The sequence below is a fragment of the Burkholderia sp. AW33-5 genome, assembly GCF_053427615.1.
The window spans coordinates 1-54,565 of the sequence record NZ_JBSAXA010000025.1 but is presented as its reverse complement, the minus strand read 5'-3'; the positions used below and the strand labels follow the sequence as shown (position 1 = coordinate 54,565).

Genomic DNA, 54,565 nt, shown 5'->3' with positions numbered 1-54,565 from the left:
GATGCGCCGGTCACGATCGCGACCTGTTTATCGAGAGTCTTTTCCATGAATCGAATATCCGTCTCTTGAGGAAAGGCGCCGCGTCAGGCGGTCGCCAGCTTCAGTGCTTCGTCGAGCGAAGCCGGATCGAACACCGATGCGCCGACCAGGTTGCCGTCGATGCGCTTCGTCAGCCCTGCCAGCACCTTGCCCGGACCACACTCGATCACGTGCGTGACGCCCGTGCCCGCGATGTGCTGCACGCATTCGACCCAGCGCACCGGACCAGCGGCCTGGCGCACCAGCGCGTCCTTGATCGCGGCCGGATCGCTGACCACCGCGACGTCGATGTTGTTGACGACCGGAATCTGCGGCGCCTTCACGTCGACGTTCGCGAGATAGTCGCGCAGCTGGTCCGACGCCGGCTTGAGCAGCGACGAATGGAACGGCGCCGACACCGGCAGCGGCAACGCGCGCTTCGCGCCCTTCGCCTTCGCGATCTCGCAGGCCTTCTCGACGGCCGCCTTCGCGCCCGCGATCACGACCTGCGCCGGCGCGTTGAAGTTCACGGCTTCGACGACGCCCGCTTGCGCGGCTTCGGCGCACACCGCGCGCACCGTGTCGTCATCGAGACCCAGGATCGCGGCCATGCCGCCCTCGCCGACCGGCACGGCCGTCTGCATCGCCTGCGCGCGGAAGCGCACGAGCGGCACCGCGTCCTTGAACGCGATCGCACCCGCGGCGACGAGCGCCGTGTACTCGCCGAGGCTGTGGCCCGCGACGATCGACGGTGCCGGGCCGCCGGCCTGCTGCCATGCGCGATAGCACGCGTAGGCGGCCGTCAGCATCACGGGCTGCGTGTTGGTGGTCAGATTCAGCTCTTCGGCCGGACCTTCGGCGATCAGCTTGCCGATATCCTGATTGAGTGCATCGGATGCTTCCTGGACCGTCTCGCGCACGACGGCCAGATCGGCGAATGCGTTGAGCATGCCGACCGACTGCGAGCCCTGCCCCGGAAAAACGAATGCAAATTTCATATCGTCCCCAATTGAATCGATTCGGACGGCGCGCGCGAACGGCGCGCCGGTTCGGGATCCGCGCGCAGCAATTGCGCGCCGCGGATCAGTAGCGGAAGACGGATGCGCCCCACGTGAAGCCACCGCCGACGCCTTCGATCAGCACGTGCTGACCGCGCTGGATGCGGCCGTCGCGCACCGCGGTGTCGAGTGCCAGCGGGATCGACGCAGCCGACGTGTTGCCGTGCTGGTCGACCGTCACGACCATGCGCTCCTGCGGCAGGCCGAGCTTGCGGCAGGTGCTGGTCATGATGCGGATGTTCGCCTGATGCGGGATCAGCCAGTCGACCTGCTCGGGCGCGAGATTCGCCTTGGCAAGCGCCTCGATCGCGACCTTTTCGAGCACGTTGACCGCGAGCTTGAACACGGCCTGCCCGTCCATGTACAGGAACGCGCTGCCGTCGATCACGCCGCGATTGACGTTGCCCGGCGTGCAGAGGATGTTCGAATAGCTGCCGTCCGCGTGCAGCGCGCTGCCGAGCACGCCCGGCTCTTCCGATGCGGACAGGATCACCGCGCCCGCGCCGTCGCCGAACAGCACGCAGGTCGTGCGGTCCTTGAAATCGAGAATGCGCGAGAACGTCTCCGCGCCGACGATGAGCGCCGTGCGGTGCTGGCCGCTGCGGATGAAGCTGTCGGCCGTCGCCATCGCATACGCGAAGCCCGAGCACACGGCCTGCACGTCGAATGCCGCGCCGCCGTTCTTGATGCCGAGCTTGTTCTGCAGCAGGCACGCCGTGCTGGGGAACACGAAATCGGGGGTCGAAGTCGCGACGATGATCAGGTCGATCGACTGCGGATCGATGTCGGCCGCCTCGATCGCACGACGCGACGCTTCGAGCGCGAGATCGCTCGTCGTGACGTTCGGTGCGGCGAAGTGACGCGCATGGATGCCCGTGCGCGCAACGATCCACTCATCGCTCGTCTCGATGCCTTCCTTCGCGAGTCGATCGGCGAGCTGCTGGTTCGTGACGCGGTCGGGCGGCAGGTAGCTGCCCGTGCCGAGCACGCGGGAATAGAGAGTCGATTGGGCCATTTATGCTTTAGAGGATTGCGCAGCGGAAGGTTCGGCGTGATGGCCTGCGGCCGGGCTCGTCTGGCCCGCGCCGCCCGCGTCGTGTTCGCCGTCGCCGAGCGACACCGAATTGTCCGCCATCGCGCGCGCGAGGCGCTCCAGCACGCCGTTTTTGACGGCATCATACCCGCGTTTGATCGCCCACTCAAACGCGTAGGCATCGGCCGAACCGTGGCTTTTGATCACGAGGCTTTTCAGCCCCAGCAGCGCCGCACCGTTGTACTGGCGGTGATCGACGCGCTTCTTGAAACGCATCAGCACCGGCAGCGCAAGCAGCGCCATCAGCTTCGACATCAGCGAACGGCCGAACTCCTCGCGGATGATGTCGGACAGCATCTGCGCGAGCCCTTCGGACGTCTTGAGCGCGACGTTGCCGACGAAGCCGTCGCAGACGATCACGTCGACCGTGCCCTTGTAGATGTCGTTGCCTTCGACGTTGCCGCGGAAATTCAGCGTGCTGGCGCGCAGCAGTTCACCTGCGCGCTTGATCGTCTCGTTGCCCTTGATGACCTCTTCGCCGATGTTCAGCAGGCCGATCGTCGGACGCTCCTTGCCTTCGAGCGCGGCGACGAGCGCGTGCCCCATCTCCGCGAACTGCAGCAGATGCTGCGGCTCGCAGTCGACGTTCGCGCCGAGGTCCAGCATCATCGTGTAGCCGGTCGGATTCGGCAGCGCGAACGCGATCGCAGGCCGCTCGATGCCGGGCAGCGTCTTGAGCACATAACGGGAAACGGCCATCAGCGCGCCGGTGTTGCCGGCGGAGATACAGGCCTGGGCCGCGCCTTCCTTGACGTGGTTGAGCGCGACACGCATCGAAGAATCCTTCTTCTTGCGCAGCGCCACTTCGACAGGGTCGTCCATCGCCACGACTTCGGTGGCGGGCACGATGGTCAGCGCGGGATCGTCGAGGGCTTTCAGCTTTTTCAGCTGAGCGCGGATCGCGCTTTCGATGCCGACGAGCATCAGGTGCGCATCGGGATGCGCGCGGACGAACTTGACTGCCGCGGGAACGGTCACGGACGGGCCGTGGTCGCCTCCCATGCAATCGATTGTGAGCTTTACGGTCATGGAATGCGACGAATTTCAGGCACAAAAAAGCGGCAGTTGAATGCCGCCTTTTTGTTGAGCCAGGAAAGTGTCAAGCGAACCAGTTGTCACGCGAACGGCGATCGTAGCGCGCAACGCGTGACTTGACGCTTAGTCGTTCTTCGTCTTGACGACTTTCTTGCCGCGATAGTAGCCGTTCGGGCTGACGTGGTGACGCAGGTGCACTTCACCCGTGCTCGGCTCGACTGCCAGCGGCGCTGCCGTCAGGAAATCGTGCGAACGATGCATGCCGCGCTTCGACGGCGACTTCTTGTTTTGCTGGACTGCCATGACTAACTCCTAAATAATTTTCCGGATTCTAACACAGCCCGATCCGGCGCTTAACTACCCTGGCCCAAAGCCCTTACGCCTTCCCGCGCCACAACTGCTTAGTGTTTCTTGCCGCCGTCCCCGTCCTTCTTCAGCGCTTCCAGCGCCGCGAACGGATTCGGCCGTTTGCCTTCGTCCTCGTCTTCTGCGGACTCGTCGTCCGCGTCTTCCGAAGGACCGCTCGCACCCGACACGAGGCTTTCGTGAACTGCCGGGCAAACCTCGTGCTTGGGCACGAGCGGCAACGAAAGCAGCAACTCCTCTTCGATCAAGTCGACGAGATCGAACTGGCGTGAGCCCACGATCACATCGGCTTCATCGTCGTCGAGCGGAAATTCTTCAGCTTCTTCTTCGGTCGCAACGACCCGGTACGTCATGTCAACGTCGAACGTCTGGTCGTACGGGGTCATGCAGCGCTGGCACGTGAGCCACGCATGGCCGTGCACCGCGAGGCGCAGATACGGCTGCTGCCCATCGGCGCCGTCGTCCTGCAACTCCTTCTGGGTGAACCCTTCGGCCTGCCACGTGAAGACCGTGTCGCGATCGGGCGCGTCCACCGGCACTTCGTTCAGCATGCGCGGCAGCTGCGACAGGCGCACGGCACCCGCTGCCTGCCGCCCGCTGCGGGCGAATTCGAACAGGTCGACCGCGTGCGGATCAAGCGACGCCGCAGGTTTGCCAGAAGAAGTGTTCATGTTGCGCTCCTGCCTACAGGCTGACTTGCGGGATCCGGCTTGCTGGCGCCGCACATTCGGCGCCGCGCACGTGCGCGATCTACGCCGCGTACGATTACGTACTTTACTTCCGAAGACCCGGCAGGCGCCACCACTGCGAAAGCCTGCCGACGAAAAGCAGGAAAGCATACCTGTTTTACCTTTTGCGGTCAATCACTTATGCTTGCGCCCTCGCAACACCGCGCCACACCTGACGACTCATCGCCCCAATCGACCATGCCGGATACCGTTTGCCGCCCGCCGCGGCTGATTCTCGCCTCCAGTTCCCGCTACCGCCGCGCGCTCCTCGAGCGCCTCGGCGTGCCGTTCGACGTGATGTCGCCCGACCTCGACGAAACCCCGCTCGCAGGCGAAACGCCGGCCGCGACCGCGCTGCGCCTCGCGGGCGCGAAGGCGCGCGCGGTCGCCGCGACGATCGACGCGCCGGACGGCGTGCTCGTGATCGGGTCGGACCAGGTCGCGACGTTCGACGGCCACCAGATCGGCAAGCCCGGCACGCACGAGCGCGCGCTCGCGCAGCTCCTGTCGATGCAGGGCCGCGACGTCGAATTCCACAGTGCGCTCAGCCTGTACGACAGCCGCACGGGTGAAACCTGGAGCGAGGACGTCGTCACGCACGTGCGCTTCCGCTCGCTTCCCGAAGCCGAACTCGACGCATACTTGCGTGCGGAAACGCCGTACGACGTCGCCGGCAGCGCGAAATCCGAAGGCCTCGGCATCGCGCTGCTGGATGCCATCGACTCCAACGACCCGACGGCGCTCGTCGGCCTGCCGCTGATCGCGCTCACGCGGATGCTGCGCGCCGCGGGCTATCCGCTCTTTGCCATCCAGGGAGACCGCGCATGACGGCCGGCACGCTCTATCTCGTCCCGAACACCCTCGGCGAAGGCGACGCATCGATGCTCGCCGCCGTGCTGCCCGCGGCCGTGCAGGCGCGCGCCGGCACGCTCGGCTATTACATCGGCGAAAACGCGAAAACGACCCGCGCGTTCCTGAAGAAGATCGGCACGACGCGGCCGATCCAGGAAATCGAGATCCGGGAACTGAACGTCAATACGCCGGCCGGCGAGATCGACCGGCTGCTCGCACCGGTACTGGCGGGCGCGGACGCCGGGCTCGTATCCGAGGCCGGCTGCCCCGCCGTTGCCGATCCTGGCGCGCTGCTGGTCCGCCGGGCGCACGAGCGCGGCGTGAAGGTCGTGCCGCTCGTCGGGCCGAGTTCGATCCTGCTCGCGCTGATGGCATCCGGCCTGAACGGCCAGAGTTTCGCGTTCAACGGCTATCTGCCGGTCGATGCAGCCGCGCGCGCGAAACGCCTGCGCGAACTCGAGCAGTTGTCGCGCAAGGCGCGCCAGACGCAGATCTTCATCGAGACGCCGTACCGGAACCACGCGATGCTCGACACGCTCGTCGCGACCTGCGCGCCGTCGACGCAGATCTGCGTCGCGGCCGATCTGACCCTCGAGACCGAGACGATCGCCAGCCGTACGGTGGCCGACTGGAAAAAGGCGCCTGCGCCGAATCTGCACAAGCGCCCCGCCATCTTCCTGCTGCTCGCGAACTGAGATCGGCGCCGGCAACAGCCTCGCGGCACGGGGCGCCCCGCCCCGCTCGCCGCGGCGCCGGCCGGCTGCCGCTCAGCGCAAGCTGAACGACGCGCTGCCGGCGGTCAGCGCCTTCATCGCGGCACCGCCGACCGCCGCCCCGAACTTGCGCGCAACGCGATTCGTCAGGCTTTCCTTCACCGTGTAGTCGACGAGATCCGGCGCCTTCAGCACGTCGCGCGCGACCGTGTCGGTCGTGCCGTAGCCGTCGGCGAGCCCGAGTTCGACGCTCTTCTCGCCGGTCCAGAACAGACCCGAGAACATGTCGGGCGTTTCGTGCAGCCGCTTGCCGCGGCCATCCTTCACGGCCTTGATGAACTGCGCATGGACCTGGTCGAGCAGCGCCTGCGCATGGGCATCCATCTTCGGCGTCTCGGGCGAGAACGGGTCGTAGAAGCCCTTGTTTTCGCCCGACGTGTGCAGGCGGCGATCGACGCCCAGCTTGCCCATCAGGCCCGTGAAGCCGAACCCGTCCATCAGCACGCCGATCGAGCCGACGATACTCGCCTTGTCGACGAAGATCTTGTCGGCGGCGGACGCAATGTAATAGCCGCCCGATGCGCACATGTCGGTCACGACGACGTACAGCGGCTTGTCCGGATACTTCGTGCGGAGCCGGCGGATCTCGTCGTAGACCATCCCTGCCTGCACCGGGCTGCCGCCCGGGCTGTTGATCCGCAGCACGACGCCGGCCGTGCCGCTGTCGTCGAAAGCGGCATCCAGCGCCGTATTGATGTCGTCGGCGTTCGCGTTGGTGCCCGCCGCGATCTCGCCGTCGATCGTCACGAGCGCCGTGTGGCGCCCGCTCGACGAGAACTTCGAGTCGCTCGAGAAATCGATCAGCGCGAACGCGAACAGCACGAATACGCCGAGGAACGCGAAGCGGAAGAAGATCTTCCAGCGCCGCGCCGCGCGCTGTTCCTTGACGGCCGCGAGCGCGATCCGCTCGAGCGCCGCACGCTCCCAGTTCGGTTCGCGGCTGTCGGGACGGGACGAGGAATCAGGGATGTTCGGTTGGTCGGCCATGCAGTAAGGTCTTCAGTCGGTCGTGGCGGAAGGAGGCGGAGCGGCGGGCCCCAGGTCGGCATCCGGCACCCAGAATACCGCACGCCCGTCCGGCGTGTCGCGCTCGTCGACTTCGACCGGCCGCAGACGACCGCCGCGGCACGGGCCGCCGACACACTTGCCGGTATCCGGCGCGTAGATCGCGCCGTGCGTCGCGCACATCAGGTACAGGCCCGACGACTCGAAGAACTGCCCTTCGGCCCAGTCGAGTTCCATCGGCACGTGCGCGCAGCGGTTCAGGTAGCCGTACGCGCGACCTTCGTAACGCACGAAGAACACGACCGCCTGCTCGCCGCGCAGCGACGCGTCGACGCGCACGCCGGCGCCGCCGTCGGCCAGCGCGTCCGATGCGCACACGCGCACGGCGTCCGGCGTCGTGCTCATGCGTGCTCCCGCAGCCACGCCGCCAGCGCGCCGACGTCCGGCGCGACGAAGCGCGGCGTCAATGCGGCCAGCGCATCGGCCGTGTGCGCGCCGTACGCGACGCCGATGCCGGCGGCCCCGGCACTGGCGGCCATCTGCAGGTCGTGCGTGGTGTCGCCGATCATCACGGTACGCGCGAGATCCTGCCCCAATTCGCGCGACAGTTCGTGCAGCATCGCCGGGTGCGGCTTCGAGAACGTTTCGTCCGCGCAGCGCGTCGCATCGAACAGGCTCGTCAGCTTCGACTGGTCGAGCACGCGGTTCAGCCCGACACGGCCCTTGCCGGTCGCGACCGCGAGCAGGTAACCCGTATCGCGCAATTCCGCGAGCAGTTCGCGCACGCCGGCGAACAGCTCGATGCGCTGATCGTCCAGCAGGTAGTGATGGCGATAACGTTCGGCCAGCCGCGGATAGTCGGACGGATCGAGGGTCGGCGCAGTAATCTGGAGCGCATCGCGCAGGCCGAGGCCGATCACATAGCGGGACGCCTCGTCCGACGGCGTGGGCAGGCCGAGATCGCGGCACGCGGCCTGGATGCTGTGCGCGATGTGCGCAGTCGAATCCATCAGCGTGCCGTCCCAGTCGAAGACGATCAGGTCAAATTGCTGTCGGGCCATGCGAGTCAGGCGGTATCGCGCAGAGCGCGGAGTTGATCGAGGAAGCGCCGGCATTCGTCCGGCAGCGGCGCGTCGAACTGCAGCGCCTCGCCGGTCAGCGGATGCGCGAGCTTCAGCCGGTGCGCATGCAGGAACATCCGTTTGAGCGACGGCTGCGCGTTCGCGCGCGCCAGCGCCTTGTTCAGTGCGAAGTCGCCATACTTGGCGTCGCCGGCGATCGGCAGGCCGAGATGCGCGAGATGCACACGGATCTGATGGGTCCGACCCGTTTTGAGTTCCGCCTCGACCAGCGCGTAGTCCGGCCAGCGCTCGATCAGGTTGAACACCGTGTGCGACGGCAGGCCGTCGTCCTGTACGCGCACGCGCCGCTCACCTTCCGGGGTCGAATACTTGAACAGCGGCGCCTTCACCGCACGGCGGCGGCCCCAGTCGGACTGCCACTCTCCGTGTCCGCACGCAAAATAACGCTTGTCCATCCGGTTCTCGCGGATCTGCTCGTGCAGGCCGACGAGCGCCGAGCGCTTCTTCGCGAGCATCAGGATCCCGGAGGTCTCGCGGTCGAGCCGATGCACGAGTTCGAGGAACTTCGCGCGCGGACGCGCCTGGCGCATCTGCTCGATCACGCCGAACGCGACGCCGCTGCCGCCGTGCACGGCGACGCCGGCCGGCTTGTTGATGACGAGCATCGCATCGTCTTCGTACAGCACCTCGAACTGCGCGGGCGGCACGATCGGCGTGTCGGCGCGCGCGAGGTCGGCCGCCGCCACCCGCACGGGCGGCACGCGGACGATGTCGCCGAACGCGAGGCGATACTGGGCGTCGACCCGACCCTTGTTCACGCGCACTTCGCCGCTGCGCAGGATCCGGTAAATATGGCTTTTGGGCACGCCTTTACAGACGCGCAACAGGAAGTTGTCGATCCGCTGACCGGCCGAGTTTTCGTCGATCTGGATCATCGATACCTGGCCGCTTGCGACTGAATTCTGGGATATTTTGCCTAACTCATTCATACTGAATATAATTTTGCCCAGCCGGACGTTGAGGGTGGCCTGACAGGCCGGCCCCGACGGAATCGGGCAAGGCGCAAGCGCAAACCGCTATTTTACTTGCGCCGGGGGTCTGCTGCTCGCCCCTGATCAAAGAGATGCAGCAAGTTGCACGCACGGCGCCGCCCGTCGGCAAGGATCGCGCCCACAGGCGGATTCGGTCGGCAAGGCGCCGCGGTAACGGAAAGTTGGTTGAAAAGAATTTGATCGGCAGCCCGACGGCGTGAAGTACGTCCGCAGGCTGCCGGTTGCGAAAATACGGCGTTGCGCCCGATTTGGCCCCGCGAAGCGTGCGGGGCTTGGCGACGTCAAACCAGGGAAGTACACCCCAGGCGGGAAAGTCGGGCTGGATTCGATACTCCCCGCTGCGGCCCAAGCCGCAGCATCTGCCGCCCGTCGGCGCGCGCGACGCATTGCGCGCGCCCCGTGGCAGTGCCCCGGTCTCAGGCTTAGCGCGCTTTCGCAGCGTGCGGTGTGTGGACGCCGTGCTTTGAAGCCGTGTTCGCAGGTGCCCTTTGGCCGCCGGCCCCGTCTTTCGGGCCCAAGCGCCTCTTCAGGCAATTCTCCCCGCCATCCTTCCCGCTCCAGCGTGCCCGTGACAACACAACAAGGCGCGGCCTGCCGTCGTTCCCGCCCTCGCGACTGACAACCGCGAGGCGCCGGCAGCAGAGCCGCCTGGAGTCGTTCATGAAACGCATGCTGTTCAATGCGACGCAGCAGGAGGAGCTGCGCGTCGCCATCGTCGATGGGCAGAAGCTCATCGACATCGACATCGAGACAGCCGGGCGCGAACAGCGCAAGGGCAATATCTACAAAGGTGTCGTGACCCGCATCGAGCCGTCGCTCGAAGCGTGCTTCGTCAACTACGGCGAAGACCGCCACGGCTTCCTGCCGTTCAAGGAAGTCGCCCGCCAGTACTTCAAGGAAGGCATCGACATGCGCTCCGCGCGCATCCAGGATGCCCTGCGCGAAGGCCAGGAGCTGATCGTTCAGGTCGAGAAGGAAGAGCGCGGCAACAAGGGCGCCGCCCTCACGACCTTCATCTCGCTCGCCGGCCGCTACCTCGTGCTGATGCCGAACAACCCGCGCGGCGGCGGCGTATCGCGCCGGATCGAAGGCGACGAGCGGCAGGAACTGCGCGAAACCATGGCGCAGCTTCAGATTCCCGACGGCATGAGCATGATCGCCCGCACCGCGGGCATCGGCCGCAGCGCCGAGGAACTGCAGTGGGACCTGAACTACCTGCTGCAGCTGTGGCGCGCGATCGAAGCAGCATCGCAAAGCGGCAATTCCGGCCAGCCGATGCTGATCTATCTGGAATCGAGCCTCGTGATCCGCGCGATCCGGGACTATTTCCAGCCCGATATCGGCGAAATCCTGATCGACACGACCGAGATCTACGATCAGGCCCGTGCATTCATGGACATCGTGATGCCGGACAACGTGTCGAAGGTGAAGCGTTACCACGACGACGTGCCGCTCTTCTCGCGCTTCCAGATCGAGCACCAGATCGAGACCGCGTATTCGCGCACGGTGCCGCTGCCGTCGGGCGGCGCGATCGTGATCGACCACACCGAAGCGCTCGTCGCGATCGACGTGAACTCGGCGCGTGCGACCAAAGGCGCGGACATCGAGGAAACGGCGACCCGCACGAACCTCGAAGCGGCGGACGAAGTGGCCCGCCAGCTGCGCCTGCGCGACCTCGGCGGCCTGATCGTGATCGACTTCATCGACATGGAGTCGGCGAAGAGCCAGCGCGAAGTCGAGCAACGCCTGAAGGACGCGCTCAAGCACGACCGTGCGCGCGTGCAGATGGGCAAGATCTCCCGCTTCGGCCTGATGGAACTGTCGCGCCAGCGCCTGCGTCCGGCCCTGTCGGAAGGCAGCCACGTGACGTGCCCGCGCTGTAACGGCACCGGCCACATCCGCGATACCGAATCGTCCGCGCTGCAGGTCCTGCGGATCATTCAGGAAGAAGCGATGAAGGAAAACACCGCGGCGATCCACTGCCAGGTGCCGGTCGAGGTGACCGCCTTCCTGCTCAACGAAAAGCGTCAGGAAATCAACAAGATCGAGTCGCGCTTCAAGGTCGGCATCGTGCTGATCCCGAACAAGCACCTCGATACGCCGCACTACAAGCTCGAGCGCCTGCGCCATGACGATGCGCGCCTCGACGATCCGCGCGCGTCCTGGAAGATGGCGGAAGAAGCCGCCCGCGAACTGGAGTCGGAAACCGGCTACAGCAAGCGTGCGGCCGACGTGAAGCCGAAGCAGGAAGCCGCGGTCAAGGGCATCACGCCCGAGCGTCCGGCACCGAGTCCGGCGCCGCAGCGCCCGGTCGAACCGGTTGCGGCGCCCGCACCGGTCGCCGCGGCGAGCGGCGGCTTCATCGGCTGGCTGAAGGGTCTGTTCGGCATGTCGCCGGCTCCGGCGCCCGCGCCGGTCGCACCGGCACCGGCCAAGGAGCAGGCAGCCCGTCCGGCCCGCGAGCGGACCGAGAAGACCGAGCAGCGCGGCGGCGATCGCAACCGCAACCGTCGCGGCGGCGCCCAGCAGGCTCAGGGCGGTCGCGATCAGGCAGCGGCAGGCCGTGGCCAGTCGCAACGCCTGGAACGCGAAGGCAAGGAAGGGCGCGAGCCGCGTGAACCGCGCGAAGGTCGCGAACCGCGTGAAGGCCGTGAGCCGCGCGAAAGCCGTGAGGGTCGCGAAAGCCGCGAGGGCCGTGGCCCGCGCGAAGGCCGCGAACCGCGCGAGCCGCGTGAGAGCCGTGAACCGCGTGAACCGCGCGAGAACCGCGAACCGCGCGAGCGCACCGAGCAGCCGGAAGCCGTCGAGGCAGCCGGCCGCGGCGAGCGCCAGGAACGCGGCGAACGTCGCGAGCGCGGGGAGCGCCGCAAGCCGACGCAACACGCGGCGACGCTCGAAACCGTCACCCGTGGCGAAAACCATCCGGAAGCGGCAGCCGACCAGACTGCAGCCGTCGCCCTGCCGGGCGCCGATGTCGCAGCCGACGCGGAAGCCGGCGCACGTGACGGCGAGGAACGTCGCCGCCGCCGCCGCGGTCGCCGTGGCGGTCGTCGCGAGCGCGAGGACGAAGGCGCAGTCGTCGACCACGCCGAGCAAGGCGCGGACGGCGAAGCCGCCGTGCAGGCCGTGACGACGGAAACCCCGAGCGCGGTCGAGCCGGCTCATACGGCCGCACCGGTCGCGGTGGCAGCAGTCGCCGCAGCAGGCGCAGTCGTTGCCGAAGCGGCGGCACCGGTCGCAGCCGAGCCGCAACCGGCACCGGTTCGCGTCGAAGCGACGCCGGTCGCGCCGCTCGAGCCGCTCGAGCCGGCCGTCGTCGCACCGGCAGCCGAAGCGGCACCGGTCACGCCGGCCGCTGCTCCGGAAGCCGCCCCGGCTCCGGTCGCGGTTTCGCCGACCGATGCGTTCGAAGTGCCGGCCGCGCCGGCTGCCGTCGAAGCGCCGCAGTCCGCGCCCGTCGAGCAGGCTGCACCGGCACCGGTCGTCGCAGCCGAAGCGGCTCCGGCCGCCGTCGAACCGGCTCGCGTCGAAACTGCGCCGGTCGAGGCCGTTGCCGCGCCGGCTCCGGCGCCCGTGCAAACGGCCGCTGTACCAGCGTCGGCGAGCCTCGATGTCGTGCTGGAACAAGCCGGTCTCGTGTGGGTGAACACCGACGCCGACAAGTTCCGCGCTGCTCAGGAAGCCGCGTCGCGCCTGCCGCGCGCAGTCCGCGTTCCGCGCGAGCGCAAGGCGCTGCCGCCGGTCGACACGACCCCGATGCAGCAGGTCGAAACGTCGCAACATTAAGCGACGCATCGCCCGACCAGGAAAAGCCCGCCTCCGGCGGGCTTTTCCATTTCCGCGCTGCGGGTTTCCGCCCACCGGCCCGGCCAGCCGCTTGCGGCTAGAATAGAAGCTTGGCTCGCACTTCTTTCAACATGTCCCGACGCATCATTCCTCTCGCCGACGTCAGCGGGATGCCGGATATCTCCGGCGTCGCGCATACCCCCGACGGCGCCTTGGCCGACACGTTCGCCAGGCCGCTGCGCGACCTGCGCATCTCGGTGACGGACCGCTGCAACTTCCGTTGCGTGTACTGCATGCCGCGAGACGTGTTCGACAAGAACTACCCGTTCCTGCCGCACAGCGCGCTGCTCACGCACGAAGAAATCGAGCGCGTGGCGCGGCTGTTCGTCGCGCACGGCGTCGAAAAGATCCGGATCACCGGCGGCGAACCGCTGCTGCGCAAGAACCTCGAATTCCTGATCGAGCGCCTCGCGCGCCTGACGACCCATGACGGCCGTCCGCTCGACCTGACGCTGACCACCAATGGCTCGCTGCTCGCGCGCAAGGCGCGCGCACTGAAGGATGCCGGCCTCACGCGCGTGACGGTCAGCCTCGACGCGCTCGACGATACGTTGTTCAAGCGCATGAACGACGCCGACTTCGCGAGCGCCGACGTGCTCGACGGCATCTTCGCCGCGCAGGCCGCGGGCCTCGCGCCGGTCAAGGTCAACATGGTCGTGAAGCGCGGCACCAACGACAGCGAGATCCTGCCGATGGCCGAGCGCTTCCGCGACACCGGCGTGATCCTGCGTTTCATCGAATACATGGACGTCGGCACGTCGAACGGCTGGAACATGACCGAAGTGCTGCCGTCCGCGGACGTCGTCGCACGGATCGCCGAACAGTTCCCGCTCGTGCCGCTCGAGCCGCACACGGCGGCGGAAACCGCGCAGCGCTGGGGCTATGCCGACGGCAGCGGCGAAATCGGCGTGATCTCGAGCGTCACACAGGCATTTTGCGGCGACTGCACGCGCGCGCGGTTGTCGACCGAAGGCAAGCTGTACCTGTGCCTGTTCGCGTCGACTGGCCATGACCTGCGCGCCCTCGTGCGCGGCGGCGCCAGCGACGCCGAAATCGCGACCGCGATCGCCCGCATCTGGCAGGCCCGCACCGACCGCTATTCGCAGCTGCGCGGCAGCGCGGCCGCCGACGCGGCGCCCCACGATGCCGGCAAGCGCGTAGAAATGTCGTACATCGGCGGCTGACGCGCGCCCGCCGCCCCGATTTCCCGCGATGTCCGCTTCCGCCTCGCCTTCCGTCACCGGCCTGCTGCTCGCGGGCGGGCGCGCGACGCGCATGGACGGCGCCGACAAGGGTCTGCTACTGCTCGACGGTACGCCGCTTGCGCTGCACGTGCTGCGCCGGCTCTCGCCGCAGGTCGACGAGACGCTGATCAGCGCGAATCGCAACATCGATCGCTATGCCGAGCTCGGTGCACCGTTCGACGCGCGCATCGTGCCGGACGAAACACCCGATTTCCCCGGCCCGCTCGCGGGTCTGCTCGCCGGCATGCGCGCGGCGCGCGCACCGCTCGTCGCGTGCTCGCCGTGCGATACGCCCTATTTGCCGACCGACCTCGTCGCACGGCTGCACGCGGCGCTCGATGCGCAGCAGGCCGACATCGCGATGGCGGTGATCGTCGACGCGCAACAGGCACGTTCGCCGCAGCCGACCTTCGCGCTGCTGCGCACGTCGCTCGCCGACGACCTCGCGGCCGGGCTCGCGGCCGGCGAGCGCAAGGTGCGTGCGTGGTACGCACGCCACAAGACGGTCGAAGTCGAGTTCTGCGACGAGCGTGCGTTTTACAATGCCAACTCCTGGCAGGAACTTGCCGCGCTTGCCCGCCGTTGACGGCCCCGGCATCCGCTCCCGCCCGCCGCATGCGCCTTCGCGCTCCCGCGCCCTCCGCGCGCCACCGGCCACGAACCCGATACGCCTTGCGGCGCAGTCAGACTGATGATCACGCAATCCTCGCCCGCCTCCCGAACCGCACCCGATTCCGCTGCCCCGTTGTCGCTCGCCGACGCGCAGGCGCTCGCGTGCCGGTTCGCGGTGCCGGTCGACGCGTGCGACACGGTGCCGCTGCATGACGCCCTCGACCGCGTGCTCGCGGCCGACGTGAATGCGCCGTTCGACATTCCCGCGTACGACAACTCGGCGATGGACGGCTATGCATTCGACGGCAGCGTGCACGCACTTGCATCGGCCGCCGACATCGCGCTGACGGTCGCCGGCACGGCGTTCGCCGGCCATCCGTTCGACGGAGCCGTGGCGCCCGGTGCGTGCATCCGCATCATGACCGGCGCGCCGATGCCGGCCGGATGCGACACGGTCATTCCGCAGGAACGCGTGCGCGTCGACGGCGACGTCATCCGCTTCGCCGCGCACGACGTCACGCGCGGCGCAAATTGCCGCCGGGCCGGCGAGGATCTCGCCCGCGGCGCCTGCGCGCTTGCCGCCGGGCGCATCCTGCGCCCGTCCGATCTGGGCTTGCTCGCATCGTTCGGGTTGCGCGAAGTCACGGTGCGCCGCCGCGTGCGCGTCGCCGTGTTCTCGACCGGCGACGAACTGCGCGAACCCGGCGAGCCGCTCGATCGCGGCACGCTGTACGACAGCAATCGCGGGATGCTGGTCGCGATGCTCGAACGGCTGCACATCGACGCGCTCGATCTCGGGATCGTCCGCGACGATCCGGCGGCGCTCGAACGCGCGCTGCGCGATGCCGCCGCCGCACAGGCCGACGCGGTGATCACGTCGGGCGGCGTGTCGGTCGGCGAAGCCGATTTCACGCGCGACGTGATGGCGCGGCTCGGCGACGTGACCTTCGCGAGCCTCGCGCTGCGGCCCGGCCGGCCGCTCGCGTGCGGCACGCTCGCGCCTGCGGCCGACGGCGCCGGCCACGTGCTGTTCTTCGGGCTGCCCGGCAATCCGGTCGCATCCGCCGTGACGTTCTACGCGATCGTGCGCCCCGCGCTGCTGACGCTGGCCGGCGCGCATGCGCCACCGCCGGCGATGTACACGGCACGCAGCACGCAGGCGCTGAAAAAGCGCCCGGGCCGTACCGAATACCTGCGCGCCGTCGCGACGCGCGACGCCGACGGCCAGTGGCACGTCGCGCCGGCCGGTTCGCAGAGTTCCGCATCGCTGAGCGGCCTCGCGGCCGCCAACTGTTTCATCGTCCTGGGCCACGATTCCGCGGCAGTCGACGCGGGCGCCCCGGTCGACATCCTGCCGCTCGACGGCTTGATCTGAATTCCAATCGGTATATCTCTACGGGGGCAATCCGCACATGAAGAAACAAATCTCGTCGATCGCCGCGGGGCAGACCGCGAAGGCGCTGATCCTCGTCTACCTGACGTTCAGCGTGCCGATCGTGCTGCTCGGCATCCTGGTCGCGTACATCCGCTACGGGATGGTCGAACTGAGCACGATCCTGAGCGCGCTGCTGCTGAACGCGATCCTCGGTTTCGTGCTGCTGTGGATCGCCTGCCACGCGTACAACTGGGTCGCGTCGCGCTTCGGCGGCATCGAGATCGTGCTGTCCGATCCGCCGGAGGAAGCGTGAGCGGCACGCCGCTGATCCGCTCGGCCGAAACGCGCGACGTCGGTGCGATTCTCGCGCTGATGCGCGAGCTGGCCGAGTTCGAGAAGCTCACGCACCTGTTCGTCGCGAGCGACGCCGATCTGGCCGACGCGCTGTTCGGCGAGCGCCCCGCCGCCGAAGCGCTGGTGGCCGAGCGCGACGGCGCGATCGTCGCGTATGCGCTGTTCTTTCACAACTATTCGACGTTCCTCGGCCGTCGCGGCCTGTATCTCGAGGATCTGTACGTGCAGCCGTCGCAGCGCGGCACGGGCCTCGGCACCGCGATGCTGCAGCACCTCGCGGCACTCGCCGTCGAGCGCCGCTGTGCTCGCTTCGAATGGTCGGTGCTCGACTGGAACCAGCCGGCGATCGACTTCTACGAAAAGATGGGCGCGACCGTGCTGCCGGAATGGCGAATCGTGCGCGTCACCGGGGATGCGCTGAACACGCTCGCCGCACGTTGAACGCGGGCCGGCCACGCCGGTCGGTGCTGCAAAGGAAAACGGGCGCCAAGGCGCCCGTTTTTCGTTCCAGCCGGCTTCGGCTGAATACGTGATGCGTCATGCATCGTCCGCATCGGCGCCGTCGGCAGCGTCCGAGCCGAGCAGCCCGGCCGCCGTCTCGCCCGGCAACGCCTCGACCTGCTTCAGCTTGCGGTTCATCACGCGGGTGCGCTGCTCGGCGGCCTCGATCGAGCGCGTGACCGTTTCGAGCTGCGCCTTCGTGCGCGCGAGCACATCGCCGAACTTGCCGAATTCGGTCTTCACCGCACCGAGCACCTGCCACACTTCGCTCGAGCGCTGCTCGATCGCGAGCGTGCGGAAACCCATCTGCAGGCTGTTCAGCAACGCGGTCAGCGTGGTCGGACCGGCCACCGTCACACGATAGTCGCGCTGCAGCAGGTCGGTCAGCCCCGGGCGGCGCAGGATCTCCGCATAGAGCCCCTCGGTCGGCAGGAACAGCAGCGCGAAATCGGTCGTATGCGGCGGTGCGACGTACTTCTCCGCAATCGTGCGCGCTTCCATCCGCACGCGTGCCTCGAGCGCACGGGCCGCGTCCTCGACCGCCACCGAATCGGCGCGCTCCTGCGCGTCGATCAACCGCTCGTAGTCCTCGCGCGGGAATTTCGCGTCGATCGGCAGCCACACCGGCGGCGCGTCGCGCGTGCCGGCATCGCGCCCCGGCAGCCGGATCGCGAACTCGACGCGTTCGCTGCTCTTCGGCACCGTCGCGACGTTCTTCGCATACTGGTCGGGCGTGAGCATCTGCTCGAGCAAGGCCTCGAGCTGCACCTCGCCCCAGGTGCCGCGCGTCTTCACGTTCGTCAGTACCTTCTTGAGGTCCCCAACGCCGGCCGCGAGCGTCTGCATCTCGCCGAGCCCGCGGTGGACCTGCTCGAGCCGGTCCGACACGAGCTTGAACGATTCGCCGAGCCGTTGTTCGAGCGTCGCATGCAGCTTCTCGTCGACGGTGCGGCGCATCTCCTCGAGCTTCGCCGCATTGTTCGTCTCGATTTCCTTCAGCCGCTGCTCGAGCGTCGCACGCACTTCGCCGATCCGGCGATCGTTGGCCTCGGTCAGTTGCGTGAGCTGCCGGTTCAGCGTATCGCCGAACAGCCGCAGCGCGACCGTCTGCTCTTCGCGCGCCTGCTGCGCCTGACGCTGCACGCTCTCGCGCATCGCATCGAACTGCTGAGCGTTGCCGGCGACGAGCTTGCCCAACTGTTGCGCGAAACCCTCGATCTGATTGTTCTGCACGGTCGCGATGCTCGTGAGCTGTGTCGCGAGCGTCTGCTGAAGCTGCGAGAAGCTGCCAGCCAGCTCGGTGCGCGAGCCGCGCGCGTTCTCGACGATCTCGCCACGCAGCTCGCGCTCGAGCCGCTCGACCGCGAGCGCCTGCGCGTGCGCGGCGTCCTCGATCTGGTCGCCGAGCACGGCCGCATCGTCGTGGCGGCCGCCGCCGCGCACGATCGCGACGATCGCCACCGCGAGCGCGACGGCCAGCACGATGACCGTCGCCAGCAACAACATCGTCGTCATGCGCGCGGCTTCCCGATCACGTCAGGGTTGATCGGGTTCGGCGGTTGCCCCGCGCGCGGCCCTTCGCCCAGCGCGGCGATCAGGTTGTCGGCCGCGAGGTTCGCCATCGCGCGGCGCGTCTTCTCGGTCGCGCTCGCGATGTGCGGCGTCAGCACGACGTTCGGCACCTCGAGCAGCGCCGGGTGCACGCTCGGTTCGCCTTCATAGACGTCGAGGCCTGCCGCGGCGATCGTCCTGTCGCGCAGTGCGGCGGCCAGCGCCGCGTCGTCGACGATGCCGCCGCGCGCGATGTTGGTCAGCGTCGCGGTGGGTTTCATCTTCGCGAGCTCGGCCGCGCCGATCGTGTGATGGTTCTCCTTCGTATACGGCAGCACGAGCACGACGTGATCGGCGCGCGCCAGCAAGTCGTCCTTCGACACGTATTCGGCATTCAGCTCGGCCTCGATCTCGGGCGCGACCCGCGACCGGTTGTGATAAATCACCTGCATCCCGAAGCCGCGCGCGCGCCGTGCGAGTGCCTGACCGATGCGCCCCATCCCGATGACACCGAGCGTCGAGCCGTAAATGTCGCTGCCGAGGAAACCGTCATACGCCCACTTCTGCCAGTGTCCGGCGCGCAACCAGTGCTCGGATTCGGCGATCCGCCGCGCGGCGGCCATCATCAATGCCCAGCCGAAATCCGCGGTCGATTCGTTTAACACGTCGGGCGTGTTGGTGCCGAGCACGTTCGCGGCATTGAACGCGGCCATGTCGAAATTGTTGTAGCCGACCGCCATGTTCGACACGACGCGCAGGCGCGGCGCTGCCGCGAGCGCGGCCGCGCCGACCGGGTCGCCCGCCGTCAGCGCGCCGTCCTTGTCCGCGAGGCGCGCGGCGAGCGCGTCGGGGGCGAGCGCGTCGCCATTGTTCCAGTCGACTTCGAAATACTGCTCGAGCCGTTCGATCACGTCCGGAAAGATCGGACGTGCGACCAGGATCTTCTGCATCGCCATCTCCGCATGCCGCGGCCGGCACGCGGCACATCGTGCACCGCCGGAGCCGTCCGCGCTTGGTTGAAAATCGTCAGCCTACGCCGGGAAGAAAATCCACGACGTCAGCAGGAATACGGGTACCAGGATCACGAGCGCCCAGCCGAGATACGCGAAGAAGCTCGGCATCTTCACGCCGCGCGATTCCGCGATCGCCTTCACCATGAAGTTCGGCGCATTCCCGATGTAGCTGTTCGCGCCCATGAACACCGCCCCCGCCGAAATCGCGGCGAGCGTCGTCGCGCCCGTCGTCATCAGCGCCTGCGCATCGCCGCCCGCGAGGTTGAAGAACACGAGGTAGGTCGGCGCGTTGTCGAGGAACGACGACAGCAGGCCGGTTGCCCAGAAATACATCGCGTCGATCGGCTTGCCGTCGGGCCCCGTGACGAGATGGACGATCTGGGCGAACGCGCCGTCCGCACCCGCGCGCAGGATCACGATCACCGGCGCGATCGTCACGAAGATCCCCGCAAACAGCTTCGCGACCTCCTCGATCGGCGCCCAGTTGAACGCGTTGCCTTCGCGCGCCGAGCGCGGCGTCAGCGCGAGCGACGCGAGCGCCACGACGACCAGCGCGACGTCGCGCACGAGATTCTGCAGCGCGACGTGCGTGCCCCACACGTCGAACGAGATGCCCGGCTTCCAGACGCCGCTCATCAGCACGAGGCCGATCACGGCCGCGAGCAACACGAAGTTGACCTTGCCGTCGATCGACAGCGCGCCGCCGTCGGGCGTCGGGTCGAGTGCGGCCGGCCGCTCCTCGCCGGCCTTCCGGTAGAAGTACGTATCGAGCACGAAGAAAAGCGTCAGCAGCACCGCGCAGATGAACAGCATCGGCAGTGCGAGATGCGTGGTCGTCCAGAAGAAGCTCACGCCGTTCAGGAAGCCGAGGAACAGCGGCGGATCGCCGAGCGGCGACAGCGAGCCGCCCGCGTTCGCGACGAGGAAGATGAAGAAGATCACGACGTGCACGACGTGCTTGCGGTTATCGTTCGCGCGCAGCAGCGGCCGGATCAGCAGCATCGCGGCGCCCGTCGTGCCCATCACGCTCGCGAGCAGCGTGCCGAGCGCGAGGATCGCGGTGTTCAGCTTCGGCGTGCCGTGCAGGTTGCCGTTGACGCAAATGCCGCCGGCGACCGTATAGAGCGCCGTCAACAGCACGATGAACGGGATGTACTCTTCGAGCAGCGCGTGCACGAGCGTACCGAACGCCGTGCCCGCACCGAACGCGGCGGCGAACGGAACCAGGAACACGATCGCCCACGCCGCGGCGATCTTGCCGAAGTGGTGATGCCAGAACACCGGCGCGACGAGCGGGAACACCGCGATGGACAGCAGGATCCCGGCGAACGGGATGCCCCAGAGTGCGGACAGCGTGGCACCGTCGAGCGTGGCGGCCGATGCAAGCGCGGGAACGGCGCCAAGCGCGGCTCCCGACGCCATGCCCGCCCAGGCGGCATGTCGTTTCATGCAGAACTTCCTTGTGCGAGTGAGTCGAGTGAGGATGGATCAGGTGCGCGCGTCATGCGCCGCGTACGACGATCGCGTGAACGCGGTACGGGCCGTGCGCGCCCAGCACGATGGTCTGCTCGATATCGCCCGTGCGCGACGGGCCCGATACGAAATTGACCGCACGCGGCAATTCGCCGCGCTCCGCGCGAATCAGCGCGAATGCGTCTTCATGGCCCGCGACGATCCGCGACGCCGGCACGATCGCGATGTGCGTCTCCGGCAGCAGCCCGGCCGACGCATAGGTGTCGGGGCCGGACAGCAGCACCAGCGAACCCGTTTCGGCGGTTGCGCAGAAGCAGCCGGTGAGGCCGACGAGATCGCCGTCGCGCGGCTTTCGGCATTCGACCGACAGGCCCGCGCCGGCCCAGTCGAGCTCGGCCAGCGTGCGCCACGCGACGGCCTGCATCGGCAGGCCGTGAGCGGAAAGATAGCGGGCGGCGGCGGCCGGCGCGTCGGCCAGCGTCGCGACCTCGTCGACCGTCGTCGACAAGCGAGCCGCTTCGTCGACGAATGCGGCGACGAGGTCGGCCGGCATCGGCGGGCGCGGCCCCTCGGGATGGCGGGCGAGATAGTCGGCGACGCCGTCGCGCTCCGCTGCATCGGGTTCGGGCGCGCGTCCTTGCGCCGCGCGAATGCGTGCGAGGATCTGGCGACGGGCAGCGGAAGTGTCCATGAACGGTCCTCGTGACGTTGGCGTGCAATACCGTCGGATTATACCGGCCGCCCTCGCCGCGACGCACCTGGCCGCTTGGCCGACGCTTACTGCGATGCGTCCTCGTCGACCGGCTGCGCGATGCCGAACACCTGGCGCAGGTACGCGAGATACGCCTTGTCGTCGCACATGCTCTTGCCCGGCGAATCCGACAGCTTCGCAACCGGCTGTCCGTTGCAGCGGACCATCTTGATCACGATCTGCAGCGGCACGTAGCCGAGATCGTTCGTGAGATTGGTGCCGACGCCGAACGCGAGCTTGCAGCGGTTGCGGAACCGTTCGTACAGCTGCATGACCTTCGGGATGTCCAGCGCGTCCGAGAACACGAGCACCTTGGTACGCGGATCGCAGCGGTTCGCCTCGTAGTGGCGCAGCATGCGCTCGCCCCATTCGAACGGATCGCCCGAATCGTGGCGCGCGCCGTCGAACAGCTTGCAGAAGTACATGTCGAAGTCGTTCAGGAACGCGTCCATCCCGTAGACGTCCGACAGCGCGATCCCGAGGTCGCCGCGATACTCCTTCGCCCACATCTCGAAACCGTAGGTCTGCGAATCGCGCAGCCGCGGGCCGAGCGCCTGGCAGGCCTGCAGGTATTCGTGGGCCATCGTGCCGAGCGGCGTCAGGCCGTGCTTCATCGCGTAGAACACGTTGCTCGTGCCCGCGAACTGCGGCCCGAGCCCGTCGCGCAGCGTCAGCGCGACCTCCTCGTGCCACACCTTCGAGAAGCGCCGGCGCGTGCCGTAGTCGGCGATCTTGCAGTCGGCGAACTCGGGCTTCGCGCCGAGCAGCTTGATCTTCTCGCGCAGCCGTTCGCGGCCTTCGCGATAGTCGGGCTCGCGCTGCGTGTTGCGGAAATAGACCTCGTTGACGATCGCGAGCGCCGGGATCTCGAACAGGATCGTGTGCAGCCACGGCCCCTCGATCACGATGTCGATCTCGCCGTTGCCCTTCGGCGAAGGCGTGATCGAGATGTATTTCTCGTTCAGGTGGAACAGCGCGAGGAAGTCGACGAAGTCGCTCTTGATGAAGCGCATGCGCCGCAGGTAGTCGAGTTCGTCGTCGGTGAAGCGCAGCGAACACAGGCCGCGCACCTCGTCGCGGATCTCGTCGATGTACGGGACGAGATCGACGCCGGGCGTGCGACACCGGAACCGGTACTCGACGTTTGCGGCAGGAAAGTGATGCAGGACGACCTGCATCATCGTGAATTTGTAGAGATCCGTGTCGAGCAGCGAAGTGATGATCATGATTACGGCACCGCCAGTATCGTGACAGGGCCCCAGCGCACCGCGCGCCGCCCGGTCTGCCGGCCATGTTACCCGAATGCGGGCCCGACCATCGTGAAACCGCCTCCCCCTTCCCCGCCGCGTCGTGCGGCCGGCCGCACGCACCGCGCCCACGGTCGGCCCCATAAACTAATCACGAAATGATATAAGCCGGAAAGCCGACCACGCCATGCGGGTTTTGCGCTTCAGTTACAATGCCGCTTTTGGCGCAAACGCCACCCCATATATACCGCCAAGCAGGAGCGTTTTAATGACTCACGTTGTGACCGAAGGCTGCATCAAGTGCAAATACACGGATTGCGTGGATGTGTGCCCGGTGGATTGCTTCCGTGAAGGTCCCAACTTTCTCGCCATCGATCCGGACGAGTGCATCGACTGCGCCGTGTGCGTCGCCGAGTGCCCGACCAATGCGATCTATGCCGAAGAAGACGTTCCGGGCGACCAGCAGCAGTTCACCGAGCTGAACGCCGAGCTGGCGAAGAACTGGCCGTCCATCACGAAGACGAAGCCGGCACCGGCCGACGCGGACGAGTGGAAGGACGTGCAGGAAAAGCTGCACCTGCTCGAACGCTGATCGCAGCGGCGCCGCAAAATATTTTGCACGTCGCCGCTCAAAAGTGTTGACAGGTTAGCGAACGCTCCATACAATCTCGTTTCTCTGCTGTTGTTGTTTGTTCCCCGATAGCTCAGTCGGTAGAGCGCCGGACTGTTAATCCGTAGGTCCCTGGTTCGAGCCCAGGTCGGGGAGCCAAAAACGCAAGAGCCCGTTGAAGGTGGACGGGTTTTTTGTTGGCCACCAAACAAGCACGCAGATGTACCGATTTATTCCCCGATAGCTCAGTCGGTAGAGCGCCGGACTGTTAATCCGTAGGTCCCTGGTTCGAGCCCAGGTCGGGGAGCCAGACAGCGAAAGGCCCGTCATTCGACGGGCCTTTTGTTTTTCCGGCGCCCGTCGGTCACCGCCGCGCATGCTAGAGTTTCTGTCCCGCATTCGCATCCGGTTCCATCGATGAAGCACCGCCTCCTTTCCGCTGCGCCGTTCGCCCTTCTGCTCTCCGCCCTTGCCGCCGCGCCGCTCGCGCACGCGGAGGAAGTCGGCAGCGTCAACACCCATTTCCGCGTGACGGGCTCCGACCGCGTGGTCGTCGAAGCGTATGACGATCCGCTCGTGACGGGCGTCACCTGCTACGTGTCGCGGGCGCGCACCGGCGGGATCAAGGGCACGCTCGGCGTCGCCGAGGATCCGAGCGAAGCGTCGATCGCGTGCCGGCAAGTCGGCCCGCTCAGCTTCAAGGAGCCGCTCAAGCAGCAGACCGATGTGTTCAGCGAACGGATGTCGTTCATCTTCAAGACGCTGCACGTCGTGCGCGTGGTCGACAAGAAGCGCAACACGCTCGTCTACCTGACCTACAGCGACCGCATCGTCAGCGGCAGCCCGAAGAACGCCGTGACCGCGGTGCCGATGCCGGCCGGCACGACGATTCCGGTCAAGTAAGCCCGAGCCGGCCGGGCGCTCGAGCGATACACTGTCGATTCGACCGCCCTCGCGCCCGACCATGTCCGCCACCCGCCTTCTTCCGGACTCCGCACGTTACTGGCGCACGCCGCTGCTGCCGGACGCGGACCTGCTCACGGCGACCTATCGCGACCATACGTTCGCGCCGCACTGGCACGACGCGTACACGATTCCCGTGATCCTCGAGGGCGCGGAGCGCTACACCTGTCGCGGAAGCGGCCATGTCGCCGAAACGGGCACCGTGCCCGTGATCAATCCCGGCGAGGTGCACACGGGCTCGCGCGCGACCGACGAAGGCTGGTGCTATCGCGTGAGCTACGTGCCGGTCGATTACATTCGCGCGCTCGCGAGCGCGATGGCGGGGCGCCCGCAGGATGCGCCATGGTTCCCGTCCGACGTGATCCGCGACGCCGATCTCGCGGCACGGCTCGCGCTGGCTCACCGGATGATGGAGGCCGGCAGCGAGTGCATGCCGCCGTTCCATCCGCACGAGCAGCCGGCCGCCGACGCTCCGGCCGCCGCGGCACCGCGCGTCTACGATCCGCTCACCGCCGAAACGGCGATGCTCGATGCGTTGTCGACACTGATCGCGCGCCATGCCGACGCGCGGCTGCAGCCGGCGGCGCTCGCGGCCGACGAGCCGCGCGTCGACGCGATGCGCGAGCGGCTCGCCGCCGATCTCACGTGCACGGTCACGCTCGACGACGTCGCGCAGGCCGCCGGGCTGTCGCCGTTCCACGCAGCACGCCTGTTCACCCGGACGATCGGGATGCCGCCGCATGCGTGGCGCAACCAGCTGCGGCTGCAACGCGCGCTTGCGCCGTTGCGCGCGGGCGTGTCGATCGCCGACGTCGCCGCGGCCAGCGGCTTCGTCGACCAGAGTCACTTCTCCCGGCATTTCAAACGGATGTTCGGCGTGCCGCCCGGACGCTGGCAGGCGCGCTGACGCTCACACGCCCATCCTGCATTCGACGATACGCGGCAACCGGCACGCAGATTGCGCCGCCGGCGCCGCGTGCGCAAGAACGTACAAGCCGCCACGGGCAGCGCACCGCTATCCTGCATTGCATGGAGACGCGCCCTGTGAAACCTGCACCCACACCTTCATCCCCGCCCCGCCGCCCGCTCAACGAATGGCTCGACGGCGCACGCGACACGATCCCGATGATGATCGGCGCGGCGCCGTTCGGCGTGATCTTCGGCACGCTGGTCGGCGGCGGCCCGCTCGCCGCATGGCACGGCGCGCTGATGTCGCTCGCGGTGTTCGCGGGCTCAGCGCAATTCATCGCGCTCGGCCTCATCGCCGGCAGCACGAGCTTCGTCGTCGTGCTCGCGACGACGCTGATCGTGAACCTGCGTCACCTGCTGTACAGCGCGACGCTCGCGCCGTATGTCGCGCACCTGCCGTTGCGCTGGCGCGCGACGCTCGGCGCGCTGATGACCGACGAGGTGTTCGCGGTCGCCTACGCGCACTACCGGCACTTCCCGCCCGGCGCGATCGGCCCCCACTACTTCTTCGGCTCGGGCCTCGCGATGTACCTGAACTGGCAGGTCTGGACGCTCGCGGGCATCGGTTTCGGCGCGGCCTTCCCGGGCCTCCAGTCGCTCGGCCTCGATTTCGCGATGGCGGCGACATTCATCGCGATCGTCGTTCCGCAACTCGGCACGCTGCGCTATTTCGCGGCCGCCGCGACCGCCGGCACGCTCGCGTACTTCTGGCAGGGCTGGCCGTACAAGCTCGGGCTGCTGGGCGCGGTCGCCGCCGGCGTCGCGGTCGGCGTCGCGCTGACGCTGCGGCACGAGCGTTCGCGCACCGCCTCACGCACGGAGACCGCATCGTGAGCTACGCGCTGCTAATCCTCGGGATGGCCATGATCACCTATGCGATCCGGACGACGCTGTTCCTGTTCGGCGAGCGGCTGACCTTCCCGCCGCTCGTGCGGACCGCGCTCGGCTTCGTGCCCGTCACCGTGCTGACCGCGATCATCGTGCCGATGACCGTCTCGCCGCACGGCGGCACGGCCGAACTGACCTGGCGCAATCCGCAGCTCGTCGGCGCGCTCGTCGCCGTGCTCGTGTCGGCGACGACACGCCGGCCGCTCGTGACGATCGCGGTCGGGCTCGCGGTGTTCTTCTTCTGGCAAGGGATCGTGATGCCGCACTGGCTGCCGGCCTGAGCGAACGTCGCCGGCCGCGCTCAAGTTTTCGCCTGGCGCGCCGATATCGGGTAGGAAGACCCGCCATCGGCCTCGGCGCGAACCGGTCCGTCGACGCTGCGCCCGCACCGGTGCGCGATGTCGGCCGCCGGCCCGCGCGGGCCGCCATCGAGACGATTCATGGGCCAGATCACCCTTTCCCTCAAGGACGACACGCTTGCGTCCCTGCGCAAGGACTACGACGCATTCGTGCGCGTGTCGCTGAAACTCGACCCGCAGTTCGCGACGCCGTCGTTCGAGGATTTCCTGCGCGCCAAGCTGCTCGACAACATGGTGCCGCTGACCGAGCATGCCGTGCAGCGGATGCTCGAGGGCGGCCAGTACGCGTGGGCGAAGCGCACGCTCGACAAGGAATTTCCGGACGTCGTCGCGATCCTGATGCGGCAGGCCGGCGAATTCGGCTTCGGCTTCGCATCGCGCTCCGAATGGACCCCCGACGAGCTCGCGAAGGCGTGCCGCGACTGGGCCAAGGCGATCGTCGCCGAAGCACAGGGCGACGCGTCGCTCGTCGATCCGCTCGCCGCGCAGATCAAGAGTGCGGTACACGACATCCAGGCGCTCGAGGAAATGATGCAGACGCCCGCATGGCGGCTTGCGGAATCGCTGCGCCAGCGCGTCTACGAGGCGAAGCTCGCGTGCGAGATGAGCGTCGGCAGCGCCGCGCGCGACAAGCTCGGCGAACTGCGCGGCCTGCTGCGGCTCGGGCTCGCGCACGGTTCGTTCCAGAAACAGGAAGCGCAGCAGATCATGGAATACCTGCGGCTGCTGAAGCCCGAGATCTTCGTCGACGAGCCGTACGACGTTTTCGCGCGGCTTGCCGCGTGGCTGCGCGGCGTATTCACGCCGTCCGCCGCGCGACCGGCGCCCGGACCGGGCCAGGAACAGCATCGGCCATGACGGCCCGCGTCCACGCATGAAGAACGGCCCGGCTCGCGCGAAGCGAACCGGGCCGCCGATCGATCGCCGTCACGACGCGCCGTCCGGGGCGAACGTCGTGCGACGTCGGAGGGCCGCTTACTGTGCGGCGCCCGAGGCCGATGCGCCGCCCTGCACGCCGGCCGACGCGCCGCCTTCGACCGCCTCGTCGCCCACCTTCGACTTTGCCGTGCCGGCATGATGCTTGGCCGACTTCGCCGCATGCTTCGCGTGCTTCTTGGCCGAGTGGACCGACGACGCCGCCGTATCCTTCGCGCCGTCGGCTGCCGCACCGACCGCGTCGGTCGCGCCGCCGACCGCATTGCCCGACGCATTCGCGCCGGCATCACCCTGCATGCCCGCACCTGCGCCAGCCCCTGCTGCCGGCGCCTGCGCCTGCACGCCGGCACCTGCGGTGCCCTGTGCCGCGACACCCGTCTGCGCGAATGCGGCCGAAGTGGCGAACGCCGTCAGCGCGGCACCGATCAGCATCGAACGAATCTTGGACATGACAATCCTCCTCAAGAAGTTGTGGGCGCGGACCGCGTCGATGCGATCCGTCGCGTCCCCTGCCGCAACGCGCAGCAGGTACGACGAAAGACCCGCGGGCCGCACGTCCGGTTCTCGAATCTCTCAGACTGTTACCCACCGTTTCATTTGCTGACGAATCGCTCACAGTCCTTAACAACTGCGGCGCGCGGGCCTGCACGAGCGTCCGCACTCGCGCGCCGGCCGTCGGTGCCGTATGATGCGGGGCGATTCCTCCCGCGCATCGCGCGCTCCCTTCGTCATGCCCAATCTGGATTTCACGCTGACCGGCGAATACGTCGAGCTGCACAACCTTCTCAAGATCACCGGCCTCGCGGATAGCGGCGGCACCGCGAAAATGTTCGTCGCGTCCGGCGCGGTGAAAGTCGACGGCGTGGTCGAGCTGCGCAAGACCTGCAAGATCCGCGCGGGTCAGGTCGTGCTGTTCGGCGATACGCGGATCGCGGTTCACGACGCGTAGCGGTTCCCCCTGACCGCGACATGGCCATCGGCGCGCGCGTTCGACACCGTTCGAATAAAGCCGTAAGCTAGCCGTCTCTCAAAATAAATACAGACAGCGCGGGCCCGCACCCGCGCGAGCGCTCACTCCATGTCGCATTCCGGTCTTACGCGGACGGCCGCCGCGCCGCCGTCGCTGTCCAGTCATGCCGCCGATACCGCGCGCCTCGCCGCGCCGCTCGCGATCGCGCAACTCTCGCAGATGGCGATGAGCGTCACCGACACGGTGCTGCTCGGCTCGCTCGGCCCCGATTCGCTCGCGGCGGGCGGCCTCGGCGCCAACTTCTTCTTCGTCATCGTGACCGTGCTGCAGGGCGTGCTGTCGTCGATCAGCGTGAGCGTCGCGCATGCGCGCGGCGCGCAGGCGGAACATCGCGTGCCGCACATCTACTGGACCGGCTTCGTGCTGTCCGTGCTGCTCGCGATTCCGGCGATCGTCGCGCTGTCGCTGTCCGAACCGATCCTGCTGATGTTCCACGAGCCGCCGACGCTCGCGCATCACGTCGGCGAGTACACCGGCATCTTGCGGTTCGCGGCGCTCGGCAGCCTGATCGGCGTCGGACTGATGCGTGCATTCCTGCCGGCGATCGGCGCCGCACGACGCCTGCTGTGGGTGTCGATCGGCGGCGTCGGCGTCAACGGCGTGCTGAACTACGGGCTGATCCACGGCGCATTCGGCTTGCCGCGGCTCGGTTTCCTCGGCTCGGCGGTCGCGACGACCATCACCATCTGGCTCACCGCGCTCGCGCTGATCTGGCTGCTGCACGGCCGCCAGCGGTTCCGTCATTTCGTGACCGCCGCCCGCCCGAAACTGCCCATGATGGGCGAGCTGATCGGCATCGGCTGGCCGGTGGCGATCACGTACGGGGTCGAATCGACGCTCTTCCTCGCCACCGGCCTCACCATCGGCGTGCTCGGCGCGACGTCGCTTGCCGCGCATCAGATCGCGCTGAACGTCGCGTCGGTCGCGTTCATGGTGCCGCTTGCGATCGGCCAGGCCGCCAACGTGCGGGTCGGCTACTGGGTCGGCGCCGGCCAGCCGGTCGCCGCGCGCCATGCGGGCTTCGTCGCGCTCGGGCTCGGCGTCGCGTTCATGTCGCTGTCGGGGCTCGTGCTGATCGTCGCGCCGCATGCGATCGTCGGCCTGTATCTGCAACTCGACGACCCGGCCAACGCGGCGACCGTGTCGCTGGCCGCGTCGCTCCTCGGCATCGCCGCGGTGTTCCAGATCGTCGACGGCATGCAGACCGTCGGGTCGGGTGCACTGCGCGGGCTGCGGGACACGCGCATCCCGATGCTCGCGGCGACCTTCGGCTACTGGGGCATCGGTTTCCCGACCGGTTACTGGCTGGCGTTCCATGCCGGCCTCGGCGCGCGCGGCCTGTGGTGGGGGCTCGCGGCCGGCCTCGCGAGCGTCGCCGTGCTGATGGCTTGGCGCTTTCACCGGAAGACCGCGTCGCTCGTCGCGCCGACGCGTTGAACTCGGCACGACGCGAAATCGCGGCCGGCGCTATGCTTGTCGGCTGAAGACCCAAGGACGCCGCGCCAGCGGCGCGACTGCCTCACGATACGCCAGACGCCGCGCCACGCGCGGCCTTTCCCCTTCCCAAGAGGAGTGCATCATGAACGAAGCAGTTCGGATGGAACGCGACACGTTCGGCGAGATCGCCGTGCCGGCCAACCGGCTCTGGGGCGCGCAGACGGAACGCTCGCTGCAGAATTTCCGGATCTCGACGGAGAAGCAGTCGCCCGAGCTGATCCACGCGCTCGCGATCGTCAAGCGCGCCTCGGCCGCCGTGAACCAGTCGCTCGGCGTGCTGGCCGACGACAAGGCGCGCGCGATCATCGACGCGGCCGACGAGATCATCGCGGGCAAGCATCCGCGCGAATTCCCGCTCGCGGTCTGGCAGACGGGCTCCGGCACGCAGACCAACATGAACCTCAACGAGGTGATCGCGAACCGGGCGAGCGAGCTGCTCGGCGGCGAGCGCGGCGAAGCACGCAAGGTCCACCCGAACGACGACGTGAACCGCGGCCAGTCGTCGAACGACGTGTTCCCGACCGCGATGCATGTCGCGGCCGCCTACGCGATCGTCAACCACCTGCTGCCCGCGCTGCGCACGCTGCGCGCGACGCTCGACGCGAAGTCGAAGGCTTTCGCCGACATCGTGAAGATCGGCCGCACGCACCTGCAGGACGCGACGCCGCTCACGCTCGGGCAGGAGTTTTCCGGCTATGTCGCGCAGCTCGACCAGGGCATCCGGCACGTCGAATCGGCGCTGCCGCACCTGTACGAACTCGCGCTCGGCGGCACCGCCGTCGGCACCGGGCTGAACGCGCATCCGGAGTTCGCGGTGCGCGTGGCCGACGAGATCGGCCGGCTGACGAAGCTGCCGTTCGTGACCGCACCGAGCAAGTTCGAGGTGATGGCGGCCGCCGATGCGCTGGTGTTCGCGCACGGCGCGCTGAAGACGGTCGCGGCCGGCCTGATGAAGATCGCCAACGACGTCCGCTGGCTCGCGAGCGGGCCGCGCTGCGGGCTCGGCGAACTGTCGATTCCGGAGAACGAACCGGGCAGCTCGATCATGCCGGGCAAGGTGAACCCGACGCAGTCGGAAGCCGTGACGATGCTGTGCTGCCAGGTGTTCGGCAACGACGTCGCGGTCAACGTCGGCGGCGCCAGCGGCAATTTCGAGCTGAACGTGTTCCGGCCGATGATCGCGCACAACGTGCTTCAGTCGGTGCGGCTGCTCGCCGACGGCGCGCAGAGCTTCAACGACCACTGCGCGGCGGGCATCGAGCCGAACCGCGCGCGCATCGACCTGCTGCTGAACGAATCGCTGATGCTCGTCACGGCGCTCAATCCGCACATCGGCTACGACAAGGCCGCGCAGATCGCGAAGAAAGCGCACAAGGAAGGCACGACGCTGAAGGCCGCCGCGCTCGCGCTCGGCTACCTGACCGAGGCGGAATTCGACGCGTGGGTGCGCCCCGAAGAGATGATCGGAGCGCGGTAATCGCGGGGAGGTGACGCGATGACGGGCGCGGCACGCATGCGCGGCGCCCGCTGTCGTCAGACGGTGCCCTTCGCCACTTCCTCGGGCTTCATCTCGACGATCTTGTCGAGCGCGGCGCGCACGTCGGCCGCATATTTGGCGAGCACCTTCTGCTCGTCGGTCTCGGGCACGAACGGCGGCACCGGCACCGGGTTGCCGTTCTCGTCGACCGCGACGAACACGACGAGGCAATCGGTCGTCTGGCGCAACACGCCGCCCTTAGGATCGCCGGCATGCACGGACACATGGATGTGCATGCTGGTGCGCCCCGTCGCGACGACGCGCGCCTTCAGTTCGACCAGGTTGCCGACGAGAATCGGACGCTGGAAGCGGATGTTGCCAACGCTGACCGTCACGCAATAGCGGCTCGACCAGACCGCCGCACACGCATACGCGACCTCGTCGATCCACTTCATCAGCGCGCCGCCATGCACCTTGCCGCCGAAGTTCACGGACGACGGCTCGGCGAGGAAGCGGAATACGGTTTCGGTGCGGTCGAGGGCGGCCGGTACGGGGGACGGTTGGGACATCGTGGTAGCTCCAGGCGGCGGGGGCACTGCAATCGGCGCATTATACGTTGCACTGCGGCAACACGTCGCGGCGCCCGCCCCACCCGCTGAGCCGGCGTCGGCGCCGGAAATCGGCGCCCGTCAGCGGCGCACCGTGATCCCCTGGTCGATCGTCCCGTACATCTCGAGGCTGCCGCCCCCCGCGCCGCCCTGCGCACAGGCCGCGCAGAGGAGCGCGGCCGCCAACAGGCAGAAAATCGTCTTCATCGTTGCATCGTGTCGCATCCGGCGGCCCACTGCCGCCGCGTCGGGTCATTCTACGCGCGCGCGACGGGCGACCGCCGGTCGCGCACCGCCCCGCCGCATCCGACATTTCATCCGAACGCGAAACATCGAATGCGCGCAGCGCCTACACTGCAGTCATTCCGCCTGACGAGACACGACGATGACCGATCACGACGACCACCACTTTCCAGGCCTGAGCCGGATCGGCGCACTGATCGCCGATCCCGGGCGCGCCGCGATGCTGTGGGTGCTGATGGACGGCAGCGCGCGGCCGGCCGGCGAACTGACGATGATCGCGGGGCTCTCGCCGTCCGCGGCGAGCGCGCACCTTGCGCGCCTGACCGAAGGTGGCCTGCTCGCGCTCGACGTGCGTGGCCGGCACCGCTACTACCGGCTTGCGTCGGCCGACATCGCGGCATCGCTCGAGGCACTCGCGAACGTGGCCCGCGCGGCCGCGCCGAACCGTCCGGTGCCGCCGCCGTCGCGCACGGTGCCGGCCGAACTGCGCTATGCGCGTACCTGCTACGACCACATGGCCGGCGAGCTCGCGGTCCGCATCTTCGACGGGCTCACCGCGCGCGGCTGGCTGCAGGCGGACGGCGACGCGATCGAGGCCACCGAGCTCGGCACGCAGGCGCTCGCGCGCTGGGGCATCGACGTCGCACAGCAGCGCACGCGCCGCCGCCGTTTCGCATGCGGCTGTCTCGACTGGAGCGAGCGCCGTCCGCATCTCGGCGGCGCGCTGGGCGCGGCACTCCTCGACAGCTTCTGCGCGCACGGCTGGATCGAGCGTGCCGCGCGGCCGCGCGTGCTGCGCGTCACCGTGCCCGGACAGCAGATTTTCGACGACTGGCTTACGTCCGCTTGACGCGCACATTGCGACCGGACGACAACGGCGCGCGATGGACAGGTTTTGTTACATCGCGTGCCATTCGACTTACAAAACACCGAGCACTGAAACAGGCCGAGCGGATATTGTGAACTCAACGGCACGAATCGACGCGCCGCGATAACGACGAAGACGCTCATCATGGCCTCCCTGTTCACGCTCAAGCGAACCGCCCGCTGCACGCTGCTCGCGTTCGCCACGCTGGCGACCCTGCCCTCCGCATTCGCGCAAGCGACACAGGCCGCGGCATATGCGGCCGCCGCCCGACAGCCGGGCGGCGATCCGCCGAGCCGCGTCGCCCGGCTCAACTACATGTCGGGTGCCGTGACGACGGAGCCCGCCGGCACCGATACGTGGTCGTACGCCGCCGTGAACCGGCCGCTGACGACCGGCGACCAGCTGTGGAACGATGCCGGCGCGCGCTCGGAGCTGCACATCGGCTCGACGGCGGTGCGTCTCGGCGAATCGACGAGCCTGTCGGTTCTGAACCTCGACGACAACACGACGCAGCTGAAGGTCGGGCTCGGCACCGTGTCGACGCACGTGCGCGATCTGCCGCCGGGCGGAACCTACGAAATCGATACGCCCAATCTCGCGCTCGGCGTCACGGGCCCGGGCGACTATCGCGTCGATGTCGCGCCGAACGGCGAGACGACGACGGTCACCGTCCGCAGCGGCAGCGCGACCGTCTACGGCAGCAACGGGCAGTATCCGCTGTCGCCCGGGCAGCAGGTCGTGTTCACCGGCACCGACCTGCAGGTCGCGCAGCAATCGGCCGCACCGGCCCCCGACGCGCTCGACCAGTGGGCCGCCGGCCGCGATGCGGCCGAGCAGCGCTCGGTGTCGGCCCGCTACGTATCGCGCGACATTCCCGGCTATCAGGACCTCGACGCGAACGGTACTTGGCGCGAAACGCCGAATTACGGCAACGTCTGGGTGCCGAACGACACGCCGGCCGACTGGGCGCCGTATCACGACGGTCACTGGATCTGGCAGGCGCCGTGGGGCTGGACGTGGGTCGACGATGCGCCGTGGGGCTTCGCGCCTTATCACTACGGCCGCTGGGCCTATGTCGACGACAGCTGGGCGTGGGTGCCCGGCCCGATGGTCGTCAGCCAGCCGCCCGTCTACGCGCCGGCGCTCGTCGCGTTCGTGGGTGGAGGCGGCGGTCCCGACTGGAGCGTCGCGCTGACGGTCGGCGGCGTCGCCGCAGCCGGCTGCGCGTGGTTCGCACTCGGCCCGGGCGAACCCTGGCATCCCGGCTGGGGTGGCTGGAGCCCGCATTACTACGATCGCGTGAACCGGAACATCGTGGTCAACAACGTGACGGTCAACAAGACCGTGAACGTGACGAACATCAACAACGTAACCAACATCACGAACATCAACAAGACGTACGTGAACTTCCGGGCGCCGCATGCGATCACGGCCGTGCCGGCATCCGCGTTCGTGCACGGTCAGCCGGTCGCGCACTTCTCGCAGCGCGTCGATCCGCAGCAATGGCGCAATGCGCACGTGATGCCGGGCACCCCCGGCATCGCGCCGGTACGCCAGAGCTTTACCGGCGGACTGCGCACGGCCAGCTACCGCCCGCCGGCGGCGATCGGACAGCACACGTTCGTCGCGACACGCAATCCGGCGGTGCCGGCTGCATATCGCGACCAGGCGGCCGCGCATCTCGCCCGGCAAGGCGGGCGCGTGCCGGGCGCGGGCGCGCCCGTCGCGAGGACGAATGTGCCGGCCGACTATACGGCTCGCCCGGTTCGCGTTCCGGGCAATCCGAAAGCCGGTGCATGGGCGATGCGCAACGTGCAGCTCGTGAATCCGCACGGTCCCGTCGTGCAACCGGCGCTCGCGCCGCGCGACGGGCAGCCCGCGCCGGCACAGGCAGAGGCACAGGCCGCACGGCCGGGTGCCCCGATGCCGATCATGCCGAATGGCGTGCGGCCGATGAACGGCGAAGCCCCCAATGCGCCGCGCGTCGCGAACGGGGCCACGCCGCAGGCGCCGGGCAATCCGGCTCTGCATCAGGCGCCCGGCGCCGGAAATGGCGTCCCGCACCCGCCGACGGCCGCCAACGCGCCGACCGGGCACGACAACACGCACGCTGCCGCGGCGCCCGCGCCCGCGTGGATGCAGCCGCACACGCCGATGGAGCGTCAGCGCCCGACGCCGCCGACGGCACTCCACGCAGCGGGACAGAATGCCCTGCCGCCCGTGCGCAGTGCGGCGGCGGTCCCGCATCCGGAAGCCGCGCACGGCACGCAACCCGATGCGCGACAGGAAACGCCGCGCGCGTTACCGCAACCACGGATCGATACGACTGCGCAGATTCCGCAGCCACGTCCGCGTCCTGACTTCGCGGCACCGGCCCAGCATGCGCAGCCGCGGCCCGAACGGGCGGCCCCGACACCGCAACCGCGCCCCGAATACCCGCAACCGGCACCGCGGCGCGAGGTCGCGCCGCCGCGCGTGAACGAGTACCGCCCGCCCGCGCCGGCCGTGCACGACATGCCGCGGCCGCAGCCGCAGGCGCCGCGCATGGAGCCGCGGCCGTCGATGCCCGCGCCGCGCATGGAACCGCGGCCGCAACCGGCGCCGCACGTCGAGGCGCCGCGCCCGAGCAATCCGCCGCCCGGCGGCCATGAGGAGCGGCACCGCCAATAACCGCCCGATGAAACGGAAAGGCCCGACCGGCGAATACCGGTCGGGCCTTCTTCATTCCATCTGTCGCGGATCGCGTAACCCGCGCCGCCGTCGAACGCCGGGGCTCAGACCGCCATCGGCGCGGTCAACGGCTCATGATGCCGGTAGCCGACGAGCGAGAAGTCGGACGGCTCGATCTGCTCGAGCCATTCGGGTGCATAAACGCCCGTCTTCGCGTAGTCCGGCACGCGCTCGGCGATCTCGAGTCGCGGGCTGTCGTACGGTTCGCGCGTGAGCTGCTGCTGCAGCATGTCGAGTTGGTTCTCGTAGATGTGCGCGTCACCGATGAAGTACGTGAACCAGCGCGGCGTGTAACCCGTCAGCCGGCCGACGAGCGACAGCAGCGCGGCCCCTTCCGTCAGGTTGAACGGCGTGCCGAGCCCGACGTCGTTGCTGCGGATGTACAGGCACAGCGAAATCTCGCGCTTCGTGACGTTCGGCAGGAACTGGTACAGCAGATGGCACGCGGGCAGCGCGATCTGGTCGAGTACGGCCGGATTCCACGCGTGAAACAGGATGCGGCGATCGGCCGGGTTCTCCATGATCGTGTCGAGACACTGGCGCAACTGGTCGATCGCCTTGTACAGCAGCACCTTCGGCGCACCGTCCTCGTCGAAGCGCGTGACGATCCGGAAACCGCGGCGCGTCGCGTCGGCGATCTGCGCGTCGGCGCCCGCGTCGAGCACCTTGTAGCCGGGCCACTGGCGCCATTGCACGCCGTACACGTCACCCAGATCGTCGACGCCCTGGCGGTACGGGTTCGCGAGCCACTGCGCATTGTCGTTCGCGTTCGCGTCCCACACCTTGCAGCCGAGCGCGCGGAAATCGGCCGCGCTGCGCGATGCCCGCAGGAAGCCAACCAGTTCGCCGATCGCGGACTTGAACGCGAGCTTCTTGGTCGTCACGGCCGGGAAACCTTGCTGCAGGTCGAACCGCAGCATCGCACCGGGCATGCTGATGGTGCGGATGCCCGTGCGGTTCTCCTGCCAGGTGCCGGTGTCGAGAATGGTGCGAACGAGGTCGAGGTACTGTTTCATGCGGGTTCCTTCGGCCGCGAGGGCGGCCGTCACCCGCCAATTTTAGCAAGCGTGACGCGGAACCTCCGGCAACGGCGCCGAAAACCCTCCCAGCGGGTCGCTGCGATCGCGCATGCCATGCGCGCACATCAGCCGGTACAACGTGACGCGCGACACGCCGAGTTCGCGCGCCGCATCGGCGAAACGGCCGCGGTGGCGCAGCAGCGCCTGCTCGATCGCCTGCCGTTCGGCCGCTTCCCGCGCCTCGGTGAGCGAGACGGGCGCCAGGATCGCGAATTCGTTGAGCTCGAGATCGGCCGCGGTAATCATCCGGCCCTCCGACATCACGATCGCGCGGCGCACGCGATTGATCAGCTCGCGCACGTTGCCCGGCCACGAATAACCGTACAGCGCGGCGATCGCGTCCGGCGAGAAACCGCGCAGACGGCGATGCGCATCGCCCTTGAAACGCTCGAGCATGTGGCGCGCCAGCAGTTCGATGTCCTTGCCGCGCGCGCGCAGCGGCGGCTCCTCGATCTTCAGCACGCACAGCCGATGGAACAGGTCCTCGCGGAACCGCCCGTCGCGCAGCGCCGCTTCCATGTCCACGTGCGTCGCGCAGATCACGCGCACGTCGACCGGCACCGACACATGCGCGCCGAGCCGCTCGATCTTGCCTTCCTGCAGGAATCGCAGCAGGCTCGCCTGGCTCTCGAGCGGCAGGTCGCCGATCTCGTCGAGAAACAGCGTGCCGCCGTTCGCGGCCTCGACACGGCCGATCTTGCGCTGATTCGCGCCCGTAAAAGCACCGCGCTCGTAGCCGAACAGTTCGGCCTGCAGCAGCGTCGACGGAATCGCACCGCAATTGATCGCGACGAACGGCGCCTGCGCGCGCGCCGAGCGCTCGTGGATCGCAACGGCCGTCAGTTCCTTGCCGGTACCCGATTCGCCGGAGATGAACACCGGTGCATCGGTCGTGGCGACGCGCCGGATCGTCCTGAAGAGGCCGAGCATCGCGTCGCAGGTGCCGACCATCTCGCCTTCGGCGCGCCCGGCGCCGACGGGCGACGCCACCGGGTCGGTCAGCGCGACCATGCCGTGCGCATGGCCGATGGTCTCGACGATGCGCGACGCCTCGTACGGCATCGTCACGTAGTCGAAGCAATAGTCGCGAATGAGATGTCGCAGCGTGGCGTCCTGCAACTGCCCACGCCGGGTCGCCGCGATCCAGCCGATTTGCTGGATGCTCAAGCACGTTTCGAGTTCGCGCAGATCGGCGGGCCGAAAACCCGGCGAGAAATCGAGCAGGCCGGCGGTTGCCACGCCGTGCTGCACGACACGCCGCACGTCGCGTGCGCTTTCCGCAAGATCGACGCGCCACCCGCATTCGTCGAAATGCCCGCGCAACGCGTCGTTCGGCTCGCGCGAGAAATAGATCACATGCCGCTGCTCGGCTCCCATATGCCCACCCCGTTCATCAACCGTCTAACGATTGCCGTACACGCCAAGTCACGTGCAAAAGGATCGAACCGGGTCAGCCGAAGCGGCTCGATTCGCCATGCCGATGCGCGGCGGCGACCAGCCTCGCATGATGGCGCTTGTCTCGCGTCCAGTTATTTTTTTGGTCACGACGGCTTAGTTATAGGCGCTGAATACGACAAACCAATTGCAGCGCAAAGGGGCGAGCGGCCGAATCGCTCAATGGTCGACGTTTATCAATCATCTGCACATAGCACACGCGCAGCGACGCGTACCTGCATCGACACACGCGCAGATTTTCATCCTTGAAGCGTTTTGATTGAATCCGCAGTATTCCCAAGCCCCGTCGTTTCACGCCTGAAACATTTCCCGGCGTTTTCGATTGCGATTCATGACGCTCCCCCGCAAATCGCAGACGCGACAACGCTCCTCGCCCGATGGCATGCATTTCGCTGAATGTGCAACGGATCGGAGAAGGCGGCCATGCGAACACTTTTTTCACGGTCTTGCGTGCAGATGACGATAGCGTTTGCGCTCGCGTGCCCGTTCATGCCGGCACGCTCGGAAGAAGGCACGCGGCCCGAACGCGCGATGCTGCTTGCCGATAACGCGCCGCGCATGCAACAGGACAACCGCATCGGTATCGTGCCGATCGCCGCACCCAAACCGCGTTCGTCGAGCAACACATGGGTGACGCTGTGGGACGAGCTCGCCCCGCCTGCTCCGCTGCCGATCCCGATTCCTGTTCCGCTTCCCGGCAACGCGCAACATGCGATGGAGGGAAACACCGGAAACCGCATGCATCGATAATCCGCTCACGACGCCACATGCCGCTCAATCGATGAGGATTACAGATCGAATGGGATGAGTCAGGCCGTTTCATGCGGCGTCGATATCTCGACGCAAACCGTTTTTTGTGTCCGTCCCCCGGCGGGCACTCTTTTTATTCAGGACATCACGGCGCAAAGGCCGCACCTCGTCGCCACCGCCGACGAGGCGCGGCGGACCGAAAACCGCCAATGCGCCCGCGCGACCGCATCGATGCGGTCGCGCGCCGCCATTCCGGTAGAATCGGCGCCATTCCGGTTCTCCTCTTCCCCGACCTTCATGACGACGTTGACCCTGATCGTCGCGCGCGCCCGCAACGGCATCATCGGCCGCGACAACCAGTTGCCCTGGAAACTTCCCGAGGACCTCGCGTTCTTCAAGCGCACGACGATGGGCGCGCCGATCGTGATGGGCCGCAAGACCCACGAGTCGATCGGTCGGCCGCTGCCGGGCCGCCGCAATATCGTCGTCACGCGCGACGCAACGCGCCGCTTCGACGGCTGCGACACCGTCACGTCCCTCGCCGATGCGCTCGCGCTCGCCGCGCGCGACGGGGTCGCCGAAGCATTCCTGATCGGCGGCGCACAGCTCTATGCGGAAGGCCTGGAACTTGCCGACAAGCTGGTCGTCACCGAAATCGACGCGGACTTCGAGGGCGATGCGTCGTTCCCGGCGCCCGATCCCGCGCACTGGCACGAAGTGTCGCGCGACCCGCACCAGGCCGCCGCGCCAAACACGTTCGGCTATGCGTTCGTCGTCTACGCGCGCAAGCGCGGCTGACACGCGGCACACGACAAAAAGCCCGACCGGCGCACCCACGCCGGTCGGGCTTTTCTGTTTCCTGGCAGCCGACGCCGCGCCGTTTACTGCCCGGCGATCGTCATCTGCTCGATCAGCACCGAGCCCGTTTCCTTCGTACCGCGCACGATCGAATCCGCACCGATCGCGACGATATGCCGGAACATCTCCTGCAACGTGCTCGCGACGGTGATTTCCTCGACCGGATACTGGATCACGCCGTTCTCGACCCAGAAGCCGGCCGCGCCGCGCGAATAATCGCCGGTCACGTAGTTCACGCCCTGCCCCATCAGCTCGGTCAACAGCAGGCCCGTGCCGAGCTTCTTCAGCATCGCGTCGAAATCGTCGCCCGGCTGCGTGTTCGAACTGCGCAGCGCGAGGTTGTGCGAGCCGCCCGCGTTGCCGGTCGTCTGCGTGCCGAGCTTGCGCGCCGAATAGGTCGACAGGAAGTAGCCTTCGACGACGCCGTCGCTGACGACGCTGCGCGCACGCGTGCGCACGCCTTCCTCGTCGAACGGCGCGCTGCCCATCGCACGCGGCACGTGCGGATCCTCGACGACCTGCACGTGCGGCGCGAACACCGGCTTGCCGAGGCTGTCGACGAGGAACGACGTCTTGCGGTACAGCGCGCCGCCGCTGACGGCCTGCACGAATGCGCCGAGCAGGCCGGCCGCGAGCGGCGCCTCGAACAGCACGGGCACCTTGCGGGTGTCGAGACGGCGCGCGCCCATTCGCGCCAGCGCACGCTCGGCCGCATAGCGCCCGACGGCTTCCGGCGCAGCGAGGTCGACCGCGCTGCGCTTCGACGAATACCAGTCGTCCCGCTGCATGTGGCGGCCGGTGCCCGCGATCGGCGCACACGCGATGTAGTGGCGCGAGTACGGGTAGCCGGCGAGGAAGCCGCGCGACGTCGCGAGCACGAACTGCGAATGCTGTGCCGACACGCTCGCGCCTTCCGAGTTGCGGATCTGCGGGCTGACCGCGAACGCGGCGTCTTCCGCGCGGCGGGCGAGCTCGACGGCCTCGTCGGCCGTCAGCGCCCACGGGTGGTAGAGATCGAGGTCGCGCGGATCGGTTTCGAGCAGCTCGGCCTCGGCGAGGCCGGCCGCGTCGTCCTCGGCCGTGAAGCGCGCGATGTTGTACGCGGCGGCGACGGTATCCTTGATCGCGGCCGGCGAGAAATCCGACGTGCTCGCGTTGCCGCGCTTCTTGCCGATGAACACCGTCACGCCGACCATCTTGTCGCGGTTGTGTTCGATCGTCTCGACCTCGCCGCGGCGCACCGACACCGACAGGCCGTCGCCTTCGGAGATTTCGGTCGCGGCGTCCGTCGCGCCGAGCGCCTTCGCATGGCGAAGGATGTCCGAGGCAATTTCTTTGAGCTGGTCCTGCGTGTGCGGGAAATAGCGCGCTTGTACGTCGAGATTGGCTGCCATCGTCGTGATATCCGGTGGCGGGCGAGCCGCCCGCATGTTCAAAATGTTGCGTATCCCGCGATCATAGCAAGGTCCGGGGCCACATACCGACAAGCTTGGGGTGTCCGCGCCGCGATACAATGCCGCCCATGACACGCAAAACCCGAATCCAGCCGATCGAGCACGCCGACGACGACACCGGCAATGGCTACGATCGCCCCAGCAAATCCCAGTTGAAACGCGAGATGCACGCGCTGCAGGAGCTCGGCCAGGCCCTGGTCGACCTGCCGAAGGACGCGCTCAAGCGCATGCCGATGCCCGAGGACCTCGCCGACGCCGTGCGCGAGGCGCGCCGGATCACCGACCACGAAGGCAAGCGCCGCCAGCTCCAGTACGTCGGCCGCGTGATGCGCTCGCTGACCGACGAGGAAACGGCCGCGCTGCGCACCGCGCTGGACGCCCAGCGAGGCGTGAACAAGGCCGCGACCGCCCGCCTGCACTGGATCGAGCGCACGCGCGAGCAGCTGCTCGCCAGCGACGACGCGCTGACCGAATTCCTCCGCCTGCACCCCGAAGCCGACATCCAGGAAGGCCGCACGCTGATCCGCAACGCACGCAAGGAAGCGCAGCAAGGCAAGCCGCCGCGCTATTTCCGCGAGCTGTTCCAGTGGATCAAGACCGCGAGCGGTACGGACGAGGCCGACGCAGACGAAGCGCCGGACGAAGCCGGAGACGACCATGACGACGAAGCGTAACCACCCGGACGAGCTCGTGGTCGGCCTCGTGTCGATCAGCGACCGCGCCAGCACGGGCGTTTATGAGGACAAGGGCATTCCGGCGTTGCAGGAATGGCTCGCCGGCGCATTGCGCTCGCCGTGGCGCGCCGAAACCCGGCTGATCCAGGACGACGCGCCGACGATCTCCGCCACGCTGGCAGAACTCGTCGACGTCGCGGGGTGCGATCTGGTGCTGACGACCGGCGGCACCGGCCCCGCGCGGCGCGACGTGACGCCGGAAGCCACGCTGGCCGTTGCGACGAAGGAAATGCCGGGATTCGGCGAACAGATGCGGCAGATCAGCCTGAATTTCGTGCCGACCGCGATCCTGTCGCGGCAGGTCGCGGTGATCCGCGAGACGGCCGACCACGCGGCGCTGATCATCAACCTGCCCGGCCAGCCGAAGTCGATCCGGGAAACGCTCGAAGGGCTGCGCGACGCCGACGGCAAGTCGACCGTGCCCGGCATCTTCGCGGCCGTACCCTACTGCATCGACCTGATCGGCGGCCCGTACATCGAGACCGACGCCGCGGTGGTCGCGGCGTTCCGGCCGAAGAGCGCGCAACGCGCGCCGCGCTGAGCGCGTGCCGGCCCGCTCAGGCGGCCGGCGCGGACTCGCCTGCCGGCGCCGACGCGGCCGGAATCAGGAAATGCTCGCGGTAATACTTCAGTTCGTCGATCGACTCGTGGATGTCCGCGAGCGCCGTGTGCATCGCGCGCTTCTGGAAGCCCTTGTAGATCGCGGGCTGCCAGCGGCGGCACAGCTCCTTGAGCGTGCTGACGTCCAGGTTGCGGTAGTGGAAGAATCGCTCGAATTCCGGCATCCAGCGCGCCATGAAACGGCGATCCTGGCAGATCGAATTGCCGCACATCGGCGACTTGCCGGGCGATACATACTGCGCGAGGAACGCCTGCAGCTGCGCGGCAGCCTCCGCCTCGGTCACGGTCGACGCGCGCACGCGCTCGATCAGGCCCGAGCGGCCGTGCGTCGACTTGTTCCAGTCGTCCATCTTCGCGAGCGTTTCGTCGCTCTGGTGGATCGCGAACACGGGGCCTTCCACCGCGATGTCGAGCGTGGAATTGGTCACGACGACCGCGATTTCGATGATGCGGTCGTTATCCGGGTCGAGGCCCGTCATCTCCATGTCGAGCCAGACGAGGTTCAACTCGTTGCGCACGAGCGCGGGCTGGCTGGCGGAAGCGGCGGTATCGGTCATGAGTCATCCTGGAAAATGGCGGACGGCGCGCAGCGCCGCCCGGGCGGCCGGCATCGCGTGAGCGGGCCCGGTCCGCAAGAACATATAATTCTCGCATAGAACCCTTTGGCGCCTTCGATGTCACCCTTTTCGTTCACCCTGCTGTTCGCGATCGCCGTGCTCGCGATGGTCGTCACCAAGCTGTGGCTCGCGTCGCGGCAGATCCGCTTCGTCGCCGCACATCGCAACGACGTGCCCGCGCAGTTCAGCGCCACCATTCCGCTGACCGCCCACCAGCGCGCCGCCGACTACACGGTCGAGCGCACCCGGCTGGCGATGTTTGAAATCGTCGTCAGCGCGGCCGTGCTGGTCGGCCTTACCCTGCTCGGCGGCGTCGGCGCCCTCGACACGCTGCTGACGGGCTGGTTCGGCCGCGGCTACGGTCAGCAGGTCGCGCTCGTCGCCGTCGTGCTCGCGATCATGGGCGCGATCGACGTGCCGTTCGAGTATTACCGCCAGTTCGGGATCGAACAGCGGTTCGGCTTCAACCGCATGACCAAGCGCCTGTTCTTCACCGACATGCTGAAGAACACGCTGCTCGGCGCCGTGCTCGGCCTGCCGCTGCTGTTCGTCGTGCTGTGGCTGATGAACCAGGCCGGCAGCCTGTGGTGGCTGTGGACCTGGATCGTCTGGGTCGCATTCCAGATGCTCGTGCTGCTGATCTACCCGACCTTCATCGCGCCGATCTTCAACAAGTTCGAACCGCTGAAGGACGAAGCGCTGCGCACGCGCATCGAGTCGCTGATGAAGCGGTGCGGCTTCGCGGCGAAGGGTCTGTTCGTGATGGACGGCAGCCGCCGTTCCGCGCACGGCAACGCGTACTTCACGGGCTTCGGTGCGTCGAAGCGGATCGTATTCTTCGACACGCTGCTCGCGCGGCTGTCCGGCCAGGAAATCGAGGCCGTGCTCGCGCACGAACTCGGCCACTTCAAGCGCCGCCACGTAATGAAGCGGATGCTCGTGTCGTTCGTGCTGAGCCTCGTGCTGCTCGCGCTGCTCGGCTGGCTCGCGCAGCGCACGTGGTTCTATACGGGGCTCGGCGTCACGCCGTCGCTCGACACGAGCAACGCGGGCGCCGCGCTCGTGCTGTTCTTCCTCGCGATCCCCGTGTTCCTGTTCTTCGCGACGCCGTTCAGCAGCCTCACGTCGCGCAAGCATGAATTCGAGGCCGACGCGTTCGCGGCGAGCCAGACCGATGCGCAGGATCTCGTCAGCGCACTCGTGAAGCTTTACGAGGACAACGCGTCGACCCTCACGCCGGACCCCGTCTACACGGCCTTCTACTACTCGCATCCGCCGGCGTCGCAGCGGATCGACCGCCTGATGCAGCACGCATGAGCCGGCCGACCTCCCGCAAGCCGGCTCCGCGCGCATCGGGCGCGCCGCGTGTCGAAGGCCGCGTGATCGCGGCGCACGGCCGCCACTATATCGTCGCGCCCGACGACGGCGGCCCGATGCTGCAGTGCTTCCCGCGCGGCAAGAAAAGCGAGATCGCGGTCGGCGACCGCGTCGTGTACGAACAGGCGTCGGCCGACCAGGGCGTGATCGTCGAGATCGGCGAGCGGCGCAACCTGCTATACCGTTCCGACCAGTTCAAGTCGAAGCTCTTCGCGGCCAACCTCGATCAGCTGCTGATCGTGCTCGCGACCGAGCCCTATTTCAGCGAGGATCTCCTCGGCCGCGCGCTGATCGCGGCCGAAGCGAATGAACTGAAGCCGCTCGTCGTGCTGAACAAGATCGACGTCGAGGCCGCGCTGCCGGTCGCCCGCGAGCGCCTCGCGCCCTACCGCGCGCTCGGCTACGACGTGCTCGAACTGTCGGTGAAGGGCGCGCCCGACGATGCGCGTGCGCAACTGATGCCGCATCTGGCCGGGCATTCGACGATCCTGCTCGGCCAGTCCGGGATGGGCAAGTCGACGCTCGTGAACCTGCTCGTGCCCGATGCCGAAGCCGCGACCCGGGAAATCTCGGCCGCGCTCAACAGCGGCCGTCACACGACGACGTTCACGCGCCTCTACCCGCTCGAAGGCGGCGGCGCGCTGATCGATTCGCCGGGTTTCCAGGAATTCGGCCTCTACCACCTGACGGAAGGCCGCCTCGAGCGCGCGTTCCCGGAATTCCGCCCGCTGCTCGCGGACTGCCGTTTCTATAATTGCCATCATCTGCACGAGCCGGGCTGCGCGATTCTCGAAGCCGTCTCCGACGGCCGCATCTCACCGTCGCGGCATGCGCTTTACGCACAGCTCGTGCACGAGGCAAGCCAGATCGTCCGCTGAGCGCACGGCGGGCAGAAGGCGGCCGGGGCGCCGGCCCGGCCTTCACCGACAGGAGCCGCGATGCGTTTCAAGGCCCCCAATCTCGCCACCGCGCAGCATTGGGCGAATGTGCTGCAGGCGGCCGGCATCGGCTGCGAACTGCACAACTGCTACGCCACCGGCGCGCTCGGCGGCCTGCCCGCCGACGCTTGCGCCCCCGAGCTGTGGCTCGACGACGAGCGCGACGATGCGCTCGCTCGGCGGCTCCTCGATGCGGCGTCGCATGGCCCGTCGGCCGGCGCCGCTCCGTGGCGCTGCCGTCGATGCGGCGAGGCGCTGGAGGCTCAGTTCACCGCCTGCTGGCAATGCGGCGCCGTACGCGATCCGCTCGACGACTGAGCGGACTGACCTGGCGCATGGCAAAAAGGCCGGCATGCAGCCGGCCTTTTCGTTTCATCGCGCACGTGCGCTGCGGCGTCACGACACCCAGACGGCCAGCGTCAGCATCAACAGCAGGATCATCCACAGGATCACGGCGCGCCAAACCAGGCCGACCGCGGACTGCAGCGTGCGCGGCGTGCAATCATCGCCGACCGTCAACGGGCCGCTGTCGCCGACCGCCAACGCGTCGAGACTCGACGGTTCCGCGAGCGGCCCCGCGAGGCGCGCGCCGAGCGCGCCGCTGCCGGCCGCGAGCAGCACGCCGTCGTTCGGGTCGGGCCACTGGCGCGTGTGATTGCGCCACGCGTAGATCGCATCCTCGAAGTTGCCGACGATCGCGAAGCCGAGCGCGGTCAGTCGCGACGGAATCCAGTCGATCACGAAGAACGCGCGCTGCGCGAACGTCGAGAACGCGGCCGTGCGATCGTCGCCCGGCGTCGACCAACTTCGCGCGAGATATTCGGAGATGCGGTACAGCACGGCACCGGCCGGACCGATGGGCAGCACGTACCAGAAGAACACGCCGAACACGTGGCGATGCGACGCAACGACCGCATGAATCAGCGTATGGCGGACGATTTCGCCGACCGGCATGTCGACCGTGTCGAGGCCCGTCCACTCGTGCAGGATTTCACGCGCGCGCGGCACGTCGTCGTTGTTGAGCGCGAGATGGATATCGGTGAAATAGTGGCTGAACTGGCGGAAGCCGAGCGTGAAGTACACGACGACGACGTTCCAGATGAACGCGAGCACGAAGCTCACCTTGAACAGCAGAAAGTAGATCAGCGCGACGATCAGCACCCACGGCAGCACGACTGCAAGCCATGCGAGCACACCATGCTTTTGCTTGCCGGCGTCGAGGCCATGCGCGACGGTTTCCGCATGAAACTGGAACAGGGCGAACACCGGATTGCTCGGCGACAACGCGCGGACCTGTTCGATGATGAGGGCGAGAAGAACCGAAAAGAAAGTCATGCGTGGCGCCGTCTTCGGAGTTATGTCATTTTTTGCATAACGATAGCACAGCGTAAGCAGCGCATGGCTGCCGACGCGACGGGCCGGCGGCCGGCCGCGTGCGCGGGTTCGGGCCGGATGCTATCCGGCTGCCAAGAAGCGGTACAGATTGCGCAACATGCCGGCAGTTGCGCCCCAGATGAAGTAATGCCCTGCCGATTCGCCGTTCGGATAGGGCATCGCAAAAAAACGACGCTCGCCACCTTCCCAGCGGAACACGCGCACCTGGTGGTTCGCCGGACTCATCAGGAACGCGAGCGGTACCTCGAAAATCTCGGCAACCTCGAACGTGTCGGCCTGCACGGTAAACGGCGGATGCACGAGCCCCACGATGGGCGTCACGCAGAAGCCGGTCCCCGTCAGGTAGTCGGGCAGCGCACCGAGCACCTCCACCGGTTCGGCGGCCAGTCCGATTTCTTCCTTCGCCTCGCGCAACGCGGTCGCCGTCGCATCGCGATCGAACGGCTCGCGACGGCCACCGGGGAAGCTGATCTGCCCGGCGTGGTCGTTCAGGTGGTCGGCGCGCTGGGTCAGCAGCACGGTGAGGCCGCCCTCGCGAACGACGAGCGGGATGAGGACGGCGGCGCTGCGCGGATCGACGCCCTCCTGCAGCCGTGCCTCTCCGGGCTCGACGCTCCATTCGAGCGTGCGCGCGAAACGCTCGCGCAGCCCGGGCGGGGTCATCAAGCGGGTTTCGATGGACGGCAAGCCGGCGCCAGTGCCTTCGACCGGCAGCATTTCGGGATCAATGATGGGGCGGCGATTCAATGGGGATCTCGAGTTCGTGACGTATCGAGCATATTGTCGCGCCAGAATGAAAAAAGCACCCGGGAGGGTGCTTTTTCCTTACAGCTCTTACTCTTGGGAAGCTGCTGCGGCGCGATCCTTCGACACCAGCTTTTCCTTGATTCGAGCCGACTTGCCCGAACGCTCGCGCAGGTAGTACAGCTTCGCGCGACGCACATCACCGCGACGCTTCACGACGATGCTCGCCAGCAGCGGCGAGTAGGTCTGGAACGTACGCTCGACGCCTTCGCCCGACGAAATCTTGCGGACGATGAAGTTCGAGTTCAGACCACGGTTGCGAATCGCGATCACGACGCCTTCGTACGCCTGAACGCGCTTGCGGTTACCTTCAACCACGTTCACGTTCACGATCACCGTGTCGCCCGGGGCGAATTCGGGGATCGTCTTGCCGGCGAGCGCGCGCTCGATCTCTTCCTGCTCAAGTTTTGCGATCAGATTCATCACTGACTCCTAAAGCCATCTTGTCGGCGTTTGCACCCGCCTGCTTCCAGGCTTGGCCCCGATAGAGGATGGATTCACATCAGGCACCGCGCACGCATGCACGGCACCGCCATTCCCGCCCGCGCCGCCGCCTCAGGAGGCGTTCTTCGCTTCGCGTGCGAGGTTCGCAAGCCATGCCTCGTCGGCACGGCTCAACAACTTCTCGCGGCGCGCCCGGACGATCAGGTCCGGCCGCTTCCGCAACGTATTCCTCAATGCTTCCTGGCGCCGCCACCGCTCGATCTCGGCATGATGGCCGCCGAGCAGCACGTCCGGCACGCGCATCCCCTCGTATTCCTCGGGGCGCGTGTAATGCGGACAATCGAGCAGCCCGTCGGCGAAGCTGTCCTGCACAGCCGACTGCGCGTCGTTCAGCACGCCGGGCAGCAGGCGCACGACGGCATCCATCATCGCCATCGCCGGCAGTTCACCGCCGGACAGAACGAAATCGCCGAGGCTGATTTCCTCGTCGACGCACCGGTCGAGCAGACGCTGATCGATCGCCTCGTAGCGGCCGCACAGCACGATGACACCAGGCTCCTGCGCCATTCGCACCGCACGTTCGTGCGTGAACGGTGCACCTTGCGGCGACATCATCACCACACGCGTGCTCGCGACGCCCTGCTCCGCCTGCGCTGCTTTCGCAGCGCCGATCGCGGCCTCGAGCGGCCTGGCCAGCATCACCATACCCGGACCGCCGCCGTACGGACGATCGTCGACCGTGCGGTAGTTGTCCGTCGTGAAATCACGCGGATTCCAGGTGCGCAGCCCGAAGCGCCCCTGCTTCACGGCCCGGCTGGTGATTCCCCAGTCGGTCAGTGCGCGGAACATTTCGGGAAAGAGCGTGACGACGTCGAACTGCACCGCGCTCTCCGTAACCTGGTTCATTAGTAATCGGCTTCCCAGTCGACGACGATGCGACGTGCCGCCTGATCCACCGTTTTGACGTAGACGCCGACGAACGGAATCAGCCGTTCGTCGGTGGTCGGCCGACCATCCTTGCCGACTGCCGGATACTCGACGCGCATGATCGAATGCACGCCGTTGTCGATCATCCCGCTCACCGTCCCGAGCGCCACCGATTGCTCGTTGACGACCTCGAGGCCGATCAGGTCGACCCAATAGAATTCGTCCGCGGCCAATGCCGGGAAATCTTCCCGGCGCACGAACACGCGAAAGCCGCGCAAAGCCATTGCGGCATCGCGGTCGCTGACACCCGCGGTATGCGCGACGACTGTGTCGCCGTGCGTCTTCGACTGCAGGATGCGGGCAGACAAGCGCTCCCCACCCCGTTCCAGCCACCAGCGGCACGCCTTGAGCAGCGCATCGCCGCCGCGACCGGCGTCTGCATGCGTCGCCACCTTGACCCAGCCTTTCAGGCCATAGGCGTCGACGACCGCCCCGACCTCGACAGCATCGTCGGGCCAGGCTTGTACTGCCTCGAGACTGCCCTGCTCGGCAGCCACACCGGCGCTCGCGACAGTGTCGCGCTCGACCGGCTTGCGGACGAATGCGCCAAATGACGCTCGCCCGCGCTTTGCGTTACCGGAATCGTGACCGGACATCAATGCTCCTTGCAGCCGGCACGACCGGCACACCGCGCCATGTTAGGCAGCCGGTTGCGCCTTTTGCGCTTCCTTCACGAGACGCTGGACGGTCGGCGACAGTTGCGCGCCAACGCCTTGCCAGTACGTCAGGCGGTCCTGAGCGATACGCAGCGATTCGCCCTTCGTGGCGACCGGGTTGTAGAAGCCGACGCGCTCGATAAAGCGGCCGTCACGACGGTTGCGCGAATCGGTAGCGACGATGTTGTAGAACGGGCGCTTCTTCGAGCCGCCGCGAGCCAGACGGATGATAACCATATGAAATCCTTCGGGAAAACCGGGTTCGAAACTACTGAAACGTGCGATTATAGCCGGAAACCAAAGCCACAACAAACACTTACGCGCAAAAATTCCACGGACGCCCTGCACGCCGGGCATACAATCGTCGCGTTCACGACGCTTATCGCCGCCATGCCGCCATCTTGCGTCACCCTGGCGCGCCGCGCGCAGCACCGCCTCGCGGGCTTGCTGACCGGCCTCCTCACCTGCCTCGCAGCGACCGCGGCTTGCGCCGCAACGCCGGCGGACAAACTCGTCGTGCCGCCCGGCTTCCACGTCGACGTGCTGACCGACGCCGTGCCGACCGCCCGCGAAATGGTGTGGTCGCCGCGCGGAATCCTGTATGTCGGCTCGCGGGAAGGCCGCGTGCATGCATTTGTGATGCAGGAGGGACGGATCACGGCCCGCTACGTGATCGCATCGGGGCTCGACATGCCCGTCGGCGTCGCGTATCGCGACGGCGCGCTCTATATCTCCGCCGTGTCGCGTATTCTGCGCCTCGATCACATCGACGACCGGCTCGCCAAGCCTCCGACGCCGGCCGTCGTGACGGATACGCTGCCGACCGATCATCATCACGGCTGGAAATTCATCGCATTCGGCCCCGACGGCAAGCTCTACGTGCCGACCGGCGCCCCATGCAACGTGTGCCTCGCCGATCGCGGTCGATACGCGATCATCGCACGCATGAACGCGGACGGCAGCGGCCGGGAAGTGTTTGCCCGCGGCGTGCGCAATACCGTCGGCTTTGCCTGGCACCCCGAGTCGCGCGAGCTGTGGTTCACCGACAACGGGCGCGACTTGATGGGCGACGACGTGCCCGACGACAAGCTGAATCGAGCGCCGCGCGCAGGCCTCGATTTCGGCTTTCCATACTGCCACGGCGGCGACACGCCCGACCCTGAATTCGGGAGCCCCGACGTGTGCCGCCGCTACGCGCCGCCCGTGCTGAAACTCGGCGCGCACGTCGCGGCACTCGGCATGCGCTTCTATACGGGGACAATGTTTCCGGCGTCATATCGCAACAACATCTTCATTGCCGAGCATGGTTCGTGGAATCGCAGCACGAAGGTCGGCTATCGCGTAATGCGCGCGGTCGTGTCGGCCGACGGCAGCCATGCAAGCCAGACACCGTTCATCACGGGCTGGCTGCGCGCGGACGGCACCGTGTGGGGGCGCCCGGCCGACGTCCTGCCGCTGCCGGACGGCTCGCTGCTCGTCAGCGACGACTACGCAGGCGCCATCTACCGCATCACCTATGCGGCACCTTGACGCAGGCAAGGGGTGACCGGGCCCGACCGGGCATCGTAGAATGCGTGCCGGGCCGAGCGCCCCGCGCCGGCCTGCCGGCCGCCCATGCCAACGATAATCCGCCGCCATCCATGTCCAGCAGCACCGCATCGTCCCGCCGCTTCCGCTCCAAGACGCTCACCGCCGCCCTCGCGTTCCTGCTCGGTTCGCTCGGCGCGCACCGCTTCTACCTGTACGGCTTTCGCGACGTGTACGGCTGGGCGCACCTGCTCGCGACGATCGTCGGGATCCCGGGTTTCCTGCTGCTCGCCGCGACCCAGCGCAGCGCCAACCTCGGCTGGTGGCTCGCCGTGCCGGGTGCGATCTCGCTTCTGGCTGCGTTCCTCGCCGCGCTCGTCTACGGCCTGCGCCCCGACGAGAAGTGGGACGCGCAATTCAATGCCGACACCGGCAAGCACAGCCAGTCAGGCTGGACGGTGATCTTCATCGTGATCTTCTCGCTGCTGATCGGTGCGTTCCTGCTGATGACCGCCCTCGCGCTGTCGTTCCAGACGTACTTCGAATCGCAAGTCGAAGCGGCAAAGCAAATCTCGCAGTAAGCGCCAACACGCGTCGGCCGGATCAGAACAGGCTCAGTTGCACGTCGTCACGCGACTTCGTGCCGGTCGCGCCCGCCACTGGGCGCTGCGCTGCCGCCCCGGTCGCCGGCGCACCGCGAAACTGCGACAGATCCAGAATGCCGTTCGCACGCTCGTTCAACCCTAGCCGCTTCACGGCCTGACGGAACCGCTGCCGCAACAGGTCCGCCCAGATTCCCTCGCCCTTCATCCGCTTCGCGAAATCCGAGTCGTAGTCCTTCCCGCCGCGCATGTCGCGCACGCGGTTCATCACGCGCTCCGCGCGATCGGGGAAATGCGCGGAGAGCCAGTTCTTGAACAGCGGCGCGACCTCCCACGGCAGCCGCAGGATGATGTAACTCGCGTGCGTCGCGCCGGCTTCCGCACAAGCTTCCAGCACACGCTCCATGTCCGGCTCGGTGACGAACGGGATCATCGGTGCAATGCTGACGCCCACCGGCACGCCCGCATCACGCAGCGCGCGGATCGTGCGCAGCCGGCGCGCCGGCGTCGCCGCACGCGGCTCGAGCGTGCGCGCGAGATCGGCATCGAGCGTCGTGATCGTGACCGCGGCCATCACCTGCCCGCGCTCGGCCATCGGGGCCAGCAGATCCAGATCGCGCTCGATCAGGGACGATTTCGTGATCGCGGCGAACGGCAGCCCGTGATCGTGCATCACCTGGATCACACTGCGCGTGATGCGCAGATCGCGCTCGACCGGCTGGTATGCATCGGTGTTGACGCCGAGCGCGATCGGCTCCGGCACGTAGCGCTTGCGCGAAATCTCGCGCTCGAGCAATTCGGCCGCGTTGACCTTCGCATAGATGCGGCTCTCGAAATCGAGCCCCGGCGACAGACCGAGGTAACTATGGGTCGGCCGTGCAAAGCAGTAGATGCAGCCATGCTCGCAGCCGCGATACGGATTGAGCGACACGCTGAACGGTATGTCCGGCGACTGGTTGTGCGTCAGGATGCTCTTTGCGCGCTCCTCGAACACCTGCGTGCGCAGCGGCGCGGGCAGGTCGGCGTCGTCCAATTCGTGTGTCCAGCCGTCGTCGACCGCTTCGCGCAGCGCCGTTTCGTATCGCCCCTGGAGGTTGTCGACCGCACCGCGCCCCTTGCGGGGCGCCGGCGGTGCTATCGGAAATTCGTTGTCGGACCGACCGTCCATACGCTCACCCATTCGCCTGCACCCAATACTGTACATTTATACAGTATTGGGTGCAGCATGCCAAGGGCGGGATTGAGGGACGGGCTGCACGCAGCTGCCACGGTCATTCGCCGACCGAGATCGTCAGCGTCTCCTTGATTTCTTCCATCACGACATAGCTTTTCGACTGCACCGCGCCGGGCAGCTGCAGCAGGATGTCGCCCAGCAGCTTGCGATAGTCGGCCATTTCACCGATGCGCGCCTTGATCAGGTAATCGAAGTCGCCGGACACGAGATGGCACTCGAGCACCTCGTCGATCTTCATCACTTCGCGCCGGAACTGCTCGAACATGTTGCCGCCCTTGTGGCCGAGCGTGATCTCGACGAATACCAGCAACGCGGCGCCGAGCTGGCCCGGATCGACGCGTGCGTGATAGCCGGTGATGACGCCGTCGCGCTCCATGCGCCGCACGCGCTCGATACACGGCGTGACGGTCAGCCCGACCTGCTCCGCGAGGTCCTTCATCGCCATCCGGCCGTCGTCCTGGAGCAGTTTGAGGATGCGCCGGTCGAGCTTGTCGAGCGAGCGTACTGGCTGGCGTTGCGTTCTCATTTGTTTATGCTGAAAACCTGAAAAATACGATAACAAAACCTGCACATTCGACAATACCATAGCGCAAAAAACTAGATCAGCTAGAGGTTACACGGAGACGCAAGTGCGCCCGGCCTCGACCTGATCCTTCCATCTGGAGCAGCTATGCGAGTCGTCATTCTGGGCAGCGGTGTGGTGGGCGTGGCAAGCGCGTATTACCTCGCGCGCGCCGGTCATGAAGTCACGGTGATCGACCGGGAAGCCGGCCCGGCACTCGAGACGAGCTTCGCGAACGCAGGTCAGATCTCGCCCGGCTATGCC

Annotated in this window: 59 protein-coding genes and 2 tRNA genes (1 of these 61 cut by a window edge); 31 read left to right on the top strand and 30 right to left on the bottom strand. The window is 67.4% G+C overall.

The window, feature by feature from the left end; all coding sequences use genetic code 11:
- From fabG to ACV22V_RS27645, 6 genes are all read right to left on the bottom strand, one after another.
- On the bottom strand, positions 1–47 hold the start of the coding sequence (gene fabG / locus ACV22V_RS27670; protein WP_059523729.1) for a 3-oxoacyl-ACP reductase FabG. The gene continues 703 nt to the left of window position 1, outside the view; the window shows 47 of its 750 coding nt (coding positions 1–47); the start codon lies at positions 45–47; the stop codon falls past the left edge of the window.
- A 36-nt stretch (positions 48–83) separates the two neighbouring features.
- Positions 84–1,016: an ACP S-malonyltransferase gene (fabD, locus tag ACV22V_RS27665; RefSeq protein WP_448016085.1), complete on the bottom strand. Its 933-nt coding sequence runs from the start codon at positions 1,014–1,016 to the stop codon at positions 84–86.
- Positions 1,017–1,101: 85 nt separating this feature from the next.
- On the bottom strand, positions 1,102–2,091 hold the full coding sequence (locus ACV22V_RS27660) for a beta-ketoacyl-ACP synthase III (RefSeq protein ID WP_059816060.1): 990 nt from the start codon (positions 2,089–2,091) through the stop codon (positions 1,102–1,104).
- Positions 2,092–3,198, bottom strand: a complete 1,107-nt coding sequence (plsX, locus tag ACV22V_RS27655) for a phosphate acyltransferase PlsX (RefSeq protein ID WP_057928056.1) — start codon at positions 3,196–3,198, stop codon at positions 2,092–2,094.
- 129 nt (positions 3,199–3,327) lie between these two features.
- Positions 3,328–3,507 (bottom strand): 50S ribosomal protein L32, encoded by a 180-nt coding sequence (rpmF, locus tag ACV22V_RS27650; protein WP_006051932.1) that lies wholly within the window; start codon positions 3,505–3,507, stop codon positions 3,328–3,330.
- Between the two features lie 98 nt (positions 3,508–3,605).
- On the bottom strand, positions 3,606–4,241 hold the full coding sequence (locus tag ACV22V_RS27645; protein WP_448016099.1) for a DUF177 domain-containing protein: 636 nt from the start codon (positions 4,239–4,241) through the stop codon (positions 3,606–3,608).
- Positions 4,242–4,496: 255 nt separating this feature from the next.
- On the opposite strand from ACV22V_RS27645, the gene ACV22V_RS27640 reads away from it, so the two are divergent.
- Positions 4,497–5,126: a Maf-like protein gene (locus tag ACV22V_RS27640; RefSeq protein ID WP_448016084.1), complete on the top strand. Its 630-nt coding sequence runs from the start codon at positions 4,497–4,499 to the stop codon at positions 5,124–5,126.
- The gene (locus ACV22V_RS27635) at positions 5,123–5,845 is read left to right on the top strand and encodes an SAM-dependent methyltransferase (protein WP_059523739.1); all 723 of its coding nucleotides are present in this window, start codon (positions 5,123–5,125) and stop codon (positions 5,843–5,845) included. Before ACV22V_RS27640 ends, ACV22V_RS27635 begins: the two co-directional genes overlap by 4 nt.
- A 72-nt stretch (positions 5,846–5,917) precedes the next feature.
- Here ACV22V_RS27635 and ACV22V_RS27630 read toward each other — a convergent pair whose 3' ends face one another.
- Genes ACV22V_RS27630 through rluC form a run of 4 tightly spaced genes read right to left on the bottom strand, consistent with a single transcriptional unit; the run spans position 5,918 to position 8,999 of the window.
- Positions 5,918–6,910: a S49 family peptidase gene (locus ACV22V_RS27630; protein WP_448016083.1), complete on the bottom strand. Its 993-nt coding sequence runs from the start codon at positions 6,908–6,910 to the stop codon at positions 5,918–5,920.
- Positions 6,911–6,922: 12 nt separating this feature from the next.
- The gene (locus ACV22V_RS27625; RefSeq protein WP_059523743.1) at positions 6,923–7,333 is read right to left on the bottom strand and encodes a Rieske (2Fe-2S) protein; all 411 of its coding nucleotides are present in this window, start codon (positions 7,331–7,333) and stop codon (positions 6,923–6,925) included.
- The gene (locus ACV22V_RS27620) at positions 7,330–7,989 is read right to left on the bottom strand and encodes an HAD-IA family hydrolase (RefSeq protein ID WP_059523745.1); all 660 of its coding nucleotides are present in this window, start codon (positions 7,987–7,989) and stop codon (positions 7,330–7,332) included. The genes ACV22V_RS27625 and ACV22V_RS27620 overlap by 4 nt, the downstream gene beginning before the upstream one ends.
- Positions 7,990–7,994: 5 nt before the next feature.
- Positions 7,995–8,999, bottom strand: a complete 1,005-nt coding sequence (gene rluC, locus ACV22V_RS27615; protein WP_059702505.1) for a 23S rRNA pseudouridine(955/2504/2580) synthase RluC — start codon at positions 8,997–8,999, stop codon at positions 7,995–7,997.
- 723 nt (positions 9,000–9,722) lie between these two features.
- Between rluC and ACV22V_RS27610 the strand changes: the two genes are divergently transcribed.
- The 6 genes from ACV22V_RS27610 (at position 9,723) to ACV22V_RS27585 (ending at position 16,934) form a co-directional block, all read left to right on the top strand.
- Positions 9,723–12,848, top strand: a complete 3,126-nt coding sequence (locus ACV22V_RS27610) for an Rne/Rng family ribonuclease (protein WP_448016082.1) — start codon at positions 9,723–9,725, stop codon at positions 12,846–12,848.
- Between the two features lie 131 nt (positions 12,849–12,979).
- Positions 12,980–14,092 carry a GTP 3',8-cyclase MoaA gene (gene moaA / locus ACV22V_RS27605; protein ID WP_059691075.1) on the top strand — a complete coding sequence of 371 codons (1,113 nt, stop codon included), beginning with the start codon at positions 12,980–12,982 and terminating at the stop codon, positions 14,090–14,092.
- Positions 14,093–14,120: 28 nt separating this feature from the next.
- Positions 14,121–14,738: a molybdenum cofactor guanylyltransferase MobA gene (gene mobA, locus ACV22V_RS27600; protein ID WP_448016081.1), complete on the top strand. Its 618-nt coding sequence runs from the start codon at positions 14,121–14,123 to the stop codon at positions 14,736–14,738.
- Between the two features lie 105 nt (positions 14,739–14,843).
- Positions 14,844–16,139, top strand: coding sequence for a molybdopterin molybdotransferase MoeA (gene moeA, locus ACV22V_RS27595; RefSeq protein WP_059691073.1), 1,296 nt, complete (start codon positions 14,844–14,846; stop codon positions 16,137–16,139).
- 37 nt (positions 16,140–16,176) lie between these two features.
- Positions 16,177–16,452: a hypothetical protein gene (locus ACV22V_RS27590; RefSeq protein ID WP_006476519.1), complete on the top strand. Its 276-nt coding sequence runs from the start codon at positions 16,177–16,179 to the stop codon at positions 16,450–16,452.
- The gene (locus ACV22V_RS27585; protein WP_448016080.1) at positions 16,449–16,934 is read left to right on the top strand and encodes an N-acetyltransferase family protein; all 486 of its coding nucleotides are present in this window, start codon (positions 16,449–16,451) and stop codon (positions 16,932–16,934) included. Before ACV22V_RS27590 ends, ACV22V_RS27585 begins: the two co-directional genes overlap by 4 nt.
- A gap of 96 nt (positions 16,935–17,030) precedes the next feature.
- Here ACV22V_RS27585 and ACV22V_RS27580 read toward each other — a convergent pair whose 3' ends face one another.
- From ACV22V_RS27580 to pncB, 5 genes are all read right to left on the bottom strand, one after another.
- Positions 17,031–18,509 carry a DNA recombination protein RmuC gene (locus tag ACV22V_RS27580; protein ID WP_059691071.1) on the bottom strand — a complete coding sequence of 493 codons (1,479 nt, stop codon included), beginning with the start codon at positions 18,507–18,509 and terminating at the stop codon, positions 17,031–17,033.
- Positions 18,506–19,495 carry a 2-hydroxyacid dehydrogenase gene (locus ACV22V_RS27575; RefSeq protein ID WP_059523843.1) on the bottom strand — a complete coding sequence of 330 codons (990 nt, stop codon included), beginning with the start codon at positions 19,493–19,495 and terminating at the stop codon, positions 18,506–18,508. The genes ACV22V_RS27580 and ACV22V_RS27575 overlap by 4 nt, the downstream gene beginning before the upstream one ends.
- Before the next feature lie 81 nt (positions 19,496–19,576).
- Positions 19,577–21,007, bottom strand: a complete 1,431-nt coding sequence (locus ACV22V_RS27570) for a sodium:proton antiporter (protein WP_223963183.1) — start codon at positions 21,005–21,007, stop codon at positions 19,577–19,579.
- Positions 21,008–21,059: 52 nt separating this feature from the next.
- Positions 21,060–21,722 (bottom strand): LutC/YkgG family protein, encoded by a 663-nt coding sequence (locus ACV22V_RS27565; protein ID WP_059523763.1) that lies wholly within the window; start codon positions 21,720–21,722, stop codon positions 21,060–21,062.
- Between the two features lie 86 nt (positions 21,723–21,808).
- Positions 21,809–23,008, bottom strand: coding sequence for a nicotinate phosphoribosyltransferase (gene pncB / locus ACV22V_RS27560; RefSeq protein WP_059523765.1), 1,200 nt, complete (start codon positions 23,006–23,008; stop codon positions 21,809–21,811).
- A gap of 289 nt (positions 23,009–23,297) precedes the next feature.
- Between pncB and fdxA the strand changes: the two genes are divergently transcribed.
- From fdxA to ACV22V_RS27520, 8 genes are all read left to right on the top strand, one after another.
- Positions 23,298–23,621: a ferredoxin FdxA gene (fdxA, locus tag ACV22V_RS27555; protein ID WP_006753067.1), complete on the top strand. Its 324-nt coding sequence runs from the start codon at positions 23,298–23,300 to the stop codon at positions 23,619–23,621.
- 101 nt (positions 23,622–23,722) lie between these two features.
- Positions 23,723–23,798: transfer RNA gene (locus ACV22V_RS27550), tRNA-Asn, on the top strand.
- A gap of 75 nt (positions 23,799–23,873) precedes the next feature.
- Positions 23,874–23,949 (top strand) — tRNA-Asn (locus tag ACV22V_RS27545).
- 107 nt (positions 23,950–24,056) lie between these two features.
- Positions 24,057–24,542 (top strand): CreA family protein, encoded by a 486-nt coding sequence (locus ACV22V_RS27540; protein WP_059523767.1) that lies wholly within the window; start codon positions 24,057–24,059, stop codon positions 24,540–24,542.
- 61 nt (positions 24,543–24,603) lie between these two features.
- Positions 24,604–25,509: an AraC family transcriptional regulator gene (locus ACV22V_RS27535; protein ID WP_448016079.1), complete on the top strand. Its 906-nt coding sequence runs from the start codon at positions 24,604–24,606 to the stop codon at positions 25,507–25,509.
- A gap of 122 nt (positions 25,510–25,631) precedes the next feature.
- On the top strand, positions 25,632–26,405 hold the full coding sequence (locus tag ACV22V_RS27530; RefSeq protein WP_448016078.1) for an AzlC family ABC transporter permease: 774 nt from the start codon (positions 25,632–25,634) through the stop codon (positions 26,403–26,405).
- Entirely contained in the window at positions 26,402–26,740 is a 339-nt protein-coding gene (locus ACV22V_RS27525) for an AzlD domain-containing protein (protein ID WP_448016077.1), read from the top strand. The genes ACV22V_RS27530 and ACV22V_RS27525 overlap by 4 nt, the downstream gene beginning before the upstream one ends.
- A gap of 159 nt (positions 26,741–26,899) precedes the next feature.
- Positions 26,900–27,676: a DUF4088 family protein gene (locus tag ACV22V_RS27520; protein ID WP_059691068.1), complete on the top strand. Its 777-nt coding sequence runs from the start codon at positions 26,900–26,902 to the stop codon at positions 27,674–27,676.
- Positions 27,677–27,793: 117 nt separating this feature from the next.
- Here the strand turns inward: ACV22V_RS27520 and ACV22V_RS27515 are convergent, their stop codons facing one another.
- Positions 27,794–28,204, bottom strand: coding sequence for a hypothetical protein (locus ACV22V_RS27515; RefSeq protein WP_059523776.1), 411 nt, complete (start codon positions 28,202–28,204; stop codon positions 27,794–27,796).
- A gap of 280 nt (positions 28,205–28,484) precedes the next feature.
- Here ACV22V_RS27515 and ACV22V_RS27510 point away from each other — a divergent pair, with 280 nt between their 5' ends.
- The 3 genes from ACV22V_RS27510 to fumC all read left to right on the top strand — a co-directional run bounded on the left by ACV22V_RS27510 (position 28,485) and on the right by fumC (position 31,758).
- On the top strand, positions 28,485–28,703 hold the full coding sequence (locus ACV22V_RS27510; RefSeq protein ID WP_006753074.1) for an RNA-binding S4 domain-containing protein: 219 nt from the start codon (positions 28,485–28,487) through the stop codon (positions 28,701–28,703).
- Between the two features lie 129 nt (positions 28,704–28,832).
- Positions 28,833–30,221 (top strand): multidrug efflux MATE transporter NorM, encoded by a 1,389-nt coding sequence (norM, locus tag ACV22V_RS27505; protein ID WP_059523779.1) that lies wholly within the window; start codon positions 28,833–28,835, stop codon positions 30,219–30,221.
- A gap of 142 nt (positions 30,222–30,363) precedes the next feature.
- Positions 30,364–31,758 carry a class II fumarate hydratase gene (gene fumC / locus ACV22V_RS27500; RefSeq protein ID WP_448016076.1) on the top strand — a complete coding sequence of 465 codons (1,395 nt, stop codon included), beginning with the start codon at positions 30,364–30,366 and terminating at the stop codon, positions 31,756–31,758.
- A 56-nt stretch (positions 31,759–31,814) separates the two neighbouring features.
- Here fumC and ACV22V_RS27495 read toward each other — a convergent pair whose 3' ends face one another.
- Together ACV22V_RS27495 and ACV22V_RS27490 are read right to left on the bottom strand one after the other, a co-directional pair.
- The gene (locus tag ACV22V_RS27495; RefSeq protein ID WP_014897688.1) at positions 31,815–32,327 is read right to left on the bottom strand and encodes an acyl-CoA thioesterase; all 513 of its coding nucleotides are present in this window, start codon (positions 32,325–32,327) and stop codon (positions 31,815–31,817) included.
- Between the two features lie 120 nt (positions 32,328–32,447).
- Positions 32,448–32,573 carry a hypothetical protein gene (locus ACV22V_RS27490; protein ID WP_448016075.1) on the bottom strand — a complete coding sequence of 42 codons (126 nt, stop codon included), beginning with the start codon at positions 32,571–32,573 and terminating at the stop codon, positions 32,448–32,450.
- A gap of 178 nt (positions 32,574–32,751) precedes the next feature.
- On the opposite strand from ACV22V_RS27490, the gene ACV22V_RS27485 reads away from it, so the two are divergent.
- The gene (locus ACV22V_RS27485) at positions 32,752–33,459 is read left to right on the top strand and encodes an ArsR/SmtB family transcription factor (protein WP_448016074.1); all 708 of its coding nucleotides are present in this window, start codon (positions 32,752–32,754) and stop codon (positions 33,457–33,459) included.
- 162 nt (positions 33,460–33,621) lie between these two features.
- Positions 33,622–36,147 carry a DUF6600 domain-containing protein gene (locus tag ACV22V_RS27480; RefSeq protein ID WP_448016073.1) on the top strand — a complete coding sequence of 842 codons (2,526 nt, stop codon included), beginning with the start codon at positions 33,622–33,624 and terminating at the stop codon, positions 36,145–36,147.
- A 104-nt stretch (positions 36,148–36,251) separates the two neighbouring features.
- Here the strand turns inward: ACV22V_RS27480 and ACV22V_RS27475 are convergent, their stop codons facing one another.
- The gene (locus ACV22V_RS27475) at positions 36,252–37,223 is read right to left on the bottom strand and encodes a thymidylate synthase (RefSeq protein ID WP_059523845.1); all 972 of its coding nucleotides are present in this window, start codon (positions 37,221–37,223) and stop codon (positions 36,252–36,254) included.
- A 42-nt stretch (positions 37,224–37,265) separates the two neighbouring features.
- Entirely contained in the window at positions 37,266–38,663 is a 1,398-nt protein-coding gene (locus tag ACV22V_RS27470) for a sigma-54 dependent transcriptional regulator (RefSeq protein ID WP_059523787.1), read from the bottom strand.
- Between the two features lie 609 nt (positions 38,664–39,272).
- Between ACV22V_RS27470 and ACV22V_RS27465 the strand changes: the two genes are divergently transcribed.
- Positions 39,273–39,491 carry a hypothetical protein gene (locus tag ACV22V_RS27465; protein WP_448016072.1) on the top strand — a complete coding sequence of 73 codons (219 nt, stop codon included), beginning with the start codon at positions 39,273–39,275 and terminating at the stop codon, positions 39,489–39,491.
- 297 nt (positions 39,492–39,788) lie between these two features.
- Positions 39,789–40,289 carry a dihydrofolate reductase gene (locus tag ACV22V_RS27460; RefSeq protein WP_059691064.1) on the top strand — a complete coding sequence of 167 codons (501 nt, stop codon included), beginning with the start codon at positions 39,789–39,791 and terminating at the stop codon, positions 40,287–40,289.
- A gap of 83 nt (positions 40,290–40,372) precedes the next feature.
- Here the strand turns inward: ACV22V_RS27460 and pmbA are convergent, their stop codons facing one another.
- Positions 40,373–41,743 (bottom strand): metalloprotease PmbA, encoded by a 1,371-nt coding sequence (gene pmbA, locus ACV22V_RS27455; RefSeq protein ID WP_059523791.1) that lies wholly within the window; start codon positions 41,741–41,743, stop codon positions 40,373–40,375.
- A gap of 128 nt (positions 41,744–41,871) precedes the next feature.
- Here pmbA and yjgA point away from each other — a divergent pair, with 128 nt between their 5' ends.
- Entirely contained in the window at positions 41,872–42,477 is a 606-nt protein-coding gene (yjgA, locus tag ACV22V_RS27450; protein ID WP_290371025.1) for a ribosome biogenesis factor YjgA, read from the top strand.
- Positions 42,461–43,078, top strand: coding sequence for a molybdopterin adenylyltransferase (mog, locus tag ACV22V_RS27445; RefSeq protein ID WP_081259227.1), 618 nt, complete (start codon positions 42,461–42,463; stop codon positions 43,076–43,078). Before yjgA ends, mog begins: the two co-directional genes overlap by 17 nt.
- A 16-nt stretch (positions 43,079–43,094) precedes the next feature.
- On the opposite strand, the gene orn is transcribed toward mog, so the two are convergent.
- Entirely contained in the window at positions 43,095–43,715 is a 621-nt protein-coding gene (gene orn, locus ACV22V_RS27440) for an oligoribonuclease (protein ID WP_059523795.1), read from the bottom strand.
- A 117-nt stretch (positions 43,716–43,832) separates the two neighbouring features.
- On the opposite strand from orn, the gene ACV22V_RS27435 reads away from it, so the two are divergent.
- From ACV22V_RS27435 to ACV22V_RS27425, 3 genes are read left to right on the top strand one after another with little or no spacing between them, the layout of a single operon-like run.
- Positions 43,833–45,092 (top strand): M48 family metallopeptidase, encoded by a 1,260-nt coding sequence (locus ACV22V_RS27435; protein ID WP_059691062.1) that lies wholly within the window; start codon positions 43,833–43,835, stop codon positions 45,090–45,092.
- The gene (gene rsgA, locus ACV22V_RS27430) at positions 45,089–46,030 is read left to right on the top strand and encodes a ribosome small subunit-dependent GTPase A (RefSeq protein WP_059691061.1); all 942 of its coding nucleotides are present in this window, start codon (positions 45,089–45,091) and stop codon (positions 46,028–46,030) included. The genes ACV22V_RS27435 and rsgA overlap by 4 nt, the downstream gene beginning before the upstream one ends.
- Positions 46,031–46,090: 60 nt before the next feature.
- The gene (locus ACV22V_RS27425; RefSeq protein WP_059523802.1) at positions 46,091–46,408 is read left to right on the top strand and encodes a putative signal transducing protein; all 318 of its coding nucleotides are present in this window, start codon (positions 46,091–46,093) and stop codon (positions 46,406–46,408) included.
- A gap of 78 nt (positions 46,409–46,486) precedes the next feature.
- Here the strand turns inward: ACV22V_RS27425 and ACV22V_RS27420 are convergent, their stop codons facing one another.
- The 6 genes from ACV22V_RS27420 to rpsP all read right to left on the bottom strand — a co-directional run bounded on the left by ACV22V_RS27420 (position 46,487) and on the right by rpsP (position 50,613).
- Complete coding sequence (locus ACV22V_RS27420; RefSeq protein WP_059523804.1) at positions 46,487–47,425, bottom strand: CobD/CbiB family protein; 939 nt, start codon at positions 47,423–47,425, stop codon at positions 46,487–46,489.
- Between the two features lie 120 nt (positions 47,426–47,545).
- Positions 47,546–48,232 carry a CoA pyrophosphatase gene (locus ACV22V_RS27415; protein WP_448016071.1) on the bottom strand — a complete coding sequence of 229 codons (687 nt, stop codon included), beginning with the start codon at positions 48,230–48,232 and terminating at the stop codon, positions 47,546–47,548.
- A gap of 87 nt (positions 48,233–48,319) precedes the next feature.
- Positions 48,320–48,712 (bottom strand): 50S ribosomal protein L19, encoded by a 393-nt coding sequence (rplS, locus tag ACV22V_RS27410; protein WP_006753174.1) that lies wholly within the window; start codon positions 48,710–48,712, stop codon positions 48,320–48,322.
- Between the two features lie 132 nt (positions 48,713–48,844).
- Positions 48,845–49,639 (bottom strand): tRNA (guanosine(37)-N1)-methyltransferase TrmD, encoded by a 795-nt coding sequence (gene trmD, locus ACV22V_RS27405; protein ID WP_059447922.1) that lies wholly within the window; start codon positions 49,637–49,639, stop codon positions 48,845–48,847.
- Positions 49,639–50,316, bottom strand: coding sequence for a ribosome maturation factor RimM (gene rimM, locus ACV22V_RS27400; RefSeq protein WP_448016070.1), 678 nt, complete (start codon positions 50,314–50,316; stop codon positions 49,639–49,641). The genes trmD and rimM overlap by 1 nt, the downstream gene beginning before the upstream one ends.
- A gap of 42 nt (positions 50,317–50,358) precedes the next feature.
- On the bottom strand, positions 50,359–50,613 hold the full coding sequence (gene rpsP / locus ACV22V_RS27395; RefSeq protein ID WP_006476550.1) for a 30S ribosomal protein S16: 255 nt from the start codon (positions 50,611–50,613) through the stop codon (positions 50,359–50,361).
- A gap of 153 nt (positions 50,614–50,766) precedes the next feature.
- On the opposite strand from rpsP, the gene ACV22V_RS27390 reads away from it, so the two are divergent.
- Complete coding sequence (locus ACV22V_RS27390; RefSeq protein ID WP_448016069.1) at positions 50,767–51,906, top strand: PQQ-dependent sugar dehydrogenase; 1,140 nt, start codon at positions 50,767–50,769, stop codon at positions 51,904–51,906.
- Positions 51,907–52,016: 110 nt separating this feature from the next.
- Entirely contained in the window at positions 52,017–52,484 is a 468-nt protein-coding gene (locus ACV22V_RS27385; RefSeq protein WP_059523814.1) for an NINE protein, read from the top strand.
- Between the two features lie 22 nt (positions 52,485–52,506).
- On the opposite strand, the gene ACV22V_RS27380 is transcribed toward ACV22V_RS27385, so the two are convergent.
- Together ACV22V_RS27380 and ACV22V_RS27375 are read right to left on the bottom strand one after the other, a co-directional pair.
- Complete coding sequence (locus tag ACV22V_RS27380; RefSeq protein WP_448016068.1) at positions 52,507–53,685, bottom strand: PA0069 family radical SAM protein; 1,179 nt, start codon at positions 53,683–53,685, stop codon at positions 52,507–52,509.
- 91 nt (positions 53,686–53,776) lie between these two features.
- Positions 53,777–54,265: an Lrp/AsnC ligand binding domain-containing protein gene (locus tag ACV22V_RS27375; protein WP_006762687.1), complete on the bottom strand. Its 489-nt coding sequence runs from the start codon at positions 54,263–54,265 to the stop codon at positions 53,777–53,779.
- Positions 54,266–54,409: 144 nt separating this feature from the next.
- Between ACV22V_RS27375 and ACV22V_RS27370 the strand changes: the two genes are divergently transcribed.
- A partial coding sequence (locus ACV22V_RS27370) for an FAD-dependent oxidoreductase (RefSeq protein ID WP_448016098.1) occupies positions 54,410–54,565 on the top strand: 156 nt, incomplete at its 3' end.

Excerpts from the sequence above, each read along its gene's own strand:
- fabD (WP_448016085.1), bottom strand. The coding sequence starts at position 1,016 with ATGAAATTTGCATTCGTTTTTCCGGGGCAGGGCTCGCAGTCGGTCGGC.
- ACV22V_RS27660 (WP_059816060.1), bottom strand. The coding sequence starts at position 2,091 with ATGGCCCAATCGACTCTCTATTCCCGCGTGCTCGGCACGGGCAGCTAC.
- plsX (WP_057928056.1), bottom strand. The coding sequence starts at position 3,198 with ATGACCGTAAAGCTCACAATCGATTGCATGGGAGGCGACCACGGCCCG.
- rpmF (WP_006051932.1), bottom strand. The coding sequence starts at position 3,507 with ATGGCAGTCCAGCAAAACAAGAAGTCGCCGTCGAAGCGCGGCATGCAT.
- ACV22V_RS27645 (WP_448016099.1), bottom strand. The coding sequence starts at position 4,241 with ATGAACACTTCTTCTGGCAAACCTGCGGCGTCGCTTGATCCGCACGCG.
- ACV22V_RS27640 (WP_448016084.1), top strand. The coding sequence starts at position 4,497 with ATGCCGGATACCGTTTGCCGCCCGCCGCGGCTGATTCTCGCCTCCAGT.
- ACV22V_RS27635 (WP_059523739.1), top strand. The coding sequence starts at position 5,123 with ATGACGGCCGGCACGCTCTATCTCGTCCCGAACACCCTCGGCGAAGGC.
- ACV22V_RS27630 (WP_448016083.1), bottom strand. The coding sequence starts at position 6,910 with ATGGCCGACCAACCGAACATCCCTGATTCCTCGTCCCGTCCCGACAGC.
- ACV22V_RS27625 (WP_059523743.1), bottom strand. The coding sequence starts at position 7,333 with ATGAGCACGACGCCGGACGCCGTGCGCGTGTGCGCATCGGACGCGCTG.
- ACV22V_RS27620 (WP_059523745.1), bottom strand. The coding sequence starts at position 7,989 with ATGGCCCGACAGCAATTTGACCTGATCGTCTTCGACTGGGACGGCACG.
- rluC (WP_059702505.1), bottom strand. The coding sequence starts at position 8,999 with ATGAATGAGTTAGGCAAAATATCCCAGAATTCAGTCGCAAGCGGCCAG.
- ACV22V_RS27610 (WP_448016082.1), top strand. The coding sequence starts at position 9,723 with ATGAAACGCATGCTGTTCAATGCGACGCAGCAGGAGGAGCTGCGCGTC.
- moaA (WP_059691075.1), top strand. The coding sequence starts at position 12,980 with ATGTCCCGACGCATCATTCCTCTCGCCGACGTCAGCGGGATGCCGGAT.
- mobA (WP_448016081.1), top strand. The coding sequence starts at position 14,121 with ATGTCCGCTTCCGCCTCGCCTTCCGTCACCGGCCTGCTGCTCGCGGGC.
- moeA (WP_059691073.1), top strand. The coding sequence starts at position 14,844 with ATGATCACGCAATCCTCGCCCGCCTCCCGAACCGCACCCGATTCCGCT.
- ACV22V_RS27590 (WP_006476519.1), top strand. The coding sequence starts at position 16,177 with ATGAAGAAACAAATCTCGTCGATCGCCGCGGGGCAGACCGCGAAGGCG.
- ACV22V_RS27580 (WP_059691071.1), bottom strand. The coding sequence starts at position 18,509 with ATGACGACGATGTTGTTGCTGGCGACGGTCATCGTGCTGGCCGTCGCG.
- ACV22V_RS27575 (WP_059523843.1), bottom strand. The coding sequence starts at position 19,495 with ATGCAGAAGATCCTGGTCGCACGTCCGATCTTTCCGGACGTGATCGAA.
- ACV22V_RS27570 (WP_223963183.1), bottom strand. The coding sequence starts at position 21,007 with ATGAAACGACATGCCGCCTGGGCGGGCATGGCGTCGGGAGCCGCGCTT.
- ACV22V_RS27565 (WP_059523763.1), bottom strand. The coding sequence starts at position 21,722 with ATGGACACTTCCGCTGCCCGTCGCCAGATCCTCGCACGCATTCGCGCG.
- pncB (WP_059523765.1), bottom strand. The coding sequence starts at position 23,008 with ATGATCATCACTTCGCTGCTCGACACGGATCTCTACAAATTCACGATG.
- fdxA (WP_006753067.1), top strand. The coding sequence starts at position 23,298 with ATGACTCACGTTGTGACCGAAGGCTGCATCAAGTGCAAATACACGGAT.
- ACV22V_RS27540 (WP_059523767.1), top strand. The coding sequence starts at position 24,057 with ATGAAGCACCGCCTCCTTTCCGCTGCGCCGTTCGCCCTTCTGCTCTCC.
- ACV22V_RS27535 (WP_448016079.1), top strand. The coding sequence starts at position 24,604 with ATGTCCGCCACCCGCCTTCTTCCGGACTCCGCACGTTACTGGCGCACG.
- ACV22V_RS27530 (WP_448016078.1), top strand. The coding sequence starts at position 25,632 with ATGGAGACGCGCCCTGTGAAACCTGCACCCACACCTTCATCCCCGCCC.
- ACV22V_RS27520 (WP_059691068.1), top strand. The coding sequence starts at position 26,900 with ATGGGCCAGATCACCCTTTCCCTCAAGGACGACACGCTTGCGTCCCTG.
- ACV22V_RS27515 (WP_059523776.1), bottom strand. The coding sequence starts at position 28,204 with ATGTCCAAGATTCGTTCGATGCTGATCGGTGCCGCGCTGACGGCGTTC.
- ACV22V_RS27510 (WP_006753074.1), top strand. The coding sequence starts at position 28,485 with ATGCCCAATCTGGATTTCACGCTGACCGGCGAATACGTCGAGCTGCAC.
- norM (WP_059523779.1), top strand. The coding sequence starts at position 28,833 with ATGTCGCATTCCGGTCTTACGCGGACGGCCGCCGCGCCGCCGTCGCTG.
- fumC (WP_448016076.1), top strand. The coding sequence starts at position 30,364 with ATGAACGAAGCAGTTCGGATGGAACGCGACACGTTCGGCGAGATCGCC.
- ACV22V_RS27495 (WP_014897688.1), bottom strand. The coding sequence starts at position 32,327 with ATGTCCCAACCGTCCCCCGTACCGGCCGCCCTCGACCGCACCGAAACC.
- ACV22V_RS27490 (WP_448016075.1), bottom strand. The coding sequence starts at position 32,573 with ATGAAGACGATTTTCTGCCTGTTGGCGGCCGCGCTCCTCTGCGCGGCC.
- ACV22V_RS27485 (WP_448016074.1), top strand. The coding sequence starts at position 32,752 with ATGACCGATCACGACGACCACCACTTTCCAGGCCTGAGCCGGATCGGC.
- ACV22V_RS27480 (WP_448016073.1), top strand. The coding sequence starts at position 33,622 with ATGGCCTCCCTGTTCACGCTCAAGCGAACCGCCCGCTGCACGCTGCTC.
- ACV22V_RS27475 (WP_059523845.1), bottom strand. The coding sequence starts at position 37,223 with ATGAAACAGTACCTCGACCTCGTTCGCACCATTCTCGACACCGGCACC.
- ACV22V_RS27470 (WP_059523787.1), bottom strand. The coding sequence starts at position 38,663 with ATGGGAGCCGAGCAGCGGCATGTGATCTATTTCTCGCGCGAGCCGAAC.
- ACV22V_RS27465 (WP_448016072.1), top strand. The coding sequence starts at position 39,273 with ATGCTGCTTGCCGATAACGCGCCGCGCATGCAACAGGACAACCGCATC.
- ACV22V_RS27460 (WP_059691064.1), top strand. The coding sequence starts at position 39,789 with ATGACGACGTTGACCCTGATCGTCGCGCGCGCCCGCAACGGCATCATC.
- pmbA (WP_059523791.1), bottom strand. The coding sequence starts at position 41,743 with ATGGCAGCCAATCTCGACGTACAAGCGCGCTATTTCCCGCACACGCAG.
- yjgA (WP_290371025.1), top strand. The coding sequence starts at position 41,872 with ATGACACGCAAAACCCGAATCCAGCCGATCGAGCACGCCGACGACGAC.
- mog (WP_081259227.1), top strand. The coding sequence starts at position 42,461 with ATGACGACGAAGCGTAACCACCCGGACGAGCTCGTGGTCGGCCTCGTG.
- orn (WP_059523795.1), bottom strand. The coding sequence starts at position 43,715 with ATGACCGATACCGCCGCTTCCGCCAGCCAGCCCGCGCTCGTGCGCAAC.
- ACV22V_RS27435 (WP_059691062.1), top strand. The coding sequence starts at position 43,833 with ATGTCACCCTTTTCGTTCACCCTGCTGTTCGCGATCGCCGTGCTCGCG.
- rsgA (WP_059691061.1), top strand. The coding sequence starts at position 45,089 with ATGAGCCGGCCGACCTCCCGCAAGCCGGCTCCGCGCGCATCGGGCGCG.
- ACV22V_RS27425 (WP_059523802.1), top strand. The coding sequence starts at position 46,091 with ATGCGTTTCAAGGCCCCCAATCTCGCCACCGCGCAGCATTGGGCGAAT.
- ACV22V_RS27420 (WP_059523804.1), bottom strand. The coding sequence starts at position 47,425 with ATGACTTTCTTTTCGGTTCTTCTCGCCCTCATCATCGAACAGGTCCGC.
- rplS (WP_006753174.1), bottom strand. The coding sequence starts at position 48,712 with ATGAATCTGATCGCAAAACTTGAGCAGGAAGAGATCGAGCGCGCGCTC.
- trmD (WP_059447922.1), bottom strand. The coding sequence starts at position 49,639 with ATGAACCAGGTTACGGAGAGCGCGGTGCAGTTCGACGTCGTCACGCTC.
- rimM (WP_448016070.1), bottom strand. The coding sequence starts at position 50,316 with ATGTCCGGTCACGATTCCGGTAACGCAAAGCGCGGGCGAGCGTCATTT.
- rpsP (WP_006476550.1), bottom strand. The coding sequence starts at position 50,613 with ATGGTTATCATCCGTCTGGCTCGCGGCGGCTCGAAGAAGCGCCCGTTC.
- ACV22V_RS27390 (WP_448016069.1), top strand. The coding sequence starts at position 50,767 with ATGCCGCCATCTTGCGTCACCCTGGCGCGCCGCGCGCAGCACCGCCTC.
- ACV22V_RS27385 (WP_059523814.1), top strand. The coding sequence starts at position 52,017 with ATGTCCAGCAGCACCGCATCGTCCCGCCGCTTCCGCTCCAAGACGCTC.
- ACV22V_RS27380 (WP_448016068.1), bottom strand. The coding sequence starts at position 53,685 with ATGGGTGAGCGTATGGACGGTCGGTCCGACAACGAATTTCCGATAGCA.
- ACV22V_RS27375 (WP_006762687.1), bottom strand. The coding sequence starts at position 54,265 with ATGAGAACGCAACGCCAGCCAGTACGCTCGCTCGACAAGCTCGACCGG.